General features: G+C 67.7%; 48 protein-coding genes (1 of these 48 running past the window's edge). 29 read left to right on the forward strand and 19 right to left on the reverse strand.

Annotated features, from left to right (window positions below; genetic code table 11):
• Positions 1–63: 63 nt before the first annotated feature.
• From mnmG to KA419_04850, 3 genes are all read right to left on the reverse strand, one after another.
• Positions 64–2,025 (reverse strand): tRNA uridine-5-carboxymethylaminomethyl(34) synthesis enzyme MnmG, encoded by a 1,962-nt coding sequence (gene mnmG, locus KA419_04840; protein MBP7865256.1) that lies wholly within the window; start codon positions 2,023–2,025, stop codon positions 64–66.
• Positions 2,015–3,916, reverse strand: coding sequence for a hypothetical protein (locus KA419_04845; protein ID MBP7865257.1), 1,902 nt, complete (start codon positions 3,914–3,916; stop codon positions 2,015–2,017). Before KA419_04845 ends, mnmG begins: the two co-directional genes overlap by 11 nt.
• Positions 3,917–4,027: 111 nt before the next feature.
• On the reverse strand, positions 4,028–4,777 hold the full coding sequence (locus KA419_04850) for a hypothetical protein (GenBank protein MBP7865258.1): 750 nt from the start codon (positions 4,775–4,777) through the stop codon (positions 4,028–4,030).
• A 211-nt stretch (positions 4,778–4,988) separates the two neighbouring features.
• Here KA419_04850 and KA419_04855 point away from each other — a divergent pair, with 211 nt between their 5' ends.
• Both KA419_04855 and KA419_04860 read left to right on the forward strand, forming a co-directional pair.
• Positions 4,989–6,500, forward strand: a complete 1,512-nt coding sequence (locus KA419_04855; protein ID MBP7865259.1) for an insulinase family protein — start codon at positions 4,989–4,991, stop codon at positions 6,498–6,500.
• Entirely contained in the window at positions 6,497–7,924 is a 1,428-nt protein-coding gene (locus tag KA419_04860; GenBank protein MBP7865260.1) for an insulinase family protein, read from the forward strand. Before KA419_04855 ends, KA419_04860 begins: the two co-directional genes overlap by 4 nt.
• Here KA419_04860 and KA419_04865 read toward each other — a convergent pair.
• Complete coding sequence (locus KA419_04865; protein ID MBP7865261.1) at positions 7,908–9,026, reverse strand: phosphotransferase; 1,119 nt, start codon at positions 9,024–9,026, stop codon at positions 7,908–7,910. The genes KA419_04860 and KA419_04865 overlap by 17 nt on opposite strands.
• Positions 9,027–9,223: 197 nt before the next feature.
• Here KA419_04865 and dnaA point away from each other — a divergent pair, with 197 nt between their 5' ends.
• Positions 9,224–10,552: a chromosomal replication initiator protein DnaA gene (gene dnaA / locus KA419_04870; GenBank protein ID MBP7865262.1), complete on the forward strand. Its 1,329-nt coding sequence runs from the start codon at positions 9,224–9,226 to the stop codon at positions 10,550–10,552.
• A 215-nt stretch (positions 10,553–10,767) separates the two neighbouring features.
• Complete coding sequence (gene dnaN / locus KA419_04875) at positions 10,768–11,895, forward strand: DNA polymerase III subunit beta (GenBank protein MBP7865263.1); 1,128 nt, start codon at positions 10,768–10,770, stop codon at positions 11,893–11,895.
• Between the two features lie 167 nt (positions 11,896–12,062).
• Here dnaN and KA419_04880 read toward each other — a convergent pair whose 3' ends face one another.
• A complete protein-coding gene (locus KA419_04880) occupies positions 12,063–12,332 on the reverse strand; it encodes an HU family DNA-binding protein (GenBank protein MBP7865264.1) in 270 nt (89 codons plus the stop codon).
• Positions 12,333–12,457: 125 nt separating this feature from the next.
• Positions 12,458–12,694, reverse strand: a complete 237-nt coding sequence (locus KA419_04885; GenBank protein ID MBP7865265.1) for a hypothetical protein — start codon at positions 12,692–12,694, stop codon at positions 12,458–12,460.
• A 101-nt stretch (positions 12,695–12,795) separates the two neighbouring features.
• Here KA419_04885 and KA419_04890 point away from each other — a divergent pair, with 101 nt between their 5' ends.
• The 4 genes from KA419_04890 to KA419_04905 all read left to right on the forward strand — a co-directional run bounded on the left by KA419_04890 (position 12,796) and on the right by KA419_04905 (position 16,615).
• Positions 12,796–13,749: a PhoH family protein gene (locus tag KA419_04890; protein MBP7865266.1), complete on the forward strand. Its 954-nt coding sequence runs from the start codon at positions 12,796–12,798 to the stop codon at positions 13,747–13,749.
• A 5-nt stretch (positions 13,750–13,754) separates the two neighbouring features.
• Positions 13,755–14,864: a D-alanine--D-alanine ligase gene (locus tag KA419_04895; GenBank protein ID MBP7865267.1), complete on the forward strand. Its 1,110-nt coding sequence runs from the start codon at positions 13,755–13,757 to the stop codon at positions 14,862–14,864.
• 22 nt (positions 14,865–14,886) lie between these two features.
• Positions 14,887–16,401 carry a hypothetical protein gene (locus tag KA419_04900; protein ID MBP7865268.1) on the forward strand — a complete coding sequence of 505 codons (1,515 nt, stop codon included), beginning with the start codon at positions 14,887–14,889 and terminating at the stop codon, positions 16,399–16,401.
• 109 nt (positions 16,402–16,510) lie between these two features.
• Positions 16,511–16,615 (forward strand): 30S ribosomal protein THX, encoded by a 105-nt coding sequence (locus tag KA419_04905; protein ID MBP7865269.1) that lies wholly within the window; start codon positions 16,511–16,513, stop codon positions 16,613–16,615.
• Positions 16,616–16,868: 253 nt separating this feature from the next.
• Here KA419_04905 and KA419_04910 read toward each other — a convergent pair whose 3' ends face one another.
• Positions 16,869–17,789, reverse strand: a complete 921-nt coding sequence (locus KA419_04910) for a TIGR01777 family oxidoreductase (protein MBP7865270.1) — start codon at positions 17,787–17,789, stop codon at positions 16,869–16,871.
• A 604-nt stretch (positions 17,790–18,393) separates the two neighbouring features.
• Between KA419_04910 and hutU the strand changes: the two genes are divergently transcribed.
• Genes hutU through KA419_04935 form a run of 5 tightly spaced genes read left to right on the forward strand, consistent with a single transcriptional unit; the run spans position 18,394 to position 24,843 of the window.
• Entirely contained in the window at positions 18,394–20,049 is a 1,656-nt protein-coding gene (gene hutU / locus KA419_04915; protein MBP7865271.1) for a urocanate hydratase, read from the forward strand.
• Between the two features lie 33 nt (positions 20,050–20,082).
• Positions 20,083–20,700, forward strand: a complete 618-nt coding sequence (locus KA419_04920; protein MBP7865272.1) for a class I SAM-dependent methyltransferase — start codon at positions 20,083–20,085, stop codon at positions 20,698–20,700.
• Positions 20,701–20,713: 13 nt separating this feature from the next.
• The gene (locus KA419_04925) at positions 20,714–22,708 is read left to right on the forward strand and encodes a protein kinase (GenBank protein MBP7865273.1); all 1,995 of its coding nucleotides are present in this window, start codon (positions 20,714–20,716) and stop codon (positions 22,706–22,708) included.
• Between the two features lie 6 nt (positions 22,709–22,714).
• Positions 22,715–23,134 carry a secondary thiamine-phosphate synthase enzyme YjbQ gene (locus tag KA419_04930; protein MBP7865274.1) on the forward strand — a complete coding sequence of 140 codons (420 nt, stop codon included), beginning with the start codon at positions 22,715–22,717 and terminating at the stop codon, positions 23,132–23,134.
• A gap of 2 nt (positions 23,135–23,136) precedes the next feature.
• Positions 23,137–24,843 (forward strand): carboxypeptidase regulatory-like domain-containing protein, encoded by a 1,707-nt coding sequence (locus KA419_04935; GenBank protein ID MBP7865275.1) that lies wholly within the window; start codon positions 23,137–23,139, stop codon positions 24,841–24,843.
• Between the two features lie 16 nt (positions 24,844–24,859).
• On the opposite strand, the gene KA419_04940 is transcribed toward KA419_04935, so the two are convergent.
• Positions 24,860–26,320: a hypothetical protein gene (locus KA419_04940; GenBank protein ID MBP7865276.1), complete on the reverse strand. Its 1,461-nt coding sequence runs from the start codon at positions 26,318–26,320 to the stop codon at positions 24,860–24,862.
• Positions 26,321–26,517: 197 nt separating this feature from the next.
• Between KA419_04940 and KA419_04945 the strand changes: the two genes are divergently transcribed.
• Genes KA419_04945 through KA419_04960 form a run of 4 tightly spaced genes read left to right on the forward strand, consistent with a single transcriptional unit; the run spans position 26,518 to position 30,188 of the window.
• Positions 26,518–27,165 (forward strand): sulfite exporter TauE/SafE family protein, encoded by a 648-nt coding sequence (locus KA419_04945; GenBank protein ID MBP7865277.1) that lies wholly within the window; start codon positions 26,518–26,520, stop codon positions 27,163–27,165.
• Entirely contained in the window at positions 27,146–28,336 is a 1,191-nt protein-coding gene (locus KA419_04950) for a 4Fe-4S binding protein (protein MBP7865278.1), read from the forward strand. Before KA419_04945 ends, KA419_04950 begins: the two co-directional genes overlap by 20 nt.
• Positions 28,337–28,349: 13 nt before the next feature.
• Positions 28,350–28,823 (forward strand): hypothetical protein, encoded by a 474-nt coding sequence (locus tag KA419_04955; GenBank protein ID MBP7865279.1) that lies wholly within the window; start codon positions 28,350–28,352, stop codon positions 28,821–28,823.
• Between the two features lie 36 nt (positions 28,824–28,859).
• Positions 28,860–30,188, forward strand: a complete 1,329-nt coding sequence (locus KA419_04960; protein ID MBP7865280.1) for a competence/damage-inducible protein A — start codon at positions 28,860–28,862, stop codon at positions 30,186–30,188.
• 215 nt (positions 30,189–30,403) lie between these two features.
• Here KA419_04960 and KA419_04965 read toward each other — a convergent pair whose 3' ends face one another.
• Complete coding sequence (locus tag KA419_04965; protein ID MBP7865281.1) at positions 30,404–33,241, reverse strand: SpoIIE family protein phosphatase; 2,838 nt, start codon at positions 33,239–33,241, stop codon at positions 30,404–30,406.
• A gap of 161 nt (positions 33,242–33,402) precedes the next feature.
• Between KA419_04965 and KA419_04970 the strand changes: the two genes are divergently transcribed.
• Entirely contained in the window at positions 33,403–35,625 is a 2,223-nt protein-coding gene (locus tag KA419_04970) for a S8 family serine peptidase (protein MBP7865282.1), read from the forward strand.
• A gap of 48 nt (positions 35,626–35,673) precedes the next feature.
• Here KA419_04970 and KA419_04975 read toward each other — a convergent pair whose 3' ends face one another.
• On the reverse strand, positions 35,674–37,308 hold the full coding sequence (locus KA419_04975; GenBank protein MBP7865283.1) for a PAS domain S-box protein: 1,635 nt from the start codon (positions 37,306–37,308) through the stop codon (positions 35,674–35,676).
• Positions 37,309–37,333: 25 nt separating this feature from the next.
• Positions 37,334–38,380 (reverse strand): DUF362 domain-containing protein, encoded by a 1,047-nt coding sequence (locus tag KA419_04980; protein ID MBP7865284.1) that lies wholly within the window; start codon positions 38,378–38,380, stop codon positions 37,334–37,336.
• 141 nt (positions 38,381–38,521) lie between these two features.
• Between KA419_04980 and pyk the strand changes: the two genes are divergently transcribed.
• From pyk to KA419_05005, 5 genes are all read left to right on the forward strand, one after another.
• Positions 38,522–39,967 carry a pyruvate kinase gene (gene pyk / locus KA419_04985; GenBank protein MBP7865285.1) on the forward strand — a complete coding sequence of 482 codons (1,446 nt, stop codon included), beginning with the start codon at positions 38,522–38,524 and terminating at the stop codon, positions 39,965–39,967.
• 13 nt (positions 39,968–39,980) lie between these two features.
• On the forward strand, positions 39,981–43,031 hold the full coding sequence (locus tag KA419_04990) for a CHAT domain-containing protein (GenBank protein MBP7865286.1): 3,051 nt from the start codon (positions 39,981–39,983) through the stop codon (positions 43,029–43,031).
• Positions 43,028–44,275 carry an amidohydrolase family protein gene (locus tag KA419_04995; protein ID MBP7865287.1) on the forward strand — a complete coding sequence of 416 codons (1,248 nt, stop codon included), beginning with the start codon at positions 43,028–43,030 and terminating at the stop codon, positions 44,273–44,275. Before KA419_04990 ends, KA419_04995 begins: the two co-directional genes overlap by 4 nt.
• Positions 44,276–44,314: 39 nt before the next feature.
• Positions 44,315–44,560 carry a MoaD/ThiS family protein gene (locus KA419_05000; GenBank protein MBP7865288.1) on the forward strand — a complete coding sequence of 82 codons (246 nt, stop codon included), beginning with the start codon at positions 44,315–44,317 and terminating at the stop codon, positions 44,558–44,560.
• Between the two features lie 201 nt (positions 44,561–44,761).
• Positions 44,762–45,214 carry a hypothetical protein gene (locus KA419_05005; GenBank protein ID MBP7865289.1) on the forward strand — a complete coding sequence of 151 codons (453 nt, stop codon included), beginning with the start codon at positions 44,762–44,764 and terminating at the stop codon, positions 45,212–45,214.
• Here KA419_05005 and pgeF read toward each other — a convergent pair.
• Positions 45,161–46,006, reverse strand: coding sequence for a peptidoglycan editing factor PgeF (gene pgeF / locus KA419_05010; protein MBP7865290.1), 846 nt, complete (start codon positions 46,004–46,006; stop codon positions 45,161–45,163). The genes KA419_05005 and pgeF overlap by 54 nt on opposite strands.
• Positions 46,007–46,131: 125 nt before the next feature.
• On the opposite strand from pgeF, the gene KA419_05015 reads away from it, so the two are divergent.
• Both KA419_05015 and KA419_05020 read left to right on the forward strand, forming a co-directional pair.
• Positions 46,132–47,910, forward strand: coding sequence for an O-antigen ligase family protein (locus KA419_05015; protein MBP7865291.1), 1,779 nt, complete (start codon positions 46,132–46,134; stop codon positions 47,908–47,910).
• Positions 47,907–48,650, forward strand: a complete 744-nt coding sequence (locus KA419_05020; GenBank protein ID MBP7865292.1) for an HAD family phosphatase — start codon at positions 47,907–47,909, stop codon at positions 48,648–48,650. The genes KA419_05015 and KA419_05020 overlap by 4 nt, the downstream gene beginning before the upstream one ends.
• A 176-nt stretch (positions 48,651–48,826) precedes the next feature.
• Here the strand turns inward: KA419_05020 and murB are convergent, their stop codons facing one another.
• The 7 genes from murB to KA419_05055 form a co-directional block, all read right to left on the reverse strand.
• Positions 48,827–49,765, reverse strand: a complete 939-nt coding sequence (gene murB, locus KA419_05025; GenBank protein MBP7865293.1) for a UDP-N-acetylmuramate dehydrogenase — start codon at positions 49,763–49,765, stop codon at positions 48,827–48,829.
• Positions 49,762–50,736 carry a hypothetical protein gene (locus tag KA419_05030; protein ID MBP7865294.1) on the reverse strand — a complete coding sequence of 325 codons (975 nt, stop codon included), beginning with the start codon at positions 50,734–50,736 and terminating at the stop codon, positions 49,762–49,764. The genes murB and KA419_05030 overlap by 4 nt, the downstream gene beginning before the upstream one ends.
• 335 nt (positions 50,737–51,071) lie before the next feature.
• A complete protein-coding gene (locus tag KA419_05035; GenBank protein ID MBP7865295.1) occupies positions 51,072–52,001 on the reverse strand; it encodes a dihydroorotate dehydrogenase in 930 nt (309 codons plus the stop codon).
• A gap of 10 nt (positions 52,002–52,011) precedes the next feature.
• On the reverse strand, positions 52,012–53,472 hold the full coding sequence (locus KA419_05040) for an aminoacyl-histidine dipeptidase (GenBank protein ID MBP7865296.1): 1,461 nt from the start codon (positions 53,470–53,472) through the stop codon (positions 52,012–52,014).
• Between the two features lie 275 nt (positions 53,473–53,747).
• Positions 53,748–54,299: a periplasmic heavy metal sensor gene (locus KA419_05045; GenBank protein MBP7865297.1), complete on the reverse strand. Its 552-nt coding sequence runs from the start codon at positions 54,297–54,299 to the stop codon at positions 53,748–53,750.
• A 45-nt stretch (positions 54,300–54,344) separates the two neighbouring features.
• Entirely contained in the window at positions 54,345–54,944 is a 600-nt protein-coding gene (locus KA419_05050) for a hypothetical protein (protein ID MBP7865298.1), read from the reverse strand.
• A 73-nt stretch (positions 54,945–55,017) separates the two neighbouring features.
• The gene (locus KA419_05055) at positions 55,018–55,611 is read right to left on the reverse strand and encodes a sigma-70 family RNA polymerase sigma factor (GenBank protein ID MBP7865299.1); all 594 of its coding nucleotides are present in this window, start codon (positions 55,609–55,611) and stop codon (positions 55,018–55,020) included.
• Between the two features lie 145 nt (positions 55,612–55,756).
• Between KA419_05055 and KA419_05060 the strand changes: the two genes are divergently transcribed.
• The 4 genes in view from KA419_05060 to elbB are tightly spaced (at most 54 nt apart) and all read left to right on the forward strand, a layout consistent with a single transcriptional unit that may run on beyond the window.
• Positions 55,757–56,353: an RNA polymerase sigma factor gene (locus KA419_05060; GenBank protein ID MBP7865300.1), complete on the forward strand. Its 597-nt coding sequence runs from the start codon at positions 55,757–55,759 to the stop codon at positions 56,351–56,353.
• Complete coding sequence (locus KA419_05065) at positions 56,337–56,870, forward strand: zf-HC2 domain-containing protein (GenBank protein MBP7865301.1); 534 nt, start codon at positions 56,337–56,339, stop codon at positions 56,868–56,870. The genes KA419_05060 and KA419_05065 overlap by 17 nt, the downstream gene beginning before the upstream one ends.
• Before the next feature lies 1 nt (position 56,871).
• Positions 56,872–57,318, forward strand: a complete 447-nt coding sequence (locus tag KA419_05070; protein MBP7865302.1) for a hypothetical protein — start codon at positions 56,872–56,874, stop codon at positions 57,316–57,318.
• 54 nt (positions 57,319–57,372) lie between these two features.
• Positions 57,373–57,671, forward strand: partial view of an isoprenoid biosynthesis glyoxalase ElbB gene (gene elbB, locus KA419_05075; protein ID MBP7865303.1) — the 5' portion only. The gene runs 364 nt beyond the window's last position; 299 of the gene's 663 nt are visible here — the first part of the coding sequence; its start codon is at positions 57,373–57,375; its stop codon lies off the right edge, out of view.

Genomic DNA, 57,671 nt, shown 5'->3' on the forward strand with positions numbered 1-57,671 from the left:
AATGCTCTTCTCGTTTTTTGGAAGGCCGTCCGGGAAAATCCGGGGCCGAACCGATTTCCGTTTTCACCCGGCCCGAAATTCGCCCCCGCCCATCCTCAGCGCCGCCTGATTTTTTGCGAGGGCATCAGGTTTGACCGGTTTTCCGCCCTTCTCGCCGCGCTCGAGGCGGGCATGAAGGGCGGAAAGGGCCGCGGGCGTCATGCCCGGGATCAGCTCCGCCTCCGCCAGGGTCGCCGGGCGGAGGCGGTTCAGTTTTTCGCGGACTTCCCGCGAGAGCGACGCCACGGACGAATAATCGAAGCCGGGCGGGATCGGTCGGGCCTTCAGGCGCTCGACCCTCCGGAGGTCCTGCTCCCCCATGGCGATGTACCCCTCGTACTTGATGTCGTGCTCCACCTGGTCCACCACCGGGGAGGTTGTCGGGAGCCCTTCCCGCTCGAGGAGGGGAAGGAAGTCCCGGAGCCGCAGCTCCGGCATCCGGACCAACTGGAGCAGGGGACGGCCCGTGCCCGCGGCGTCCCGGACCCTTTCCGGCAAACCCGCGAGGTCGTCCCTCGCGGGCGAGAGGTGACGGGTCCGCACCCAGCGATCCAACCGGTCCACCGCCTCGTATTTGGCCGAGTAGGCCCGCCACCGGGCGTCGTCCACCAGCCCGACCTCCCGGCCGAGGGGCGTCAAACGCCGGTCGGCGTTGTCGATGCGGAAGAGCAGGCGCATCTCCGCCCGCGAGGTGAACATCCGGTAGGGCTCGTCCACGCCCTTCGTGACCAGGTCCTGGATCATGATGCCGAGGTACCCCACGGTGCGGTCCACCACGATCCCCTCTTTCCCCGCTGCACGCCGGGCGGCGTTGATCCCCGCCACGATCCCCTGGCCCGCCGCTTCCTCGTAACCGCTGGTCCCGTTGATCTGGCCCGCGTGAAAGAGGCCCTCGACGCACCGGCTCTCCAGGGTGGGCCCGAGCTGGGTGGGCTGCACCACGTCGTACTCGATGGCATAGGCCGGCCGGATCACGACGGCGTTCTCGAACCCCGGCAGTGCGCGCAGCATGGCGTCCTGGACGTCCAGGGGCATGCTGGAGGAGAAGCCGTTGAGGTACGTCTCCCGGGTGTTCAGGCCCTCGGGCTCCAGGAAGAGCTGGTGGCGGGGGTGGTGGGGAAACTTCACCACCTTGTCCTCGATGGAGGGGCAGTACCGCGGCCCCACCCCGGTGATTCGGCCGCTGTACAGCGGGGACCGGCCGAGGTTCTCCCGGACGATCCGGTGGACCGCCTCGTTGGTGTGCACCAGGTGGCACCGCACCTGGGGCAGCTCCGCCCGCTCCGTGGCGAAGGAGAAGAAGACCGGCTCGGGGTCCGCTTCGTGGGTCTCCAGCCGGGAGCAGTCGATGGTTCCGCCGTCGAGGCGCGGCGGGGTCCCGGTTTTCAGCCGGCAGACCGCGTACCCGAGCCTCCGGAGACTTTCCGCCAGGCGGACGGAGGGAGGCTCCGCCGCCCGTCCCGCCGGGATCCGGCGCTGGCCGATGTGCATCAGCCCGTCCAGGAAGGTCCCCGTGGCCAGCACCACGGCCGCGGCCGTCAGTGTCCGGCCGTCGTGCAGGTCCACCCCCCGGACCCGCCCGCCCTCCACCCGGAGGTCCGTCACCTCGCCCTGCAGGAGGTGGAGGTTCGGAAGCTCCTCGAGGAGCCGGCGCATCCCGGCGCGGTACCGGTTCTTGTCGGTCTGGGTCCGGGGCCCCTGGACCGCGGGGCCCCGGCGCCGGTTGAGGAGTCTGAACTGGATCCCGGTCCGGTCGGCCAGGATGCCCTGGATGCCCCCGAGGGCGTCGATCTCCCGGACCAGGTGTCCCTTGGCGATCCCCCCCACGGCGGGGTTGCACGACATCTCCGCCAGGAGGGCGAGGTTGAGGGTCACCAGGCCGGTCCGGGCCCCGAGGCGGGCGGCCGCGTGGGCCGCCTCGCACCCGGCGTGCCCGCCGCCGACGACGAGCACGTCATAGCCCGGGAATCGGCCCCTATCGGTCACTCGGCTTTTCCCCGGCGGGGGCGGGCGCCGGTTTTCCCCCGTCGTCGCCCGGGGGCTCCGTCGCCCTGTACCCCGGTTCCTGGTGTTTGGCGGCTTCCTTCCGCATCAGCTCGTCCGCCACGAAGACGGTCAGGGCCATGACGCCCCTGAGGGTGGACGAGGGCATCTCGGAGACGGAAACGAAACCGTCCGGACCGCTGTAGCTGGCGCTGAAGGCCTCTCCCGGCTTGAACAGCCCGGCGTCGATGACCTTCCGGATGAAAGGCGCGAACTCCGGGGCGGCCAGCAGCATTTCCTTCTCGTCGGTGGCCGCGGAGAAGGACAGGGCGACCGCGCCGTCCTTTCGGGCCTTTTCCGCGTACGAACGGAAACTGTCCTTCGCCAGGACGTTCCTGCCGGCCGCGAAGTCGTCCCGGATGGCCGCGACGGCGTCGGGCAGCATGGAGACGAACACGACCCCGTTCAGCAGAAGGACGTGGACGGTGACCACCTTGTCCCCTTTGCCGATGAGACGGTACCACTTCCCGCCCTTGACCGCCTCGGAGGTCACCTCGATCCCGAACCGCTGGAACAGGGTCTGGAGGATTTTGTCGACGGCCTCCGTGCTCCGGGGAACCATGAAGACCGTGTTGAAGGGAAGGAGGCGGAGGACCGGGTGGTCCGTCTTCAGCGAGCCGACCTGGAGGAAGCCCATCTCCCGTCCCAGGGCCGGGAAGATCTCGCCGCCCAGGGAAAGGCCCGTCTGGGCGGTCAACCCGGCTTCCCCGATGCCGATCCCGGTGGCCAGGGCGTCGCCGAAGGCCTTGACGGCGTCCTCCTTGAGCATGGTGTAGACGGCGCCGAGGTCCATGACGGCGTCCATGCCGAACCGGGTGTCCGCGGGGAAGAGATCGAGCGCGGTGAGCTTCGCCCCCTCGAAGGTCTTCGCGAACCGGTTGAGCATCCCGGACCCTTCCGCCAGGCCAAGGGAGAAGGCGACCCGGCACGTCTCCCCCTTTTCCTCGAGGGACACGGAGACGTCGCGAAGCTTGTCGAGGCCGAGCCCCGTCACGAACGTGCGGATCTTCTCCGGCGGGAAAATGGCCATCAGGGCTGCCTGGGCTGCCTTTTCGGCGGCCCCGGCCTCCCGGTTCTCCCCCTCCGCCGTCCCGGCGGGCTTGTCGGCTTCCTCCGCCGCCTTCGCGGGCTTTTCGAATTGCCGCAGCACCTGGTCCAGGATGGCGGTCGGCCAGTCCCCGAACTCGCCGCACCGCACCAGGACGCGGAACCGGAGGTCCCCGGACTCCATGGGGATGGACTTGACGGCCGCGGAGGGCCACCGGAATTGCCGGGCCCCCGCCACCAGGGCCGCCGCGAACTCGCCCACGTCGCACTGGTAACCCAGGGCGATCAGCTCGTCGTCGAAAGCGATGGTTTTCAACTCCCGGGGGCGCCCCGTGACGTCCGTGGTCTCGGTCATCACCGTGAAGGACCCCACCTTCCGCCCTTTCTCGGCCATGGGCCGGAGCATCTCCAGGACCTTGTTCCGCACCTTGGCGCTCCCCAGGCGGAACGCGACGACCCCCCCGGGACTGACGGCCCGGGTGACGGGGTCGTAGATGCGCATGGCCAGCACGATGGAGGAACGGGCCAGGTCGTCCATGTCCTCGGCGCCCAGCGTGAAGGACGGGTCCTTGAGCATGCCGGACAAGGCCGGCCCGGCCGCCTGAAGGATCTGTTCCTGCAGGCCGGTGACCTTGAAGACATCGTGGATCATGGAAAGGTCCCTGAACTCCAGGACCACCTGGGAGTCCTCGGGGATGAAGTAGCGCAGGTCCGAAGGCGTACCCGCCCACACGCCGGCGGCACAGGCCAGCATCAGCGCAAACAGGATGGTTCCGACTCGTTTCATCTTGTCACCTCGGTAGGATGTTGGAATTCGTTCGGCCTCCCGGCCGGCGTGTTCCTGTCAGGATACGTTCGGGGCTGGCCGCTTGTTCGTCCGGTTTCGGGAAAACGCCCCTCATTCGGTCTCGGGGGGGACGCCGTCCTCCCCGGTCTGGTCGGGGGCCCCGGCCGGCATGCCGGACATCCCGCCCATCTGGGTCAGGTCCTTCACCGCCACGCCCGGGGGCAGCTCGAACTCGGCATCGGGGACCGCGTTGATCCGGTTGTACTTGTAGTTGATGACCATGGTGCCTGACACGTGCCGCCGGGGCAGGCCGTACTGCTTGTCAATCCAGGACTTCGACGTGTGACCCGGGACCGAGACCTCGTAGACCCAGCAGTCGGCGCCGTCGATCACCTCGGACCCCAGGCCCTTGGCGCCGGGGTCGATTCCCTCGGACATCTTCCGCAGTTCCTCGGGGACCGGCCCGGCGGGGCTTCCCTCGCGGGCCGACGTGTCCGTCATCTTCAGGGCGGCTTTCATCGCGGGGTTGTACATGTAGGTCTCGCCCTTGTCCTTCATCGTCAGCATCCACCCGCCACCGGGGGTCTGCACCTTCATGCGGACGATCTCCCCGTCCTTGAACTTGAACAGGACGGTGGTCTGGTGTCCCTGCGTCTCGCTGACCAGCTCGTAGCTGGTGACGTTGCGGAGCAGGTTCTTCACGTCCCCCGGCTGGCCGGCGACCGGCACGCCGCCCGGCCCGGCAGCCCCCGCGGCCCCCCCGGGGAGTCCGGGCACCCCCCCGCCGCCCTTGCAGCCGGCGGACACGACGAGACAGAGCATCAACACGGAGGCCGATATCCAGGTTTTCCGATCGCGCATGGTTTCCTCCCGAAAAAATGTCGGGCGGATTCTACCCCATCCCGGCCCGCGATTCAAGACCGCCGGAGGAGGACTTTCCGGCCCCGGCGCGATGGCGCCCGCCGGCGGGGAAAACTCCCCGGGGAACCCGGTTTTGCCGCCCGCGAAATAGTTTGCCGAAGAAGGTGCCGGCTTGTATAATGACTTCAGTTCAGTAACGAATGGAGCGGCCATGAAGCACTTGCGTTTTCTGGCGATCGCGACCCTGATGACGACCTTCGCCGCCGGCGGGGAGAACGTCCGGATCGACGTGCGGACCTTCAAGCTCGACAACGGCCTGCAGGTCATCTTCGCCCCGCGCCACGACACGCCCATCGTCCACTCCCTGGTGCGCTACCGGGTGGGTTCGGCCAACGAGAGCGCCGGGCTGACGGGCATGTCGCACATGCTGGAGCACATGATGTTCAAGGGGACGAAGGAACTCCAGACGGCCAACTACGACCTGGAACAGGGGCCCATGCAGGAGCAGGACCAGATGTTCGCCCAGGTCCTCGACATCCGGACCCGGGCCATGATGAACCGGCCGGTGGAAAACTCCGACGAGGAGATCCAGAAACTCCTGCTCAAGATCAAGGGGCTCAACGTGACCCTGAAGATCGTCACCGTCCAGAACGACGTGGACGTGGCCACCACCCAGGCGGGTTTTTCCCGGCTGGGCGCCGACACCAGCTTCGACCGGACCCACTACATGGAGTTCTTCCCGTCCAACTGCCTGGAAGCCTGGGCCTACTTCGAGTCCGCCCGCATGAAAGAGCCCGTGTTCCGGGAGTTCTACTCCGAGCGGGACGTGATCCTCGAGGAACGCCGGCAGACCACCGAGACCCAGCCGGACGGCGTGATGATCGAGCGGTTCCTGGCCGCGGCCTTCACCGCCCACTCCTATCGCTGGGACGTCATCGGGTGGCGGTCGGACATCGAGAACTACACGCGCCGCGACGTGGCGGAGTACCACCGCCTCTACTACGCCCCCAACAACGCCATCCTCGTGCTGGTGGGCGACTTCCAGCCCGGTCCGGCCGAAGCCCTCATCCGGAAGTACTTCGGCAAGATCCCCGCCCAGGACATTCCCCGCCCCGTGGCCATGACCCTCGAGCCCCCGCAGTTGGGTGAAAAGCGGTTGACCGTGACCTTCGAGGGGACGCCGCGGCTGATGATCGGCTTTCACCGCCCCGGTTTCGGGCACCCGGACTACCCGGTCCTGGAGATGATCGACGCCCTCCTTTCCCGCGGGCGGAGCAGCGTCCTGTACAAGGAGCTGACCCTGGGCGGCAAGGCGGCCGAGTTCTCCACGGGGATCTGGGAGATGAAACGCTACCCCGGCCTCTTCACCGTCTCGGCCGTGGCGGAGAAGGACGTGGAACTGTCGGACCTCGAGAAGATCATCCTGGACGCCCTCGAGAAACTCAAGGCCCAGGAAGTGACCGCGCGGGTCCTCGAAACCGCCCGGGCCAAGGTCACCGGGCAGATGCTGCAACGGCTCAACGACCGGGAGGAACTCGCCGTCGTCCTGGCGGAGGGGCTCGACTTCTCCGACGACCCCTTCGCCTTCAACGATTACCTCAAGCTGATCCAGAACGTCACGGCCCAGGACATCCAGCGGGTCGCCCGGCAGTATTTCGCCCGGGAGAACCGCACCGTGGCCTGGATGATGCCGGCCGCCCCCGAGAAGGAGGTGAAGAAGTGAGACTCCGTGCCGGGGCCCTCGCGGCCGTCCTCCTGTTCTCCCTGTCCGTCCGGGCCGAGATGCCCGAGAACGTCAGCAAGGGGTCGAAGGTCCTCCTCAAGCTGGCGTCCGCGCCCCTCGACTGGAAAATCCCCGTGGAAGGGGTCAACTACCGGAAGGTCACGTCGGCGTCGGGGCTGAAATTCTACCTCAAACCCGACGACACGGTCCCCATGGTGACCGTTCACTGCCGGGTGGGCGCCGGCGCCGTCTTCGAGACGGACCGCACCCCGCACACCGCGAAGGTCACCGCCCGGATGGTCCGGGAGTGCGGCAGCGCCGGCATGACCACCGAGACCATGGAAGCCACCCTGGACTTCTACGCCGGCCAGTTCGAGATGGAGTGCGGCCCCGACTGGGTCACCATCGACGGGTCCATCCCCTCCCGTCACCTGGAATCCCTGATCAAGATCCTGGCCGGCGTCCTCTCCAGCCCCGGCTTCAGCGAGGAGCGTCTGAAGTTCGTCCTCAAGCGGATGCAGGCGGAAGACGCCGCCGCGTCGGACGACCCCTTTTACGTCTGCCGGAAGAAATTCTACAACCTGCTGTACCCGAAACACCCCTACGGCTACATCTTCGCCCTCGACGGGATCGAGAAGGTCACCCTCGAGGACGTGAAGAAGTTCTACACGGACTGGTACTGCCCCGCCAACATCGCCATCGCCGTCACCGGCGACTTCAAGGAGAAGGACTTCCTGGCCTTGTGGGATCAGTACTACCAGGGAGCGCCCCCCAACCGCGAACTGATCATACCCAGGCCGCCCCGCCCCAGCCCCGTTCCGGGCGTTTACCTTGTCCAGCGGAACGTCAACCAGAGTTCCATCTACTTCGGCGTCCTCCTTCCCGAGGAGGTAAGGCCCGAGATCCCGCTGCTCAACCTCGTCAACCACGTCACCGGCGGCGGCGACTTCGCCTCGCGGTTCACCCAGCAGGTGCGGGACCGGGAAGGGCTCGCCTACCGGGTGGACTCCCTCCTGAACACCGACTTCCTCGGGAATTTCGCCTACGTCGCCCGTTGCCGGACCAAAACCGAGTCCACGGAGCGGGCCATCGACGCCATGCTCTGGATCCTGGACATCTTCCGCCAGGGCAAGTTCACCGACGGGGAGTTCCAGGCAGGGAAAAGCGCCCTCCGGACCAGCGTCGCAAGAAAATTCACCTCCGTCATGGAACTGCTCAAGGTCTTCATGACCCTGGACCTTCTCGGGCGCCCCTACGCTTTCATCGACGAGTACCCCGCGAAAGTCATGGCCATCACGCCCGAACAGCTCAAGGAGATGGCCGTGAAGTGCTTCGACGTCTCCCGCATGGTCTACGTCGTCGTGGGCGACGTCAAGGAGATGGACAAGCTGAAGAAACTCGGGCCGGTCACGCGGCTGGAGTAGGGAAAGCCCGTTTCAAGCCCCTCACGAGGGCGGAGAAAACCGGGTATCGTGACAGGCAGGGCTCCTTGACCACCAGGCGGTGGAGCTGGTTGACCGCGGCGGGAACATGGGCCAGGAAACGCCCCTTTCCCCTGTCCAGCGCCAGGAACCCGTAGGCCCCGAGGGCTTGCAGAAGGCGGTGCGCGGCCACCCGGGGAAACTCGGTTGCGAAAGTGGCCCGTTCAAAGGAAGTGTTCGCCCGCTCGGCGGCGTCCAGGTAAAAAGCCATCCACCGGTCCTGCCTCGCAGGGTCGAGGTCCGCGTACGGGTCCAGGAGAAGGGAAGCCACGTCGTACTGGGGCGGGCCGAGGCGCGCCCCCTGGAAATCGAGGAGGTATACCCCCCGGGGCCCCACCGTGAGGTTGGTGCTCTGATAGTCCCGGTGGATCACCGTGAAGGGGGTCTTCATCCGGTCGATGTCCCCGGCCAGGGCGTCCAGGTCTGCTTTCAATGCTTCCGCCGGCCCCTCGGCGCCCGGAAGTCCCTCCCCGGCCCCGCACCCCGGGATCCGCCCCTCTCTCCAGGGCGCCAGGAAACGTTCCTCGAAGTATCCCGATTCGAACCGTCGGGCGAAAGCGCCATCGTAGGCCGGGTTGTGGGTCTTCGACGGTTCGAAGCGGTCGCCGGCCCCGCGCTGAAGGATCACCAGAAATTCCAGGGCACGTCGGTAACCGTCCTCCGCCTCAGCCTGCCGGGAAGTGTCTCCCAGAAGGTCGTGGAGCAGCGTCGGACCGGCGTCCTCCAGGACGAACCACCCCCGTTCGGGGTCGGACCGGTGCACTGCCGGCACGGGAAGCCCGATGCGACGGAACAGCCCAGCCACGTAGAGAAAACTCTCGTTCTCGGTGACGCCGTTCGGCCCCGAGGGCGGGCTCGGGCTCCACATCCCCACGAGGGACCGCGGGTAGGTCCCCACCCTGAAAAATCGACGGGGGCTGCCCCCGGCGCCGATTTCCGTCACGGGCGCCGTCTCTTCCCCCGCTCCCGTTTCCTCCCGGAACACCCGGCGGAGATAATCCCGGAAGGGTCCCGAACCCGTTTCGCCGACGAGTATTTCCTCCATCGTTCGCTCCTTTGCCCTCTCCCGTCGAGCGGGAACCTTTCCTTCCCGCGCAGCCCATTATAAACGCGCCGGATGCCGGTTCGACCGGAAAATAGCCTTTCCATTCGGAACCCTTTCGTCTATAATCGGCTTGCCCGATCACCGCATCCCCGACCGGGGTCCCGTTGGTCTCGAACCGCAGCGAAAAGTGTGAAACGATGACGGATCACTGGCTTCAGATTCTCGACAGGCTCAAGACGGAAGTCGACGAGGAGTGTTTCAGAACCTGGTTTTCAGAGACCGGGCTGGTGAAAGTGTCCGATGACGAGATCATCGTGAAGGTCCCCAGCCGCTACTACAAGGAGTGGATCACGGAGAGCTTCTCGGACATGCTCCAGGACATCCAGCGGAAGCTCTCCATCGACCGTTTCCGACTCAAGTTCGTGGTGGACAGCGAGAGCGACGCCAACGGCTACATCCGCCCGGAGAAAGTCCCCGCGCCCGGGGACGGCATCCTCGCCCCGATCGGCGACGCGAGACTGAACCCGAAGTATCGATTCGACACCTTCGTGGTGGGTCCGTGCAACCAGTTTCCCCACGCGGTGGCCATGGCCGTGGTGGAGAAGCCCTTCTTCACCTATAACCCGGTCTACTTTTACGGCGGGGTGGGCCTGGGCAAGACGCACCTGATGCACGCCATCGGTCACACGATCCTCCACAACAACCCCCATCTGAAGCTGGTCTACATCTCCTCCGAACGCTTCATGAACGAGATGATCAACTGCATCCGCCACGACAAGATGCTCGACTTCCGGGAGAAATACCGCAACATCGACGTCCTCCTCATAGACGACATCCAGTTCATCGCGGGGAAGGCCCAGACCCAGATGGAGTTCTTCCACACCTTCAACGCGCTCTACGACAACCAGAAACAGATCATCATCAGCAGCGACTGTCACCCCAAGGACATCGCCAAACTCGAGGAACGCCTTTCTTCCCGCTTCGAGTGGGGGATCATCGCCGACATCGAACCCCCTGACCTCGAGACGCGAATCGCCATACTCCAGAAAAAGGCGGAAGCCGAAAACGTGGTTTTCCCCTACGACGTTCTCTACTACATCGCCGACAACCTGCGTTCCAACGTCCGGGAACTCGAAGGTTCCCTCATTCGGCTCATCGCCTACTCGTCGCTGACCGGGGAGAGTGTCAACCTGGCCCTGGCCAAGCGGGTGCTCACCAACATCACCCCGCCCGAACAGCGTGTCGTCACCGTTGACCGGGTCCTGAAAACGGTTGCCAACTACTTCAAGATCAAGGTGCAGGACATCCAGTCGAAGAACAACTCCCGAAGCGTTTCCCACCCGCGTCACCTGGCCATGTACCTGACCCGCCAGCTCACGGATTATTCCCTCCCCAAAATCGGGGAGGCTTTCGGCGGCAAGGACCACACCACGGTCCTGCACGCCATCAAGAAGATCGAAAAGAACAAGGAAAAGGACATGGAACTGCGCACGGTCATCAACAAGTTGACCAACCTGATCCGATAGGGATAGGACCCTTTTCCACACGTTTCACAGGGTCCGTTTTTCACAGTTCTTTCCAACGGGTCTTTCAACAGGGAAGGGGGAGAACAGACGTTATTCCCTCACAGTTGATGAACAGACTTAGCTGCTGAAAAGAGGGAATCTGACTCGTTTTTTCAGTTTTTCACAGGTGTTACGACGACGACGATCACACTCACTCTATAGATTGGAGAATCGAGATGAGAATACGGGCAAAGCGCAGCGAACTCCTCAACGAGCTTTCCTACATCATCCCCATCGTGGAGAAAAGCGCCAAGTCGGCGAAGATGCCGATCCTGTCCCACATCCTGGTTCGCGCGGACGGACCGGGAAAACCCATCCTGCTGGCCGGGAGCGATATGGACCTCTGCGTCACCACGACCTGCGCGGCGGAGGTGGATGAACCGGGGGGGCTGGCCGTTCCCGCCAGGGAGTTTTCGGACATCATCCGCCTCATGCCGGAAAAGACCGACATCTCCATCGTGAAGGACGTCCAGGACCGGATCGTCATTCAGTCGGGGAAGGCGAAGTTCAAGCTGGTTTTCCTCCCGGACGAGACCTTCCCCGAGATCCCCGAGATGAAGGGGGCACCCATCCAGATCCCGGCCGACATCCTCCGGAAAATGCTGCAGATGACGGTGTTCTCCACGTCCTTCCAGGAACAGGCCCGGTTCACCCTGAACGGTGTGCTCATCGTCATCAACCGGAACTACATCAAGATGGTGTCCACCGACGGCCACCGGATGTCCTACGTGGAGACCACCAAACACTTCGAGACCATCGAAAACGAGATCAAGATCATCCTCCCGAAGAAAACGGTGGGCGAACTGCTGAAACTCCTTCAGGGAAGCAAGGCGGAAGTCACCTTCACCCACGACGAGAACCGGCTCTTCTTCCGTTTCGAGAACAAGTTCCTGGTTTCCCGGATGCTGGCGGGGCAGTTCCCCAACTTCGACATGGTCATCCCCCGCAACCTGGTCAGCCACATCAAGCTGGACGTGGGGGCTCTCAAGGAGGCGATCCTGAGGGCCAACATCCTCACGGACGTGGAGTCGAAACGGGTGTTGTTCAGGCTGGAAAAGGACAGCCTCATCCTGCGGAGCGAGAACCAGAGCCGCGGGGAGGCCGAGGAGGATATCTCCGTCTCCTACCAGGGCGACCCCACGGAACTGGGGTTTAACAGCCAGTACCTCCTGGAGTTCCTGAACGTTCTGGAGGTCCCCGAAGTGAGTTTCGACTTCACGGGGCCGCAGTCGCCCAGCCTGTTCCGGCCCGTCAACGAGCTGGATTTCACCTACAAGTATGTCGTCATGCCCATGTCCATGTGAGGGGCGGCCTCACGATGAAGGGGGAGAATCTTTCCAGGGGAACAGGACACGCGAAGGGGCCCCGACATCCCGGCGTTTGAATCACCGGCGATTGATCTTCTCCTCGGCACAGAAAAAAAAAACCCCCCGTATGCACGGGGGTTTCTTTTCGTTCAGGGGGGATCCCGTCAGATTTTGTCCTTCAGTCCCTTTCCCGGCGTGAACTTGGGCACCTTGCGGGCGGGGATGTTCATCTTTTTCTTGGTCTGGGGGTTCAGGCCGGTGCGGGCCTTGCGGGTGGCAACCTTGAAGGTGCCGAAGCCCACCAGGGTCACGCGGTCGCCGGTCTTGAGGGCCTCGGCGATGCCGTCGATCATGGCGGAGAAGGCCTTGGCGGCCTGGACCTGCTTGATCTCGGCGTCAGTGGCCATTTTCTTGATCAGATCACCCTTGTTCATGAAAGCCTCCTAATGGGATTAAGATGTCGATTCAGGGCTTGTCGGCGGGACGTTCCTCCCGCGCGGCAATCGGGGGTCAAAATAGACCAAATCCTTCTCCAGTTCAAGTAAAAAATGAATTTTTTTCACGTCATGGCAGATTTCAAGAGGATCTCCGGGGTTGTCGGCCGGATGTCCCTTGAGGAAAGCACAATCGTCTTTGAATGCGAGATGTGATCGTTTCCGAGGCCGAGTTCGGCGGCGCGCTGCTTTGGCGCCTGTCGCCTGAAATCAACCTGCTGACGGCTTTCGGGTTCGATATCCTCGGAACCCTCTGGTTCGCCTGGTGCGGCGTGGACACCTCGTCCGATGGCGTCCGTCACGGGTAAGCTTTTCGTGGGGTCGTTGACGGAGAGGGGGAATCCTGATAAGATCGGCCCGATTTCGGGACGAAGGATGGTCCGCGGTGCCGAATCCCCTCGAACTGAGCGCCCAGAGCGCCGAATTCCTCCTGGCGAAACAGAAGGAGAGCCTCAAACTCCTCGAGTCGCTCTACAACGTGGACATCCACCTTCGTGGCAACGTGCTGACCATCCAGGGGGCGGACGAGGACGTCGGGGCCGCCCACCGGGTCCTCTCGGAGTTCTCCTCCCTGGTGGCGGACGGTCACACCCTGGACGGGGAGACGGTCCGCCGGGCCTTCCGGGAAATCGCCGACAACACCGGGCTTTCCCTGCGGGACTTCATCGTCAAGCGCGCCTCCATCCGGGCGGGTCACCGGGTCATCCAGCCCAAGACAGCCAACCAGACCGCCTACGTCAACGAGATCCTCGCCCACGACCTCGTCTTCGCCATCGGGCCGGCGGGCACGGGAAAAACCTTTCTCGCCGTGGCGGTGGCCGTGGCCCACCTGCTGGAGAAGAAGGTCTACAAGATCATCCTGACCCGGCCCGCGGTGGAGGCTGGTGAGAAGCTGGGTTTTCTCCCCGGCGACATGCAGGAGAAAGTCAACCCCTACCTCCGGCCTCTCTACGACGCCCTTTACCACATGCTGGACTACGAGAAGGTACAGAAGCTGCTGGAGAAGGAGATCATCGAGATCGCCCCGCTGGCCTTCATGCGGGGCCGGACCCTCAGCGACTCCTTCATCATCCTGGACGAGGCCCAGAACACCACGCCCGAACAGATGAAGATGTTCCTGACCCGCATCGGGCCCGGCTCCAAGGTGGTGGTGACGGGGGACATCACCCAGATCGACCTGCCCTTCGGCAAGACCTCGGGGCTCGTCCAGGCACGGGACATCCTGCGGGACATCCGGGGGATCCGTTTCTGCTACTTCACGGACAAGGACGTGGTCCGCCACTCCCTGGTCCAGCTCATCATCAACGCCTACAGTCGTTACGCCGAGCAGGCCCTTGCCGCCGGGAACGGGGAGTGAACCGCATGGATACGCAAACGGGAAAACTCAAGGTCGGGGTCTTTTTCGGGGGGAGGTCGGGCGAGCACGACGTCTCGCTGGTGTCCGGCACCACGGTCATGGAGCACCTCGACAAGGGCAAGTACGACGTTTACGCCATCGGCATCCGACGGGACGGCTCCCTGGCCTCCCCCTTCGAAGCCGAGGGGATGCTGCGAAAGCCGCTTCCGGAGGTGGGCAAGCCCTTCGTCTACCTCCGCCAGGCCGGTGACGGCCGTTTCCTGGACATCCTCGGGAGGACCGAGGACGGGGAGGACCTCGACTTCGACCTGTTCTTTCCCGTCCTGCATGGCACCTTCGGGGAGGACGGCACCCTCCAGGGGCTGCTGGACATGACCGGGAAGCCCTATGCGGGCTGCGGCGTCCTCGGTTCCTCCGCCGGGATGGACAAGGACGCCCAGAAGCTGCTCTTTCAGGCATCGGGACTGGAGGTCGTCCCCTGGCTTCGATTCTACCGGCCCGAAATGGAGGCGGACCGCGAGGGTGTCGTCGGGAAGGCGGCCGCGGAGATTGGGTTTCCCTGCTTCGTCAAGCCCTGCCGACTCGGCTCCAGCGTGGGGATCTCCAAGGCCCACGACCCGGTCGAGCTGGGCGCCGCCCTGGACGAGGCCTTCGACTACGACTACAAAGTCCTGGTGGAGAAGGGGATCAACGCCCGGGAGATCGAGTGCTCGGTCCTGGGCAACCACGAGGCCCGGACCTCGCCCCCCGGGGAGATCATCCCCTCCCGCGAGTTCTACGACTACGAGGCCAAGTACCTCGACGATCACTCCCGACTGCTTCTCCCGGCCGACCTCGGGGACGAGGCGGCGGCAAAGGTCCGGGACCTCGCTGCCCGGGCCTTCCTGGCGGTGGGCGCGGAAGGTTACGCTCGGGTGGACTTTCTGCTGGACCGGGAAGGGGGGACCCTCTATCTCAGCGAAATCAACACGATCCCCGGTTTCACCGCCATCAGCATGTTCCCGAAGCTCTGGGAGCTGGCGGGCCTGTCTCTCGGGGATCTCCTGGACGAACTGATCCGGCTGGCCCTGGAACGTCACGCCTGGAAGGCCGGGCTGAAGACCTCCCGCGGGTGAACCTCGCAGCGACGGCGGCACGATGAGCGCACCCTCACCCCCCCGAGACCGATGCACCCAGTGCGGCCGGGCCTTCCGCCCCGGGGAGCCGATGGTGCGGTGCACCGCCTGCGGCCACCCCTACCACCCCGAGTGCTGGAACTCCAACGGCCGGTGCGGGCTCCTCGGCTGTTCCGGAACGCCGAGCAGCTTCCAGGCGTTCACCTCCGTCGCCTCCACCGCGGACCCGGCCGAGACCCCGGCGGACCCCCCCCGCCCGGTCCCCGCCCCCCGCCCCGGTCCCGCGTCTCCTGCGCCCAACCCCGCCGAAACCCCGGAGGAGATCGCAACGGAACTTTACGACGGGGCCTCGGACGCGTCCCCCGAGCCTTCCCCCGACGGCGGGGAGGTCCCCGGGCCGCCGCCGGGGTTCACGGCGCGGGTCCGGGAGATCTACGGTTTCATCCAGAAGAACGAGACCCTGCTCTGGTGGATGCACAGCGGGTGGGCGCTCCTGTTCGGCATCGGGGTGATGTGGCTCGGCGCCCACAACTTCGACTGGATCCGGTTGGCTGGCCTGTACATCGGGTTCATCTGGCTCAGCAGCCTGATGCTTCCCGTGCTCCTGAAACGGCTGCGGGTCACCCCCCGGTGGAAAGAGCGCATCCGTCTGGTCATCAACTATTTCAACCGGAACTTCACCCAGCAGATCGTCTTCTTCATCATCCCGATCTACTGGAAGAGCGCCACGGCCAACTCCCGGAACATGATCTTTGTCTTCCTCCTGGTGGTGTCGGCCATCCTCTCCTCCCTCGACATCGTCTACGACCGCTACATCACCGTCAAGTGGGCGTTCTTCAGCACCTTCTTCGCCTTCAACGTCTTCTCGGGGAGCTACCTCCTCTTCACCCTCATCTGGGGGTTGAGCAACCGGTACGCCGTCTACCTCAGCGCGGGGGCCGCCATCTTCACCTTCGCCTCGCTCTGCTTCCGGCTTTCCGGCAGCTCGAAGACGATGCGGTGGGTCTACGTCGTCATCTCTTCCTTCTGCCTGCTCCTGGCCGCCCACTTCGGGCGCTACATCATCCCGCCCGCCCCCCTCCACTTCGGGCGGGTGCTCTTCGCCGAGGCCATCGAGCTGGACCCGGACGGCACCGAGGTCGTCCGATCGGCGCTCTCCGACCTCCCCGTCAACACGTCGGGGAAGGGGCCCGGGAAAATCTACTCCCTGATCCCGGTGAAGTCGCCCCTGGGACTCAAGGAGGACCTGGTTCAGATCTACTACCTGAACGGGCGGAAGGTCTACAACGTGGACTTCGTCAAGCTGCCCCCCGGCGCCCAGGGGAAGTCGAAGATCACACCCATCAGCAAGGTCGACGGCGAGGTCCTCTGGAAAGTGGCCGAGAGCGAGAAGAGCACCAACCGGCCCGGCAAGTACGAGCTGATCAGCTGCGTCGCCATCTACCACATCCCCCCCAACGCGGTGCTGACCGTGGACGTGGAGACCGAGTCCGGTCAGCTCATCGGACGCGACGAGCTGATCGCCGAGAAGGACTGAGGGCCCCGGCCCGGGCCGCGAAAAACGCGATCCGCCTTGACATTTCCCTCGCGAACTGGTAAAAGAATCCCCCCGGCCGACCGGGAACCTACTCGACGAGGAGAGCACCATGGGAAAAGGTGACCAGAGAACGCGCCGGGGGAAGATCTACCGCGGCACCAACGGGAAGACCCGCCCCAAGAACACCAAGAAGACCCCGACCCCGACCAGGTGACCCCCTGCCGCCGCCCCTGTTTCCTCCCAGGGGAACAGGGCATCGGTTGAGATGCCCACGGTCGGCCCCCGGGCCTCGGGATGATTTCCGAACGTCGTCACCCGCTCCGCGGGCGGCCTGATCCATTCCTTTCCTTTCCGCGCAAGCTCAAGCCTGACGGGTTCGCAAAAAGTCGGAAGACGGACGGGAAAGTGTCTGTAACGCTTTTGTTTGAGCCATCACCCGGAGGGTGATGGTACTTTTTGCGACCGCGTCAAGCCTGCACCACCGGGGTTGACAAGGCTGCGTCCAGATTTGTGAACCGGAAGCGGAAACCCGACGCGGTCAGCTTTCCGGGAATCACGGCGGCGCCCCCCAGAAGCAGCTCTTCCGCCATCGTCCCGAAGATCAGGCGCAGGACCCAACCGGGTACCCGGATCAACGACGGCCGATGAAGGGCCCGCCCCAAGGCGCGGGTGAAGTCCCGGTTGGTGGCGAGGCCCGGGGCGACGACATTGACGGGCCCCTCCAGGCCCGATCCCCCGTCCAGGCAGTGGAACGCCACCCGAACCCCGTCTTCCAGGGAGATCCACGGGAAGGGTTGGCGGCCGTTCCCCAACGGTCCGCCCAACCCCGCCCGGAACACGGGCAGGACCCGTTTCAGCATCCCGCCTGCCGGGGAAAGGACCACCCCGAAGCGAAGGAAGACGGTCCGAATCCCCGCGGCGGAAGCGGGTGCCGCCGCCGCCTCCCATGCCCGGCAGACCTCCGCCAGGAAACCTTCGCCCGGCGGGGACGCTTCCGTCACGGTCTCCCCCGGTTTCGTGTTCCCGTAGAACCCCGCGGCGGACGCGCAGAGCAATGCCTTTGGCGGGTGCGAAAGGCCCGCAAGGGCCTTGCAGAGGAGGTCCGTACCCCGGGTGCGGCTCTCCCGGATGGCCCGACGACGGGCGGCCGTCCAGCGGCCGTCGGCGATCCCGGCGCCCGCCAGGTGGACGACGGCGTCGAACCCTTCCAGCTCCCGAGGGTCCAGGCGCCCCCGCTCCGGGTCCCAGGAGACGGCGGTCCCGCCCTCTCCGCCCCCTGCCGGGGGCTTTCGCGACAGGGAGAACACCCCGTGCCCGGCTTCCCGCAAGGCGGTCGTCAAGGCCCGGCCGACAAGACCGGACGCGCCGCTCACCACGATCCTGGCCATTCACTCCTCCAAAGAACTCCGACGGTTCCCTCCGAATCCGATGCCGGCCGACCGGCCCGGGTTTCACCTCCCGCCCCCCGGCCGGATGCAACCAGAACCAATAATATCTCTGATTTCAATAATATCATCATACAATTCGGAAATTACGCGGCCGCAAAACGACCGGACCCATCAAACCACAAAGAACGCAAAGACACGCAAAGAAGGTCCGAACTCCTGGATTTCAATAGATCTTGAAGGCCTATCATTCTTTGCGTTCTATGCGCTCTTTGTGGCTGAGTGGACGTATTGCGGTGCTGGCAGAAAGAGCCGGTTGCGAAAGGCGGTTTCGGGTTGAACGGACGGCATCAATGCCGCCCAGCGCTATCGACATCGCGCCCCAAGCGGGGCTGGGGACGGGTGGTTTCAGGGTTTTCTGCCGACATTGCGCCCCCTGGCGGGGCGGGGACGCACAGGGTCTCGGTTCCCGGCCCCGGGGACATCGACGTCACCGGCCGCCGACGAGGGTCAAAGGCGTTGCCGTCGCCCCGGAAATGTGATAGCTTGGAGGCTTGACACACGAAAGAGGCGGCCCCTTCCGCCGGACCACCACAGGAGCAAGGACATGACGGAATTCACCCCCATCGTCGCCCCGCGCGGGAACCCGATGAGCTGCAAGGGCTGGCTCCAGGAAGCCGCCTACCGGATGATCCAGAACAACCTCGACAGCGAGGTGGCCGAGCGGCCCGCCGACCTCGTGGTGTACGGCGGGATCGGGAAGGCCGCCCGGAACTGGGACTGCTACCGGGCCATCCTGCGATCCCTTCAGGCCCTGGAGAACGACGAGACGCTCCTGGTCCAGTCGGGGAAGCCGGTGGGCGTCCTGCGGACCCACGAGATGGCCCCCCGCGTCCTCATTGCCAACTCCAACCTGGTGGGGAACTGGGCCAACTGGGAGGAGTTCCGGCGGCTCGACAAGCTCGGGTTGATGATGTACGGGCAGATGACGGCCGGCAGCTGGATCTACATCGGAACCCAGGGGATCCTCCAGGGTACCTTCGAGACCTTCGCGGCGGTGGGCCGGCAGCACTTCGGCGGCGACCTGGCCGGCAAGTTCCTGCTCACCGGCGGTTGCGGCGGCATGGGCGGCGCCCAGCCCCTGGCCGCCGTCATGGCGGGCGCCGCCTGCCTGGTGGTGGAGGTGGACCCCTCCCGCATCCACAAACGCCTGGAGACCGGATACATCGACCGGATCTCCCACCGCCTGGACGAGGCCCTCGCCTGGATCGACGCGGCGAAGGAGCGCCGGGAGCCCCTGAGCGTCGGCCTGGTGGGGAACTGCGCCGAGGTCCTGCCCGAACTGGTCTCCCGGGGCGTCACCCCCGACGTTCTCACCGACCAGACCAGCGCCCACGACCCGCTGAACGGGTACATCCCCGCCGGGTTCTCGCTGGAGCAGGCCGCCGAACTGCGCGCCGCGGACCCCGACGAGTACATCCGCCGCGCCGTCGACTCCATGGGGGTTCACGTCCAGGCCATGCTGGAGATGATGCGGCGCGGCGCCGTCACCTTCGACTACGGCAACAACATCCGCGCCCAGGCCCTCAAGGCGGGCGTCACGGATGCCATGGGCTTCCCGGGTTTCGTCCCGGCCTACATCCGCCCGCTCTTCTGCGAGGGGAAGGGGCCGTTCCGCTGGGTGGCGCTCAGCGGCGACCCCCGCGACATCGCCGTCACCGACGACGCGGTGCTGCGCATCTTCCCGGAGAACGAGTCCCTGGCCCGGTGGATCCGCCTGGCCCGTGAAAAGGTACACTTCCAGGGCCTCCCCGCCCGGATCTGCTGGCTGGGCTACGGGGAGAGGGACAAGATGGGCCTGGAGTTCAACCGGCTGGTCCGGGACGGCAAGATCAGCGCCCCCGTCGTCATCGGCCGCGACCACCTGGACTGCGGGTCGGTGGCCTCCCCCTTCCGCGAGACCGAGGCGATGAAGGACACCACGGACGCCGTGGCCGACTGGCCGATCCTCAACGCCCTGGTGAACGCCGTCTCGGGGGCGGCCTGGGTGTCCTTCCACCACGGCGGCGGGGTCGGGATGGGGTACTCCCTGCACGCCGGCCAGGTCACCGTGGCCGACGGCTCGGCCCAGGCCGAACTTCGGCTGAGCCGGGTGCTGACCAACGACCCGGGCATGGGCGTGCTGCGGCACGTGGACGCCGGCTACGAACTGGCCGAACAGACGGCGGACCGTTACGGGGTCAAGGTCCCCATGCGGGGCTGAACCCCGGCGGCCGCAAGGGAGGCGGGTCTCGGCATGTCCGAAAAGGGCGAGAAACACTCTGACGCCGTGCTGGCGATCCTTTCGAAGGGATTCCCGAGGGGATTCTGGAAGAATGCCTTCGCCGGCCTCGACCTCACCCCGGGGGAGAACATCCTGGACCTCGGCGCCGGCCGCGGGACCCGCACCGCGGTCATGGCCTCCCGGGTCGGGCCCCAGGGGAAAGTGACGGGCATCGAGATCTCCCCCGCCTTCCGGGGGGACTTCCTCAAACTGGCCGGGCGCTTTCCCAACATGAGCCTCAAGATGGCCCGGATCGACGGGCAGTTCTCTTTCCCGGAGCCCTTCGACCGGGTCACGCTGTTCTTCTCGCTTCACCGCTTCGAACAGCACCAGCGGATCCTCATCCTGCAGAACGCCTACGAGTGCCTGAGGCCCAACGGCAGGCTGAGCATCCTCGACTGGAACGAGATGCGGTTCTCTGCGGCGCCCCGGATCCTCCGGAGCGTCCTGAAACGCTTCGAATGCCCCCAGGCCATCGACTTCATGGAACGGGAGTGGAAGGAGGTCCTCGGGGCCTACCGGTTCCGTGACTTCCGGGAGATCTTCTTCTTCAACGGCCGGGTCCGGCTGCTCCAGGCCGCCAGGACCTAGAGGCAGGCAGGTCATGAAAAACGAACTCCTCGTTCTCCTCGTCGTCTTTCTCTTCATCGCCCTGATCTTCTGGATCACCGCGTTCTGCCTGCTCTTCTTCCCGTCCCTGAAGGCCCCCTTCGACCTCATGTTCGGGGGCTTCCCCGTCTACGGCTCCATCTCCGCCCGACCCGCCCTGTATTTCCTCGGCTTCACCCTGATCAACGCCGTCCTCCTGTACGGCCTGTACCGGATGTTCAAGGCCCGGACGGCCGCCGCTCACGTCCCCACCCGGGAGCTCGCCGAGTACTACCTCCACAAGGGGAAGGAGGACAAGGCCATCGCGATCTACGCCGCCCTGGAGATGTGGCCGGAGGTGGCGGACCTTCGGGTGAAACGCCGGGAGTACGCCCTGGCCGTGGAGGCCTGCAACCGCATGGGTGAGGCCGGCCTGCAGCGCACGGCCGAGCTTTACGAGCTGATGGGCGACGCGAACCGCGCCCGGGTGTCGGCGTCGGAGACCGGGAAATTCTTCCTGAACAGGCAGGACTGGGAGAAGGCGGCCAAGATGCTCTTCAAGGCCGGGGAGAAGGACAAGGCCCTGCTCTGCCTCGAGAAGGACATCGAGTTCTCCAAGAAGTCCCTCAACCCCGACCAGTGGAAGGAGAAGGTGCGCCGGGCCGTGGAGGTGGCCGCCGAGCACAACGACTTCAACCGCGCGGGGCGCTACTGCGAGCTGGTGGCCGACACGCAGTCCGCCCTCGCCTACTACGAGAAGGCGCAGAACTACATCCGGGCCGCCCAGCTGCTGATCCGGGACGAGCGCTACGACGAGGCCATCGACACGCTGGACCTGATCTCCCCCGACGAGCCTGACCACGCGGAGGCCCTCGCCCTGATCGGGAAAGTCCATTTCAACCGCGAGATGTACATCGACGCCATGAAGTTCCTGGTGGACTTCTTCAAGAAGACCAAGGTCTGCGACGAGCGCCTGGAAGAGTTCTACATGATGGGCGTCACCCTGGAGAAGCTGGGCAAGCTCAAGCAGGCCCGGGACGTCTACGTCCGCATCAACTCCATGAAACCCTACTACATGAACGTGGACATGCGGATCGAGGCCATCGACCAGAAAGGGGAGGAGACGGCGTCGCTGTCAGAGATCCTGGACAAGGACATGGAGGTCAAGGACCTGGAGGCCGGCGGCGAAGCCCCGCTCCGGGTCGGTGAGCGGTACGGCGAGCTGGAGGAACTCGGCCGCGGCGGGGCGGGGGTGGTTTACCGGGCCATGGACCGGCTCCTCGACCGCCCGGTGGCCCTCAAGCAGCTTCCCGAAGCCGTGGCGGACGACCCCGGGCGCCTCCAGGCCTTCTTCAAGGAGGCGAAGGCCATCGCCAAGCTGAACCACCCCAACATCGTCGGCATCTACGACATCCTCAAGGTGGGGAGCTTCTATTACCTGGTCATGGAGTTCGTCAAGGGCGTCAGCGTGGAGAAACTGGTGGCCGGGAAGTGCCCCGCCTCCATCCGGCTCTCCCTCCACATCGCCCGGCACACGCTGCAGGCGCTGGGGTTCGCCCACCGCAACCACGTGGTCCACCAGGACATCAAGCCCGCCAACATCATGCTGACCGACGACAAGATCGTCAAGCTCATGGACTTCGGCATCGCCTCCATGAAGGACGAGCTGCCCGACCACTCCGTGGACATCGTCATGGGCACCCCCAAGTACATCTCCCCCGAACAGCTCCAGGGGAGACCCGCGGACGAGCGGAGCGACATCTACTCCTTCGGGATCACCTTCTACGAAATGCTCACCGGCGTGCTCCCCTACCCCGACGAGGGCATCCTCCGCCACCACCTGGTGACCCCTGCCGTGCCGCCCCGGGTCCACGTGCGGGAGATCCCCGAGGACCTGGAGACCATCGTCCTCAAGTGCCTGGCCAAGAAACCCGAGGAACGTTACCAGTCCGTCCCCGAACTGCTGGACGACCTCAAGGACCTGATCCGAAAGATCGAAACGAAGCGATGAGCGGCCATGAAATCATTCCGTGAAGAGATCCTCATGAACATCCCCACCCGGGCGGCCCTGGTGAACATCACCCCGCGGGTCGAGGACTGCCTGGCCCGCAGCGGCATCCGGGAAGGGCTCTGCCTGGTGAACGCCATGCACATCACGGCCTCCGTCTTCATCAACGACGACGAGCGGGGGCTTCACCAGGACTACCTCGACTGGCTGGAGGACCTGGCCCCCCACGCCCCCGTCTCCCGGTACCGCCACAACCGGACCGGCGAAGACAACGGCGACGCCCACCTCAAGCGCCAGGTGATGGGGCGGGAGGTCGTGGTGGCCGTCACGGGTGGGAAGCTCGACTTCGGCCCCTGGGAGCAGATTTTCTACGGGGAATTCGACGGGTGCCGCTCCAAGCGCATCCTGGTCAAAATCATCGGGGATTGATCGTGAGAGTCTTCCTGGCCGCCTGCGTCCTGGCGATGATCGTCCCGGTTCTCCCGGCCGCGTCCTGGCAGGGGAACCCCTCGCGATGCGAGCTGAAGGGCCGGGTCCGGAGCCTCACCGGGGAGCCCGTCGACCAGGCCGAGGTGCAGCTTTACAACGAGCTGTGGCAGGGCAAGCCGCTCCGGACCGCGCGATCGGACTCCCGGGGCCAGTTCGGCCTCGCCGGCGTCCCCGCAGGGAAGTACATCCTCCGGGTCGTGAAAAGCGGCCTCGAACCGGTGGCGTACAAGGTGACGGTGAGCGTCGGCATGCCCCCGCTCACCGTCACGATGAAAGCCGCCGAACCGGAGCCGTCCGGCGACGCCTGGAGCGTGAATTCCGTCCTCCGCTCCAAGGGGGACGGGAAGGGGCCCGGGACAACCGCCGGCCCCCGGACGGACGCCGGGACCGGTCCCGGTTCGGCGGCATCCCGCGGCAAGGTTGACGCGCCTTCCGAGTTCAGCCCCGGGAAGTCCGCTTCGTCGGCGGGCCTGGCCACCGTCTTCGGCAAGCCGGACACCCTTCTCACCGTCGTGGAGCCGTCCGGAAAACTGTCCCGGTTCGTGGTCACCGGGGTGTACTCCCCCGGAAGGGGCGACCGGGTTGTTTTCCGGGATCTCGGTCGCGCCCGGTCCCCGGCGACGGGCGAGCCCGACGCCGGGGCGCCCGCCTCGGGGGCGGGGGACGGTGCGCCGGTCATCCAGCACTCCGGGGTGACGGCCCCCGCGGTGACCGCCCGTGTCCTGGACGCCCTGAACCCCATCCGTAGCATCAACGCCGGGATCCAGGAACACTTCCACATCAACGGTCCCCTCTCCATGGTCTACGCTTTCGATTTCTTCCGGGGCGACTCCGTGAAGCGGGAGGTTTCCGTCAACCCCCGTTTCCAGGTCCTCTTCGAGCCCTCCGAGACCCCGACCTTCCGCTTCGGCGCCGTGGGCGGCGGCACGGGGGTCCCCAAGCCCGACGCCCCATTTTCAAGCTCGCTCAGCACCTTCTCCGGCGGTACCTTCCCGGTGCCGCCCCCGGCGGCCGCGGGCACGCGTTTCGCCTCCGGCCCCGACCTGCCGTCCGGCCCCATGGAAACCCGCCGCTTCCGGGCGTTCCTGGACGAGATCGCCACCTCGGGGCGCCCTTTCGTGGCCATCCTCAAGCGGCCCGGGAAGAGCGATTTCCAGTTTTCGGGGCCTGCCGCCGCCCGGGAGACCGGGCCCGGCATCCTTCGCTTCGACCTGTCACGGCAGTGGGCCCGGGCCCTCCCCTCCTCGGTGGTCTACGTGTACGACCTGAACAGCACCCCCGCCCCCGCGCCCCTCGCAGAGCCGGAGGCCCCCACCGAAGCCCTCCGCCGGAGTTTTTTCAGCGCCTTCTCCAGTGCCATGAACGCCCGCCTCCCCGAGGCCCCGTCCGGAAACGCCCCCGGTTCGGCCGCGTTCGCGCCCCGGGAGGCCCCGTCCTTCAGACCCATCGAACCGCTCTCCACCCTCAAGGCCCCGGGAGACCGGTCCTTCGGGCTCTTCCTTCGGGAAGCCACCCCCCTGAACGAACAGAACTTCGGTCAGTGGGACTCCATCTTCGACATGCGAATGCTGCTGGCTTACGGGGTCAAGGCCTGGGAAACACCCTCCGGGGACCTGATCCTGGTGTACTCCCCCCGCGAAGGCCGCTGAGCGTCGGAGGGTCGGGTCAGGGCTCGAAGGAGAGGGATGGAGGGGCGAGGAGGTCCGTCCCCGTCAGTTCGGCGTCGTCGGGCTTGTAGTTGATGAGCACCGCCCGTTTGTTGACTTCGCCCAGGAGGGTCTCGAGGAAGACCTGGAAACGGTGGAGGACGTCCGACATCTCGGACCGCCCGGAAGCGATGATGATCTCCTCCATGAATTTTTCGTAGTCGTCCCAGTCCCGGTACATCAGGTACTTCAGGGAGAGGTCCCTGAACCGCGCCAGGTAGTCGATGAGGCGCGTGAGGTCCTCGTTGTCGGCGTTCTCCCGGTAGGTGTGGATGAAGTGGATGATGCCCTTGAGGTCCTCCCGGAGCTTGAGGGACTCCTTCAGGCGGGTGGTGAGGTTCTGGAAGATGTCGCCGCCGTCGAAGGAGGTGTCGAAGGCCTGCGCGATCTGGACGATGGCGTTCTGCAGGCAGTCCCGGATCAGGCCGTGGCTGTTCTCCACCTTGACGAAGATCTGCTGGGCCTGCCGCTGGTAGACCAGGCCGACCAGTTCGTGGTTGTAAACCTTCTTCATCTCCATCCGCAGGGCGTAGAGGATGGCGTCGATCCGCTCCTTGAGGCCCGGCGAGAGGTTGGGGTTGTCGATGACCTTGCTCTCGAGGAAGTCCGCGAGGAGGTTAAGTTCCGAGCGGATCAGCACGAAGATCATGATGGAGTTTTTCAGCGGGCGGTCCAGCTTGAGGTCCACCTCGATGAACTTCAGGTAGTTGAGGAGCCGGAACAGCTCCAGGAAGACCTTGGCCACGTGCTGCCGGAGCTGGTCGCTCTGGATGTTCTTCACGATCAGGGCCAGGCGCTTGTTCTGGATCTTGTCGTAGTGGGGCTTGAACTTGAAGTTGATGAGGAGTTCGATGAACTTGCACCGCTTGATCTCGCGGATCAGGATGCGGCCGATGGAGGTGAAGGACTGGTAGGAGACGTGGGAGCCCTTGCAGATGTCCGTGATGATGGTGCGGATGTCCGAGAGCGAGTCGAGGAGGAGGGTGACGCTGTCCTCCGGCGACGGTTGCTCCATGAGCTTCTCCAGGAAGGAGTCCAGGACGAAGTCCCGCTTGAGCTCGTTCTCGATGTAGCGCTCGAAGAGGATGAGGTTGTGCCGTTCCCGGGTCAGGATCTCGGTGCAGAGGAAGCTCATGCGCACCGAGACGTTCTGGACCACCCAGAGTTCTTCCGTGAAGTCCTTGTTCAGGATCTCGCTGATCTCGTAGTCCGAGAGGGGGTGGTTCTTGACGCGGAAGAAGCGTTCAAAGGAGTTGATCCACATCTCCAGCTCGAACAAATACTCCGACTTCTTCTCCCGGGCCAGGCTGTCGAGCCAGTCCTTCAGGGAGGCGGAGAAGGGGGTCCTGACGCGGTCGGCCAGGTTCGGCGCCAGCTCCACGTAGTCGCTGATGGGTGTGACAATTTCGTTTTCCTTCATGAGGCTCACCCCCTGATACGTTGACTTATAACACAGCCGGAAGGGTGTTTCAAGGGCCTGAGTCCCCGCGGGGAATCGAAATCCTTGCGAATCGGTCGACGGAATGGTAACCTGCGTAACGACCGGATGAACGCTGATTTCAGCCGGCCCCGCGGCGCCCGGCGGACGGGCGGGCCGGGTCGGGAGAGGCGCCCCGCGTGAACGGATTCATCCTCGGACTGGCCAACGGCGCGACGTGCGTGGGGTATTGCGCGCCCGTGCTTGTTCCCTGGCTGCTGTCCGGGGGCGGCAAGGTGCTCTGGAACGCCCTGGCGCTGGCCGGCTTCCTGGGCGGGCGGCTGCTGGGCTACCTGCTCTTCGCTGCCGTCGCCTGGTGGGTGAAAGGGTTCGTGACCCTTCGGGGGCTCGGGGCCCCCTGGGTCCTGGGGGTCGTCAATTTGGCCCTCGCGGGGGCGCTGATCGTGTACGGCCTGAGAAAGCCCCGCCCGAGATGCGCGGCGGAGGGCGCCCTGAAACGGCTTCCGCCGGGGTCGGCGCGGGCCGTGTGGTTTCCCGCCCTGCTCGGCCTCCTCACTGGGTTCAACTTCTGCCCGCCCTTCTTCGCGGCCGCGGCGGAAGCGGTCCAGACCGGGAGCCTGGCCGGTTGCCTCCTCTTCTTCCTGGCGTTCTTCGCCGGGACCTCGGTGTTCTTCGTGCCCCTCCCCTTCGTGGGCGCCCTCAGCCGTTTCGAGGGCGCCCGGATGGTGGGGGGGCTGGCGGCGCTCCTGGTGGGTCTTTACTACCTCTACCGCGGAGCGATTCTCGTGATCGGAGGTCTCATCGTCTATGGACAAAGCCCTCGCTGAGAGCGCGCCGGCCCGGGGCAAGCCCCTCGGGGTCAGCCTGCTGCTGGCTTCCCTGATGTTCCTTCTCTCCGCGTTCATGTTCGTCGGCCCGCGGCTCTCGCCGGACGGCCGGCTCAACCTCCGGCCGAACGAGGCCATCGCGATGGGGATCACCCTGGTCACGGCCGCCGTGCTGTTCTTCCGGATGATCCGCACCGGGCGCACGGACCGCTACCGGGCGATCTTCTTCGTCGCCTTCGCGGTCCTTTTCGTCGTCGAGTTCACGGCCCAGTTGGTCGAACTGAGGGGGACCACCGAGCTGTCCCGCACGGAGATGATGGAGGGGCGCACGCCGTTCTGCCACATCGTCATCCCCCAGACCCTCATCCCGGCCGCCCTCACCCGGACCATCATCTTCCCGGGCAGCATGCTGGAGGGTTTCGCGGCCGTGGGCTCGATGCTGGTGCTGTGGATCGTCGTCACGCTGGCCCTGGGCCGAGGCTGGTGCGCCTGGGGGTGCTTCTACGGCGGGATGGACGACGGTTTTTCCCGGCTGCGGAAACGCCCGGTGATCCGAAAGATCGACCGGCGGTGGCGCTACCTCCCCTTCGCGCTGCTCCTGGTGGTGGCCCTCTGGGCGGCCCTGTCGCTCTCCCCCGTCTACTGCGAGTGGCTGTGCCCCTTCAAGGCCGTCACCGAGCACGAGGCCGTCACCAGCACCCTGCTGCTGGTCCAGACCGTGGTCTTCGTGGCCCTCTTCCTCGGCCTGGTGGTGATCCTCCCCTGGCTGAGCCGCAAGCGGGTCCAGTGCGGTCTCTTCTGCCCCTTCGGCGCCTTCCAGTCCGCGGGGAACTGGGTGGACCCCGTCAACGTCCGCATCGACCGCGAGAAGTGCGTCGACTGCGGCCGCTGCGCCCGGGCCTGCCCCACCTTCTCCCTGGACACCGAGAGCATCAGCGCCGGCAAGGCCCGCCTCACCTGCGTCAAGTGCGGCAAGTGCATGGACGAGTGCCCCAGGGGCGCCATCTCCTACCACGTCAAGGGGACCCCGCCCGGCTCGCGGCCCTTCCTCGCCCGCCTCCTTTTCGTCTTCCCCGCCTTCTTCTTCCTGGTGGTCATCGGCGGCGGGAGCATCATGAACGGCCTGTCCCGAATCCTCCTGTTCCTCCAGACCGGCCGGATGATCCACTGAGGAGGGATGCGCCATGATCAAGATCAAACCGGTTGTCGGCTACGCCTGGGCCGCCCTGATGCTGCCGATCCTCCTGTTCATGTTCTTCAACTTCCGGACGCTGCCGAAGGCCCTCGTGGACGGCACGGGGCTGAAGATCAACCCCTGGTACAGCGGCGGCGAGGTGCTCCGGACGGTGCCGCACCCGGAAACGGTGCTGGACACCCACATTCACCGGCCGGTCTTCGACGCCCTCGTGGGGCAGTTCTCCGAGGGTTTCGTCCAGGTGGACTGGCGGAGCCGGACGGGGTTCATGCCCCCCGTGGTGACGGAGGAGATCACGTTCGGCCCTGGCCCCGGTCCCGACTTCCGGATCGCCTTCGACACCCGGACCCTGGAGGTCAGGGAATTCAAGGCTTTCTCGCCGGCCGTCCTCGGCGTGGAAGGGGTCTACCCTCTGCACCGGGGCGCCGCGGCCCGCATCCGCCTCCGCCGGACGTCACCCTGAACAAGCCACTAATAACACTAATAAAGGGAGAGTGACGTGACGGCCAACGTGCATCTGTTCGCGATCGGGTCCGAGCTGCTCCTGCCGGGGCGCGAAGACACCAACACGGTTTATCTCCGCCGGCGGCTCCGGGAGCTGGGCCTTCGGGTGGACGGCATCCTCGTGGTGGGCGACGACGAGAACGCCCTCATCCAGTTCCTGGACACCGCCTCCCGGCGCTCGCGGATCGTGCTGACCACGGGCGGGCTCGGGCCCACCGAGGACGACGTCACCCGGAAGGCCCTGAACCGCTTCCTGAAGAAAACCCCACGGTACGACGAGGCGGTCCGGGCCCACATCGAGGCCTTCTTCGCCGCGCGGAAGATGAAGATGCCCGAGAGCTGCCTGAAGGAGGCCCTGGTGCCTACCGGGTGCCGGGTCCTGATGAACGACGTGGGGACCGCCCCGGGGATCTGGCTGGAGGAGCGCGGGTGCCTCTTCGTCCTGCTCCCGGGCCCCCCCCGGGAGATGAGCGCCATGTTCGAGGGCAAGGTGGTGCCCCTCCTCGCGGAGAAGTTCGGGTGCCGGAAGCTCTTTCAGAAACGGCTGAAACTGGTGGGGATCGGCGAGTCCCTGGCGGACCAGGCGGCGTCCCCCGTCTATCGGCAGTACAAGGACGTGGAGACCATCATCCTCTCCCGGCCCGGGGAGATCGAGCTGATCTTCACCCTCACGGGGGAGGGGGCCTCGCCCGACACCCTGGACAAGCTGGTGAAGGAAGTCCAGGCGGGGCCCCTGCGCCCCCACGTCTTCTCCACCGAGGGGAAAACCATGGAGGAAGTCGTCGGCGACCTGCTGAAGGCGCGGAAACTGACCCTCGGCGTGGCGGAGAGCTGCACGGGCGGGCTCCTGTCGAAGCGGCTCACCGACCTTCCGGGCAGTTCCGCCTTCTTCGTCGGCGGCGCCGTCTGCTACGACAACCGGTTGAAAACCCACCTGGCGGACGTCCCCCCGGAACTCCTGGAGGCCCGGGGCGCCGTCTCCTCCGGCGTGGCGGCCGCCATGGCCGCGGGCATCCGCCGGAAGACCGTCTCCGACGCCTCCATCGGGATCACCGGGGTCGCCGGCCCGGGGGGCGGCACGCCGGACAAGCCGGTGGGGACCGTCTACATCGCCGTCTGCCTCGGGGACAAGAGCCTGGTGAAAAAGTACCTCTTCCCGGGGGACCGGGAGCGGGTCCGGGCCCAGGCGGCCCAGACCGCCCTGGACCTGCTCCGCCGCCTCCTCACGGGCGAGGACATCCCCATCTCCGACACCAGCCCCACGCTCCGCATCGGGAGCAAGGGCGACGCCCTCCCGCCCCTGGGGAGCAAAGCCGAGCGGTGAGCGATCGGGCCCCACCGGTCGGGGGCGGATTCGGAGATAGAACCACGAACCACACGAACGAAGAATTCAGAGTGAGGGCCGGCTTTCGTGTCCCGTGGCCGCACCCCTGAGACCCGTTTTTTTTTGCGAGCTTGGCGCCTTGGCGAGATCAGGATCCGGATCGGCTCTCGCCAGGGCGCCAAGCTCGCAAAGGGAGACCGCAGAGGGCGCCGGAACTACACGGCCCGGCCGACCACGAGGGTGATGTCGTCGTGCTGCTCGGCGTCGCCCGCGAAAGCGTTGACCTCCGCGAGGACCTTCTCGGCGATGGCTGCCGCGCCGAAGTTGAGGTGAGCGGAAACCACCGCCGCCAGCCGGTCCTCCCCGAACTCCTCGCCCCGGCTGTCGAGGGCCTCCGTGACCCCGTCGGTGAAGATCACGAACACGTCCCCGGGCTCGAGGGTGACCGCGGCCGACGGGTACTCCCATTCCGCGAACAGCCCCACGGGGACGCCCCCGGTTTCCAGGTGCTCCGGATGACCCGGGTCGACGGGGACCAGCGCCGACCCGAGGCCCGCCCGGTCAGGGGTCATCCCGGGCCCGGGGTCGGCGGGCGCGCACAAGGCCGGCCGGCCCGCGGCCCGGAAGACCATCGGGGGGTTGTGCCCGGCGTTGGTGTAGGTCAGGCTCCGCTTGCGGTCGTCGTACACGGCGTAGAAGAACGTGGCGTACTTGCCGCAGCCGGTGGCCTGGGTCATCAGGCGGTTCACGTCGGTCACCACCCGGTCGGTGCGGTCCCGGTGCAGGGACGCGTGGGACCGCAGGGTGGCCTGGAGGTTGGCCATGAGCAGGGCCGCGGAGATCCCCTTGCCCGACACGTCGCCCAGGGCGATGCCGAGGGTCTGCTCGTCGAGGGAAACGAAATCGTAGTAGTCGCCGCCCACGCCCCGGGCCGCCCGGCAGATCCCCGCGTATTCCAGCGTCCGGAGGACCGGTTGCCGCTGGGGGAAGAGGCAGCCCTGCACTTCCTTGGCGATCTCCATCTCGCGCTGGAGTTTGATCTGCTCCGTCTCCTGCCGGACGAGCCGGGCGTACTCCAGGGCGATGGAGGTCTGCTGCGCCACCATGAGCAGCAGGTCCACATCGTCCCGCGAGTAGGGTTCCTCCGAAAGGCGTTCCCCCAGGGCGATGAAGCCCGCCGGGCGTTCGCCGGCGTAGAGGGGGATCAGCAGCCGGACGTTGAGCGCCTCGAGGAACGACATCTCCGCGGCAACCCCGGGGTCGTGACCGGCCCGCTCCAGGATTTCCCGCGTCCAGGAGCGGGGGTCGTCCAGGTAGACCTCCAGGGCCTTCGGTTCCTCCGCGGACCCTTCCCAGAGCTTTCGAAGGGAGACGGCGCCGCCGTCCAGGCAGAGAGCGTCGTAGCGGGTGTGGGAGTAGACCGGGTCGTCCCGGTGGCCGGTGCGGAGCCGGTGCCGGTAACAGCAGAAACGCCCGCCGCGGCCGGCCAGCCCGCCCCGGTCCGTGCCCTCCTCGTCGATGACGACGGCGCGCTCCCGCGGCGCGGGGAGAGCGGGCAGATCCGAGGGGCGGAGGAACACGGCCACGTGGTCGGGCTGCAGGGAGTCGCTGATGCGGTCGGTGATCATCTGGAGGAGCTGGTCGGTGCGCCGGCCCAGCCGCCGGACCGCCTGGCCCAGCTCCGACAGGATCCGCTGGGCGTCGTAGGCTTCCCGGAAGAAACGCCGGTCGATCACCGGCATGACCTGCCGGTTGACCTGCTTCAGGCCCGTGGCGGCCACCAGGGCCAGCACGGCCGTGGCCCCCGCGGTGACCCCCTGTCCCGCCTGCTCGATGAACGGCCGGAAAACCGACTCGGCCAGCCAGTAGAAGAAGAGGAACAGGAAGAAGCCCTCCACCGCCAGGAATCCCCGGGAAACCAGCAGGTACTGCAGCCCGCGCCGGATGATCAGCTTCAGGCCCAGGACGCGGTGCCGGAGGATGGCGTACACGAAGGACAGCGGGAAGATCAGGAGCAGGAGAAGGATCGCCAGGATGGCCCAGGCCGGCAGGCTGCCACCCGAGAGGTACGTGTAGATCACCACCCCGAGAAGCGGCAGCATGGAGGCCATGGTTCCGCCGAGGAGGATGTTCATCCGCCGCTTCTCGTCGCGGGTCCGCGCCCGCCCGGTGTTCAGACCGAGGGAGAGCGAACCGATGGTGAAGATGAGCGAGACGAGGATCTGGGCGAAGAGTTCGATGGCCTCGCCGGGCCGGGTCATCATTTCGGCCCGGGCGAAGGACTGGGTCTGCAGCCAGGTGTGCCACGCGCCGGCGCCGACCAGGGGGAAGAGCAGGATCAGCAGGACGTTCTTGAGCCAGGGGACCTTCTCCTCGATGATGGACGGGGAGGGGAACCGGAGGAAGAACCGCATGTAGAAGTAGGGCAGAAGCCCGTTCATGAGGAACTGGTAGAGGATCCCCACCTCCCGGAGGCCGGTGGGGAAGAGGTAGATGGCCATGCCGCCCTCGGAGATGGTGGAGAACCCGATGAACATCAGGCCCGCCATGAAGGCGTTGGGGTCGTCGGTCTTGGAGAAACCGATGAAGAAGCCGGTTCCCGCCGCGATGAGGGGGATCAGGATGAGGGCCAGGAGCATGAGGGAGGTGTGGTGGAGGTCGAAGCGGTGAAGGTCCTGGTCGGTGAACGCGACGTGGACGTCCTGCTCCCGGCCTTCCCGGGAGATCCGCAGCCAGAAGCTCCCGCCCGGGGCGCTGGCCTGCATGGCCACGATGTAGTCGATCATGGAGAGGACCTGCCGGTAGGCGGACGGGGTCTTCCCGATGGCCAGGACCTTGTCCCCGGCCCGGACACCCGCCCGGTAGCCCGGCGAGGACGTGTCCGTCTTGTCCTCCTTGACGACCGTCAGGTTCTGGCCCCTGACCTTCGCGTCGATGCCGTAGAAATCCAGGTAGGCCGGCGCGGGGTTGAGGAAGGTCTCGTAGGCCGCCCGGAAACGGAACCCCACCGTCAGGACGAGAAGGACCAGGAGAAAAACACGCCGGGCATTCATGGACGCTCCACAGTGACCAGGTTGGCCGGGCGCCCCGGGTCGATCGGGCGGGCCGGGGGCCGGAGCGCCGATTGTATGACGGAACGCGACGGGATTCAATCGGGATTGCCGAAGCGGCCGTCCTGGGATAAGATGGGGGCATGTCGATGAAGGGGGATTGCATGTTCGAACCCGATTTTCGTGACCGCCAGGGTCTGAAGACCGCCCGCGGGACCCGTCGCTCGGCGGGCCGCTTCCCCGGGGCCGCCGTTCTGACCGCCGCCTTGTTGTTCCTTTCCCTGGCCGTCGTTCCCGCGGCCTCCCCCGCGGGGAAGGTGGACCCGCTCCTCCTGCGTGAACTGGCCAAGGGCGGCGCCGTCCCGTGCCTGGTGATGCTGTCCGACCAGGCGGACCTCTCCCTGGCCCGGTTCATCCCCGACAAGGCGGAGCGCGGGCGGTGGGTCTATGAGCAGCTCACGTTTACCGCCCGGAACGCCCAGGGGGCGCTGCTGTCCCGCCTGGGCAAGGCGGGGGTGCCCCACCGCGCCTTCTGGATCGTGAACATGGTGGGCGTCAGCGCCGACGCCGGCCTCGTCGAGGAACTGGCGGGTCGGGATGACGTGCGCTGCGTGTACGCCGACCCCCAGGTCCGCCTGGCGCTGCCTTGCCCGACCGCGTTGTCGCCGGGGATGGCCGCGGCGGTGGAGTGGAACCTCACCAAGGTCCGGGCCCCCGAGGCCTGGAACCTCGGCGTGCGCGGCGCCGGCGTCGTGGTCGCCGGTGCAGACACCGGCTACGACTGGGACCACCCCGCCCTCAAATCGAAGTACCGCGGTTGGGACGGCGCGAACGCGAACCACAACTACAACTGGCACGACGCCGTCCACGCCGGCGGGAGCACCTGCGGCGCCGACTCGCCCGAGCCCTGCGACGATTACGGCCACGGGACCCACACCATGGGCACCATGGTGGGCGAGGACGGGGCCAACCAGATCGGCATGGCGCCCCAGGCGCGCTGGATCGGGTGTCGCAACATGAACGGCGGGGTGGGTTCCCCCACCACCTACATCGAGTGCATGCAGTGGTTTTTAGCCCCCACCGACCTGGCGGGGAACAACCCCGACCCCTCCCGCGCACCCGACGTCATCAACAACTCGTGGGGCTGCCCGCCCGACGAGGGGTGCACCGACCCCAACGTCCTCCAGTCGGCCGTGGCCAGCCTCCGGGCGGCCGGCATCATGGTGGTGGCCTCCGCCGGGAACTCCGGAAGCGCCTGCTCCTCCATCACCGACCCCATCGCCATCTACGACGAGAGCTTCACCGTGGGCAACACCACCTCCACCGACGCCATCTCGGGCTCCTCGAGCCGGGGCCCCGTCACCGTGGACGGCAGCAACCGTCTCAAGCCGGACGTCTCCGCCCCCGGGACCAACATACGCTCCTGCTACCCCGGCACCGGCTACACGACCATGAGCGGCACCAGCATGGCGGGCCCCCACGTGGCCGGCCTGGTGGCCCTGCTGATCTCCGCCGCGCCGGCGCTCCGCGGCGACGTGGACGCCCTCGAGGCGGCCATCCGGACCACCGCCGTCCCCCTGACCACCACGCAGACCTGCGGCGGCGTCCCCGGGAGCAGCATCCCCAACAACACCTTCGGTTACGGGCGAATCGACGCCTTCGCGGCCGTGTCGGCCGTGCTCCCCCCGGGCCCCCTCATCACGACACACCCCCAAAGCGCCGGCGTCTGCAGCGGGACGACGACCTCCCTGAGCGTGACCGCCAACGGCACCGGGACGCTGCACTACGCATGGTACCAGGGCGCGCCTGGCGACACCTCGATCCCCGTGGGGACCGATTCCCCCTCCCTGACCACCTCGCCGGTGACCACCGTGGTCAGTTACTGGGTCCGGGTGACCGACGACGAGGGGTCCGTCGACAGCCTGGCCGCCACCCTCACCCCCCTGGCACTCCCCCAGATCGTTTCCGGGCCCGACGACCGGCGGATCCCCCAGAAGACCGCCGTCACCCTCACCGTCACCGTCGCCGGGGGGTCCCCCTCCTTCCAGTGGTACCAGGGCACCGCGGGCGACACCTCGACCCCGGTGGGGACGAACGCCGCTTCTTACACGACGCCCAGCCTCACCGTCAACACGAATTACTGGGTCCGCGCGTCCAACCTCTGCGGCGCCGTCGACTCCCGTACCGCCCTGGTCCGCGTCTACAACCCCGGCGCCGACCTCAACGAGGACGGGTACATCAACGCCGTGGACCTGTCCCTCGAGGCGGGTTTTCTGGCCGCCAACCTGACGGAACTCCCCTGCGGCACCTGGTGCGCCGACGTCAACGGGGATCACGAGGTGAACGCGCTGGATTTGTGGGCGGTGTTCAAGGAAATCACGGAATAGGCGGGCCCGGGGACCCGGGGGGTACGGGTCCCGGGACCTCGCCGGGGGTCAGAGCGGGAGGGTGAAGAGGAAATTGCTCCCGCCCGCCGCTGCGTTTTCCACCCAGATGGCGCCCCCGTGTGCCTCCACGATCTGCCGGCAGATGGCGAGACCCAGCCCGGTCCCCTTGGCCCGCGGACCCTTGGGCGGCTCGATCTGGGTGAACTTGTCGAAGATTCGCAGGCGGTGTTCCTCGGGGATCCCGGGCCCGGTGTCCATGACGCTGAAGCGGACGTGGTCGGGGTGCCGCCGGCACCCTACCGTGACGCAACCCGTCTCGGTGAACTTCACGGCGTTGCTCACCAGGTTGAGAATGACCTGGTGGAGGCGGTCGGGGTCCCCCACGAGGAGGACCGGGTCCGGGGGGACCTCGGTGGACAGGTCCAGTCCCCGCTGCCGGCAGAGCGGCTCGATGGACGCCGCGGCTTTGCGGACCAGGACCGCGGCGTCGAGGGACTCCCGCTTCCACTCGATCCGCCCGGCTTCCATCTTGGAGAGGTCCAGAAGGTCGTTGATGAGGGCGGTCAGGCGGTCGCCCTCCGAGATGATCACGTCGAAGTTCTCCCGCATCTGCCCCACCAGCCTGCAGATCCGGTCGTCCTCGTCGGGGATGAGCGGGAGGAGAACCTCGCGAAACCGCTTCCGCATGATCTTGGCGAAACCGACGATGGAGGTCAGGGGGGTCCGGAGCTCGTGGGAGACGGTGGAGAGGAAGTCCGTCTTCACCTGGTCGAGTTCAAGGAGCTTCTGGTTGGCCCGCTTCAGGGCGGCCGTGCGCTCTTCCACCCGTTCCTCCAGTTCCTCCTTGGCCCGGTTCATCTCGGCCTCGAAGCGCAGGCGATCCTCGACGTCGTTCAGAACGGTGAGAATCATGGGGCGGTTCTTGTACCTGGTGATGACGCCCCGGACCTGCCCGTGGACCACCGTCCCGTCCTTCCGACGGAAGCGGGTGACGTACCCGGGGACGTCCTCGCCGCGGAACCGCCGCCGGATCATTTCCACGACCATGGGGCGGTCCTCCTCGTGGATGTGGACGAGGACCGGGCCGTTCATCATCTCCTCGACCGTGTACCCGAGCAGTTCCTTCACGGCGTCGTTGATGTACTCGATCCGGTTGTCCGCATGGATGACCACCACTACCGGGAGTTCGGCCACCAGGTTGCGGAAACGGTCCTCGCTCTCGGCCAGCGCCCGCTCCATCTCCCGGCGGAAGGTCACGTCCCGGGCGATCCCGAAGATCTCGTAAGGCTTGCCGTTGCGGAAATTCAGGTGGCTGTTGATCTCCAGGACCACCGGCCGCCCGGACTTGTCCCGGCACTCGAGCTCGTAGACCGAGGTCAGCTCCTGCCCGGCGATCTTTCGCGCGATCTGCTCCCGGGACAGCTGCTCCTGTTCCGGGGACGCGATGACGGAGGAGATGTCCATGCCCACCAGCTCGTCCCGGGTGTAGCCGGAGACCCGCTCGCAGGCCTGGTTGGCGGAGGTGATCCGCCCCTGGAGGTCGAGGGTGTAGATGAGGTCGCTGGTGTTCCGGGTGAGGTCCCAGAAACGGCAATAGGTGTCGGGGGCGTCCTCCCCCGCGGCGCAACCCGGCGGGAACGGGTGCCGGCGGTGATAGGAGGGGTGTTCCGGGTCGTCGTACATGTCGCGAAGCCTCCCGTGCGGGTGCTCAGTCGAGTTCCACCAGCTCGTAGCTGCAGGTGCCGAGGCCGATGGTCTCGGCGTAGTGCAGGTGGACCCGCCAGTCGACCTCGGGGTGGACGGCCCGGATCTTGTCCTCGTGCTTCCCTCTTTTCCCGATGGCGCTGCCGGGGATGGACTCGCGCGCGTTGACCAGGTCCGCCGCGGCCTGGTCGACGGCCACGGGGTCCCGGGACGCGACGATCCCGATGTTGGGGGACACCGGGACGTCCGCGAAGGGGAAGCAGTCGCACTCGGGGCTCACGTCGAGGATGACGTTGACGAACAGGGCCTTGTCCCTCATCAACCGGAGCACGCCGCAGGCCGTCTCGACGGTCTTTTCCCCGACCACCTCGGGTTTCTCGGTCCAAAGGATCCGAAGGCACCGGGCCGGGCAGGCGGCGATGCAGTCGGCGCACCCCACGCACCGGTCGGGGTCGAAGCGGGCCCGGCCCTTCTCCACCCGGGCGGCACCCTGCAGGCAGACTTCCACGCAGCGCCCGCAGGCGATGCACTTGACGCCCTTGACGAATTCGGGCCGGACGGCCCCGCCGTGCATCAGCTGCTTCTGGGATCGGGAACCGAGCCCCATGCCGAGGTTTTTCAGGGTCCCCCCGAACCCCAGGAGCATGTGCCCCTTGAAGTGGGCGAGGCTGACCAGGGCGTCGGCCTCCCGGACGACGCTGCCGAGCTTGACGTGCTTGAAGTGCTTCAGCCCGACCTCCACCTTCGTCCAGCTCTCGGAGCGCAGGCCGTCGGCCATGATGACGGGCGCGCCGGTCTGGGCCAGCCCGAAGCCGTGCTCCACCGCCAGGCTCACGTGGTCCACCGAGTCGGTTCGGGAGCCGTGGTAGAGCGTGTTGGTGTCCGTCAGGAAGGGCTTTCCCCCCTTCGCCTTGATCATGTCCACGGCCTTGCGGACGAAAACGGGGCGCAGGAAGGCCGTGTTCCCCCGCTCGCCGAAGCTCAGCTTGACGGCCGTCAGGTCGCCGGGGCGGATGAAATCGAGACCGGCGGCCTCGAGGAGCGGTCCCATGCGTTCCACGAGGCTCCGGTTCTTTTTCAGGCGGGCGTTGATGAAGAAAACCTTGCTCACGGGACCTCCCGGGGTTTGCGCGTTGCGCGGTGTGAGATCCTATTATAGAATACCGTCGTCCCTTTCTGAAGGAGGTTTTTCATGGACACTCGGGCACTCTTTCCCAAGAAGACGAAGATCGTCGCCACCTACGGACCGGCCCTCTCGGCGCCCGGGATGCTGCGGCGGGCCGTCGAGGCCGGGGTGAACGTCTTCCGGTACAACTTCTCCCACGGTTCCGCGGAAGGGTTCGCGGCCCTCCGGGACCAGGTCCGCGAGGCCGAGCGCGAAACCGGCCGGACCGTGGGGGTCCTCGCCGACCTCCAGGGCCCCAAGATCCGCATCGGCAGGCTGGTGAACCGCGAGCCCGTCCTCCTGACCGCGGGGGCGTCGTTTTCACTCCTGCGGGAAAACGTGGAGGGGGACGCCTCCCGGGCCTCGGTCTCCTACGCCTTCGAGCCCGACGAATTTCCGGTGGGGATGCGCATCCTCCTGGACGACGGCCGGATCATCCTGACGGTGGCGGAAACCTCCCGGGAGGCCCTGGTGTGCCACGTCGCCAAGGGCGGGCTGCTCCGGGAACACAAGGGGGTCAACTTCCCCGGGATCGCCACCCGCCTCCCCGCGCTGACGGAAAAGGACCGCCGGGACGCGGAAGCGGCCCGGGACCTCGGCGCGGACTTCATCGCCCTGAGCTTCGTCCGCTCGGCGCAGGACATGCGGGACCTGCGCGCCCTCGTCGCCCGCGGGGACGGCGGGCCCTTCCTGGTGGCCAAGATCGAGAAACCCCAGGCGGTGGAGCGTCTCGACGAGATCCTCGACGCCACCGACGGCGTCATGGTGGCCCGGGGCGACCTCGGGGTCGAGGTGGACATCGAGCGCATCGGCGTGCTGCAGAAACGGATCATTCAGCGGTGCGCGGCCCGGGGGGTCCCCGTCATCACCGCCACCCAGATGCTGGAGAGCATGACGGAGGAACCCATGCCCACCCGGGCGGAAGCCACCGACGTCGCCAACGCCGTCCTGGACGGCACCGACGCCGTGATGCTCTCCGAGGAGTCGGCCATGGGGAAGTACCCCCTGGAGGCCATCGGCACCCTGGCGGGGATCGCCGCCCGGACCGAGGAGTACCAGGACGGCCTCTGCTGCGCCTGCCGGGAGGCGCCGGAGAGCGCGGCACGCGGCGAAGTCCTCTACTCGGTGGCCCACGCCGCGGTGACGGCGGCCCACGACCTGGAGGCGAAGGGGATCCTCGTCCACACCCTCTCGGGGCGCACGGCGGCCGTGGTGTCGCGGTTCCGCCCCCGCCCGCCCGTCGTGGCCATGTCGCCGGACCCCGTCGCGTGCCGGCGCATGGCGCTGCTCTACGGGGTCTTCCCCTGGCCCATCGACCGCTTCGGGAACACCGACGAACTGATGGCTTTCACGGAGCGCCGGATCTCCGAACGTTTCCACGCCGAGCCAGGGTTCCGGTTCGTGGTGGTCACGGGCCAGTTCCAGGCCGTGGGAGCCACCAACTCCATCCGGGTGGTCACGCCCCGCCCGTGAACGGGAGGGTCCCTTGGACGGGTACCCCTGCCCCCGAGCCCGGAAAGCGGCCCGGCTGTTCGGCTGCCTGGCGGTGCTGACGGCCGTCGCGGGGCCGTGCCCGGCGGCCGGGGCCCGCGCCCCCGGCGGGGCCTCGGGGACCTATCCCGCCTTCACCCGTGACGTCCGTGACCTGCCGCACCTCGTCCGGGCCGGTCAGACCCGGGCGGCAGCCGATCGCCTCCGTCCCTGGGCCGCCCTCCCCGAAACCTCCGGCCGGGTCGCCCTGCTGTGGTACCTGTTCCTCCCGGGAGAGAAGCCCCCGCCCGGCGAGGTGTTCGCGCACCAGGTCGAAGCGGCGCGGCTCTCCCTCGGCGAGGCCCCCCGGGACCGCACGGCGTCCGTCACCCGGCTGCTGGCGGCGTACCCCGCCCACTTCGTCTGGCGCTGCTCCTGCGAAGCCTACCTGGACCCCGCCTGGCGGGACAGGCTCGCGGTTGCCCTGGGGTCTTCCCGCGGCCCCGCCCCGGTCAACCCCTTCCTCGGGCTGATCCGGCAGGTCCTCTCGCCGGGCGCCGCCGGGCGGCTGCCCGGGACCCTCGCCGGCCCGCGGGACCTGGACTGCCTGCTCGAGAGCGGCCGCCTCCGCTTCCTCCGGGGAGACACGGACGGCGCCCTGCGGCGGTGGCGCCAGGCGGCCGCCCTGGCGTCCCGTGTCGATGACCGCTGGCTCGAGATCGAGGCGGGGACCCTCCGCGCGCAGGCCCTGATCGCCGGGGACCGGCTGGACGAAGCGCACGAGGCCTGCCGCCAGTCCGAACGTCTCCTGAGGAACTTCCCGTCGCCCTGGCTGAAGGCTCACCTGGACTTCGCCCGGGGGATGCTCCTGGCCCGCCGGGGCGACCTCCGGGAAGCCGTCCTCGTTTTCCGCGGCATCGCCCGGGGCCCGGGGGACCGCGGTTACGCCCGGCTCCGGAACGCCTCCCTGGCCAACCTGGCCTACCTCTACGACGAGACCGGGGATTACGCCCTGGCGCTGGCCTGCCACGACGAGGTCATCCGGGACACCCGGACCGCCCTGGTGCCCCGGGCGCGGGCCGTCAACCTGCTCAACCGGGGGGCCCTCCACGAGCGTCTCGGGATGCCCGAGTCCGCGCTGGAGGATTACCGGCGGGCGATCGAGATCGACCCCGAGCACGTACCGGAGGAGATCCGGGCCCTGGGGACCCTGAATTTGGGCAACGTCTACGCCCGGGGCGAGCGGTGGGGCCAGGCCCTGGCCTGCTACGCGCGCGCCGGGGCGGCATTCCGGTCCCTGGGCCTCCCGGAGAATGCCCTCCTCGTCGCGTTGAACCGGGTCGCGGCACTGCTCGGCCGGGGCGATCTCCCCGAGGCGGAGGCCGCCCTCGCGGAGATCGCCCGCGAGATGAAATCCCCCGGGAACGCGCGGCACCTCCCCCTGTACCACTTTCTCGACTGCTGCTGCCTTCTCGAGGCCTCCCGCTACACGGAGGCCGCCGCCGCGCTCGGTCGCCTGGAGTCCGCCCTGCCCGGGGGCCCCGAGGGTTCGCTGCGCTGGGAGGTCCCCCTCCTGCGAGGCAAGCTCCTGGCGGGGACGGGCCGCGTCACCGAGGCCCTGGCGGCGCTCTCCCGGTCCGCTTCCGCCTTCGACGCCCTCCAGGACCGGTGCGGAGGGGAGGAGACCCAGATCCGGTTCGGCGGGACCGGGAGGGAACTCGTGGAGGCTCTCCTGGACGCGCTGGCCTCGGTGCGGCCCGGGGAACTCCCCGAGGAGACCCGGCTTCAGTACGCCCTGGACGCCATGGAGTGGTACCGCGGACGGGTCCTCCGGAAGCGCCTGGAGGCGAGGCGTTCCGCCCCGGGCCCCGGCGACCGCGTCCTCCTGGCCGAGGTCCGCACCCTTCTCTCCCACCGTCGCGCGGTGGCCCTCGTCTTTTTCCAGGGCACCCGCAGGCTCTACTACCTGGTGCTCGGGGGGTGGGGCGCCGGGGCCCTGTTCGGGTCGCTCGAGGCGGGCCTGGGCGAGCCGGGGCGTTCGGCGGCGGCCGCGTCCCCCGGGAGGCCAGGGACCGGGGACGGGCGGGCCCGGGCCGGTGATCCGGCCGCCCCCTGGGCCGGTCGGCTCCGGGAGTTCCTCGCCAGCCCGTCCCTCCTGCGCTTGCTGGTTTCCGCCGAGGAACTCATCGTTCTTCCGGACGGGGAACTTCACGCCTTCCCCCTGGAATCCGTCCAGGTTACCGCCGGTGGCCGGAGGGAGTACCTTGGCCTGTTCCGTCCCCTCTGCTACCTCCCCTCGTGGCGGTCGGCTCTCCGGGCCGGCAGCCGGGAAGGGGACCCGGCGGCCTGCGATTACTGCGGCCTTTTCGGGAGCGGCCCGGCCGGGGAGGCGTGGCCCGACCTTCCCTTCGCGGAACCGGAGGTCCGGAACACGGCCCTCTCCGGGCCCTGGACGGCGTCCCGGGTCGTCCGCGGCCCCTGGGCGGGGACCGCCGGTGCCAGCCGGCTTCTGGGCCGCCGCGAGACGGGGGTGTTCCACGTGGCGGCCCACATCGAGGCCGACGAGGAAAATCCCTGGGCGAGCCGGGTGATACTGGGCGGGACGGACGCCGGGCCCGCCGTACTGACGGTGCGGGACCTGGAAGCCCTGGAGGTGAAGGCCCGCCTCGTCGTTCTCTCGGGCTGCCGGTCGGGACGGGGGCGGGTGTTCCCGGGCGAGGGGAACGTCTCCCTGGCCCGTGTTTTCCTGGCCTCCGGCTGCGGGGGCGTTCTCACCACGGAGCGCGAGGTGGAGGACCGCTTCTGCGCCTTCTTCATGCACCGCTTCTTCGTGCGGCTCGAGGAAAGCGGCGGCGACGCGGTCCGGGCCCTTCATCGCGCCCGCCGCGACGCGAGCGCCGAACCGGCCTGGCGTGACCCTTCGCACTGGGCCAATTACCGCATCTACGGCATCCCCGGACGCGTTCCCCTGCGCGCGCGCCTCCCCCTCGCACCGATCTGTGCTATTCTGGGGGTGTTGCTCGCGGTCCCTCCCCTGGTTCGGGCCGCGAAAAGGAGGAGACCATGATCAACCATTCGGCGTCCCGTGCCCTGTGGACCGCGGACTGGGTCTGCCCGGGCCCCGGGGAGACGATTCCCGGCGGGGCCGTCGTCGTGGAGGACGGCCGTGTCCTGGCCGTCGGGGAAAGCGCGGCGCTGCGCCAGGCCTGGCCCGAGGCGCCGGCCCTTCACCGGGGGGCCGCCGTCCTGCCGCTCCCCGCCAACACGCACACCCACCTCGACCTGACGCTCTGCCCGGCCTTTCACGGTTCCTACGAGGGGTTCGTGCGGCACATGCTGGCCTGCCGGGACCGCCGGGGCGCCGACGGGGCCCGCGCGGGGCTCGCGCGCCTCCGCTGGCACCGCACCGGCGCCGTCGGGGACGTGGTGGCCTCTCCCGCCGCCATGGAGGTGCTCCTGGCCGAGGCCGGCCTGCCGGGGACGGTGTACTGGGAGGTGATCGCCCCGGACCCCGGGCAGGCCGAGGCCCGGTTTCGCGACCTCCGCGCGCAGGTGGACGCCTGGCGCCGCCGCGAGGGTCGCCTGCGGGTCGGTCTCTCGCCCCATGCCGCCCACACGGTCAGCGCGCCGCTGCTCCGCCGGATCGGCGAGTATGCCCGGGCGGAGGACATTCCCCTCCAGATCCACGCCGCCGAGACGCCGGAGGAGGTGATCTACTTCCGTGAAGGGAAGGGGCCCCTCCGGAACCTGATGCGCGAGATCACCGGCAAGCCCTGGAAGCGGCCCGGGATGACCCCCGTCGCCTGGCTGGCGGAACTGGGTGTCCTGGGGCCGGGAACCGCCGTCGTCCACGCCGTGCACGCGGAGGCCTCCGACGCCCGGCTGATCGCCCAGGCGGGCGCTTCGGTCATCGCCTGCCCCCGCAGCAACGCCGCGCTGGGGACCGGCCCGTTTCCCTGGGAGCGTTTCCGCGAGGCCGGCGTCCCGGTGGCGCTGGGCACCGATTCCACCGTCACGGCCGGGGACCTGGACGTCATGGGCGAGCTGCGGCGGCTGTGGGGATCGGTCCCCCCCGAGGACCTGCTCCGGGCGGCCTGCTGCGACGGTTATCGCGTCCTTGGCCTCGAGCCGCCCTCCCTCGCCCCGGGGACGCCCCTCGGGCAGGTGAAGGTCCTGGAGGTTCCCGCCCCGGGTGCCGACGCGGCCCCGCCGACGCCCGGGAGGAAAAGGGCGCCGGGCGGTCGCAGGGGCCTGAAGGGGGCGAACGTCCCCGAAGACCCGGGCGCTCCCGGGGATTCGGCGGGTCGGTGAGATCGCCGCGACCGCTCAGGAGGCGTAACCATGGCGCAAATACGGGTTCGGGTCCGCTACTTCTCCTCCCTCCGGGACGCCACGGGGCGATCCGAGGAAACGGTGCCGCTGGAGGCGCCCGCCACCCTGGCGGACCTCTGGGAGGACCTCTGCCGGCGCTGTCCCGCGCTCGCCCTGCACCGCGGCCGCGTGATCCCGGCGGTCAACCTGCGGCACGCCCCCTTCGACACTCCCCTCGCGGACGGCGACGAAGCGGCCTTCCTGCCCCCCGTCAGCGGCGGGTGAAGGGGACCAGGGGCGGTGCAGGCCCCCCCGTTCAGGGTCCCCGAGGCCGGGGGCTGGCCATCGCCCGGAGCAGGGCCCGGAAGAAACCGGTGACGACGGGTCTCTTTCGAGAAATCGGGAATGCTCGACCCCTCTTTTACCCTTTTCGATTCCGCATGGTCATGATATAGTTACGCTTGATTTTCGCAAGGGGGCAACCAGATGGTCCTGAGCAAGAAACCGAAAACCGCCGGAGAGATCAAGAGCAAGTGCCCGAAGTGCAAGGATGTCAAGCTTCACACCATCGTCGCGCTGAAGGACGAGGTCGTGGCCAAGGTCAAGTGCCAGAAGTGCGGCAGCGAGCACAAGTACTACCCGCCCCAGGCCGAACCGGCCAAGAAGAAGGCCCCGGCCCGGGAGAAGGCCTCCAGGGCGTCCGATGAGAAGGGGCAGACGCCCGCCGTCTCCACGGAGTGGCTCAACGCCGTGGCCAACGTCGCCGAGGACGGCTTCAAACCCTATTTCATCTCGGGGGTCTACCAGGCCAACGACTTCGTCCTCCACCCCACGTTCGGCAAGGGACTGGTCCAGCAGGTCCTCGGCATCGGCAAGATGGAAGTGCTATTCGAGACCGGGCCCCGCCGCCTGGTCTTCAACTACCGGAAAGAGGAATGAAATCATCCGGCCCGCCGAGGGGCCGGTCCGCCGGTAGGAGTGAAAGTACCGGGCGTCGCAACGGGTGCAGAGTCGGCACCGGTCGATGCGGCACGCCGCGACCCCAGCCCCCTCAAGGGCCGCCGCGATGCAGTGGCCCAGATCCAGGCGACAGGGGCTTCCCTCTCCCTTCCCGCCCCTGACGGACCCGGCAAACGCTTCGCCGAACCGCCTGCCGAGTTCCCCGTCGACCTCGTAGCAACACCCCTGGATGGACGGGCCCACCGCCGCCCGCAGGTCCGCCGGGTCGCTCCCGAACGCCTCGGCCAGGGTCCGGACGGCGACGGCGGCGATCCCCGCCATCGTGCCGCGCCACCCCGAGTGGACGGCCGCGCACACGCCTCGCACCGGGTCGGCGATCAGGACCGGGACGCAGTCCGCCGTCTGGACTCCCACGGCCAGGCCCGGGTCCGCCGCGCACACCCCGTCGGCGTCCACCCGGTACCCGAGGGCGCCGACCGGCTCCCCCCGCAGGTGGTAGGCGACCCCGTCCCCGCCCCGCCGCACCACCAGCACCCGGTCGGAGTGGACCTGGTGCGGGAGCGCCAGGTGCGTCCCCGGCGGGAGCACGGCCCCGAAATACCGGGAGCGCGCGGCGAGACCGGGCGACGTGTCTTCCTTGCGCACCCGAAGGTCCACCTCGGCGCCGGAGCGGGTGACCCGCGTGCTGAACCCGTGCCCGAAGGGGAGCCCGTCGAGAAGGGTCGACCGCGCCACCAGGTAATCCCCGGTCCAAGCCAGGTAGAACGCCATCCGCACCTCCGCCGGACGTTATAGCAGAACGGGCCCCGTTCGGGAACAGGTTTGTGCCCCGAACGGTCCGATCCGTGCTAATATCCCCCCTCGTCACGAACGGGATCGGAAGGAGGCGCTGCAACATGTCCGGGCCCGAACGGAGCCGTGAGCGCAACGAAGAGCGACCCTCGACCGGGAACCGGGAGCGGTGGCGGCTCTTCGCCTGGACCTGCCTGGCCCTGCTGCTCCTGCGGGAGATGCTCGTCAAGGGCCTGACCCCGGTCGGCACCCTCAGCACCCTCCTCCTGACCGGCGGGATCGTGCTGGGGTCCCTGGGCGGGGGCCCCCGCGACCGCCGGCCGGCCCTTCGCCGGTTCGCCGCCTCGCCGGCCTTTCTCGCCCCGGCGATCTACCTGGTCTGGCTCGCGGCAGACTTCGGCCTTCACGGTTTCCGGACGCACGACCCGGCGACGCAGGCGACCCGGGTGCTCCAGGTCCTGCTCTTTTGGTCCCTCTCCTGGTTGCTGTCGGCTTCGCACGGCCGCCCCGGGGGAGACCCCCCCCGGCCAGCGCCCCGCCGGCCGTTCACCGCCGTCGAGACCGGGCTCCTCCCACTGGTGGCCGGCTTCGGGACCCTGGAGGCCCTGGTCGGGATCGTCCAGTACGCCGTGACGGGGGAACGGGTCGGCGGGACCCTGGGAAACCCCAACCAGTACGCCGCCCTCGTGGCGGCCGCCCTGGCCGTCTGCCTCGGGCTCCTGGCGTCCCGGGACGGCGGGCCCCGCGTTCACCCCGGGTGGCCGGCCGCGGCCACGGTCCCCCTGCTCACCGCGCTCTGGCTCTCGGGATCCCGCGGCGCCCTGGCGGGCCTGGCCGCGGGCGCTCTCCTCTTCGGCTCACTGATCCTGTTCCGCCGTCGGTGGCCCCTCGTCGCCGTCGTGCTCCTGCTCCCCCTCCTGGCCGGCGCCGTGCACACCGCCTGGATGGCCGTCCGGTTCGAGACGGTCTACCAGCGCCACTACGCGGGCCTGTGCGGCGTCCTCTGGGTTCAGCACGCCCTGACGGGGAACTACGAGAAGCAGTACGGCGGGATTCTCCGCTATTACGACTTCGACGGCAGCGGCCGGCTCGACGCCCGGGACATCGTTCTCGCCGCCCGCCAGTGGAAGGAGGGCGCCCCGCCCGAGGTGCTGGACCTCGACCGCGTGGCCTACGCCGGCAAGGCCCGGAGGCTGCTCAACGTCTTGACCTGCCCGGACCTGACGGGGGCGACGCGTTTCTGGGCCCTGGGGGCGAGCCTGCGCATGATGCGCGACCACCCCCTGACCGGCGTGGGACCGGGCAACTGGATCGTTTCGGTGCCCGACTACCTGGTCGCCTACGACGAGGCGCTCCTCACCACCCATGCCCACAGCCTCCCGCTGCAACTCGGCGTCGAGCTGGGCCTCCCCGGCCTCCTCCTCTGGCTGGCCCTGATCATGGCCGTCGTCGCGGCCACCCGCCGGCAGTTGGGGGAGCGCGGCGGGGGCCCGGTCCGGGGGCCCCGAGCCTCCGCCGCAGGGTGGGGCCTGTCCGCGGGGGCCGTCGCCGGCTTCGCCCTCCTCGTGACGGCGGGGCACAACCTGCTGGACGTCACCGTCTTCACCCGCCCCCTGCGCTTCGTCCTGCCTGCCCTTCTGGCCTTGCTGTTCGCGCCGCGGAACCGGGAGCGGAGTGAGAAATACACTGGAAGAGCTGAAGAAACGGGGTTCGGGGCAGGCATAGGGCATGCGGGAAGCGCGGTAGAGCGGGTGGAGGGAGACGGGAAACCTAATCGGCCCGATCGGTCGGATCCGACCGATCCGTCCGATCCGACTGCCCCGCCCGGCCTGCCCGACTCGCTCAACCCGCCCGGCCAGAAGGTCGGGAAGGCGGGCGCATGAGCCCGCCGGTCGGGCCCGCCTCCCGCAGCCCACGACCCGAAGCTTTCTTCCGGGCCGTCGTTTTCGACTTCGACGGCGTGATCGTGGACACCGAACCCCTCCACTACCAGGCCTTCCTGGAGGGGTTCCGGGCGCTGGGGCTCACCCTGGGCTACCCTGAGTACTTGGCCCGCTACGTCGGCCTCGACGACCGGGACGCCTACCGCGCCGCCCTCCTCGCCGCCGGCCGCCCGCCGGACGAGGCGCGGGTCGAGCGCCTTTGCCGTGACAAGGCCCTCCGATTCCGACGGCTCCTGGATGCCGGCGTGGAGGAGGTCCCCGGCAGCGTGGCCATGATCCGCGCCCTACACGCCGAAAGTGTCCCGCTGGCCGTGGCCAGCGGCTCGGTGGAGTACGAGATCCGCTTGGTTCTCGGCCGCCTCGGCGTTACCGGCTGCTTCCAGGCCCTGGTGGCCGCGGACCACGTGGGCGCGTCCAAGCCCGACCCCGCCACCCACTGTCGGGCCGTGGACCTTCTGGCGGAAGCGTTCCCCGGGGAAGGGATCCTGCCCGCTGCCTGCCTGGCCATCGAGGACACCCCCACCGGGGTCACTGCCGCGAAACGGGCCGGACTGCCGGTCCTCGCCCTCACCACCACCACCGGCGCCGACGATTTGGCCGAAGCGGACTGGGTCCTCGACGATCTTCAGGGTCTGCATTCCCGGGATCTTCTTCGGGCACGGCTCAGGGGGTTAGGCTGAAGACTGTTAGGCTGAAGGTGGTTACGCGGTTGCGTTTTTTCCAGCCGGTTGTCGATTTCGGTTGCGCTCTCAGGCCACAGTTGACGGGCTCTGCCCCTGGAAGAACGGGATCCTTTCAACAGGGCATGAAGGGCCGCCTTCACCGCGCCGTGGTTCCTTGTTCCGGGGTATCCGGCTCAGGGCGGAGGGGGAACGTGGTCCTCCGGGCGCCAGCGGCCGATAAGGCGGATTTCCCGTTCGAGACGGACCCCGGTTCGTGCGAGGACGGTCTCTTCCACGAGCCGGATGGCGTCCAGGACCTCGCGGGCGGTGGCCCCCCCCCGGTTGACGATGAAGTTGGCGTGGCGGGCGTAGACCTCCACGGGTCCCGTCCGGTATCCGCGAAGCCCGCACCCGTCGATGATCCGGCCCGACGGGCGCCCGGCATTTCGGTCGTTCTTGAAGACGCACCCGGCGTTGGGGAAGGCGTACTGCCCCGCGTCCTCGCGCCGCTTCCGGTAGCCCTCCGTCTCCCGCTCCAGCGCCTCCCGGTCGGGGGCGGGGTCCAGTCTCAACCGGACGCTCGCCACCGCCTCGCCCGTGCGCTGGAAAATCGACTGCTTGTAGGCGAAATCGCACCCGGACGCCGGGCGGAGGATCCACTCGCCCCGGTCGTCGAGAGAGCGAACGGATTCGATCCGTTCCGAGATGGACCGCTCCCAGCAGCGCGCGTTCATGAAGACGGCGCCGCCGACGGTCCCGGGGAGGCCGTGGAAAACCTCCAGCCCGGCCAGGCCGAGGCGCACGGCTTCCCGGCAGACGGCCTCCATGGTGGCCCCGGCCTCGACCTCCATCCCCGGGCGGCCGGTTTGATCCGAATCCAGCGGAACGAGGCGCTCCAGTCTCGTGGTCAGGATCACGGCGCCCTCCACCCCGGCGTCGGAGACCAGGATGTTGGAGCCGCCGCCGAGGACCGTCACGGGCAACCCCTCATTGAGGGCCCAGCGCAGGGTTTCGCGGAAAGCGTTCACGTCGGGGGGCTCGAGCAGGACGTCCGCCGGCCCGCCGATCTTCCAGGTGGTGTACGGCGCCAGCGGTTCGCGGAAGCGGTGAGGGACGGGGGGTGGAACGATCATTTTCCGGGTGCGGGTATTACCGGTCCCGGGCCGCTCCGGGTGAATTCCGACAGGCGGACGTCAACCCGGGAGAGCGTCCCGTGGTGGCCAAAGAGGAAGGCCACGAGGCCGACCCCGGGCACGTACGACGCCATCATGTGCGAGGAGTTCGTCCGGTGGGACATTCGCCAGGACGAGGCCGTTCCTCCCTGCAATCCCTTGATCCCTTTCAGGATAAAATTTCTGGCCCCGTCGGTCACCCAGCGGTTGTAGCCGTCGTCCGTCGGGGAGGCGAGCGCGGCGCTCATGGGGTGGGCCCCGTCGAGGATCATGTCCTCCACGGAGGGCGCCCGGGGGCTTTCCCCCTGGATCATGGCGTTCACGAAGGCCTCGGCAGCGGTGTTGGAGAGGAGGTAGTACTTTCCCGACGTATCCTTGACCAACACGTAGCGCCCGGGTTCGCGGCCTTCCTCGTAGAAGGCGAGGTCCAGGGGGTGCCCCAGGAGGGTGGCGGCGATCATCCCTCCGCTCTGGACGACGTCGGTGATTTCAGAGCGCCACTTCAACACTTTGCGGTGTTCCTTCTGGTCCCGTCCCAGCCACTCCACCTGGCCCGAATAGACCCAGCAGACCCCTTTTTCCATCGGGATGGCCTCGGGTCGGACGACGGAGGCCTTCCCCGGTTCAGGGGCCTGGGCGGGAACCCCGTCCCCCGAAAAAACAAGCAGGAGCATGAGCAGGAGCAGGGCCGGGCCGGTTCGACGGAGGGCGGCGGACGCCGGGCTGCCCGGGAGGCACGTCGTCGGGTTCGTCATCCGTTGGACGGTTTCCCCGGGGGTGACGGGCTTTTCCGGACGGTGCGCACCCGGGACGGCGGCAGCGGCGCCCGGCTGGGGGGACCGGGGAGCGGGCGGGACGGGGGCGCCCGGCTTCCAGGGGCCCGGCGGGTGAACCGGGGGGGTGAAGGTCGATGGCATCGTGATTCCGAACATGCTAGTCCCCCTCTTCAAAATCGAGGAATCCGAAAAAGTCCGCTTCTATCACGAAAGAAAGTCAGAATCTACAGATTTCAATGTATTTAGAAGGCCTGTCATTCTTTGCGTCCCATGCGTTCTTTGTGGCTGAGCTGACTTTTTTGCGGTGCTGTCGAATGATGAAATTTTTTGACCGCTTGCTGACGCGCGCGGTTCTGACTTGTGCTGACCGCTTGCTGACGCGCGCGGTTCTGACTTGTGCTGACCGCTTGCTGATGCGCGCGGCTCTGACTTTTGCTGACCGCTTGCTGACGCGCGCGGCTCTGACTGCTTACGCGCGCGGCTCTGACTGATTACGTGCGCGGCTCTGAGGCGCGGAGGAAGGCCCCCGACAGGGCGTCTGTCGACACGTAGCCGTGGGCGTCGCCCCAGGCCGCGAGTTCGTCGAGGACCTGCACCGCGGCGTCCGGACGGACGTAGCTGGCCGTCCCCACCTGGACCGCCCGGGCGCCCAGCGCCAGGTACTCGGCGGCGTCCACCCCCGTCATGATCCCGCCGATGGCGATCACGGGGATGTCCACCTTGCGGCAGACTTCCCACACCATGCGCTGGGCCAGGGGCTTGATGGCCGGCCCGCTGAGCCCGCCGATGACGTTGGCCAGGCGCGGGCGGAGAGTCTCCACGTCAATGGCCATCCCCACGAAGGTGTTGACCAGGGACACGGCGTCAGCCCCCTCGTCCTTGCAGGCCCGGGCGAAGGGGGCGATGTCCGTGACGTTGGGCGAGAGCTTCACGATCAGGGGCTTGCTTCCCATGGCCTTCCGGGCGGCAGCCGTGACCTTCGCGGTCTGGGCCGGGTCACCGGCGAAGTGGATGCCGCCGGCCTTGACGTTGGGGCAGGAGATGTTCAGCTCCACGGCGGCGATGCCGTCGGCGGACGCCAGCAGGCCGCAGACCTCGGCGTACTCCTCCACGGAGTTGCCCAGGGCGTTGGCGATGACGGGGACGTTGAAGCGCCGCAGGGGCGGGAGCTTGTCCCGCAGGAAAGTCTCCACCCCCACGTTCTGCAAACCGATGGCGTTGAGCATCCCCGCCGCCGTTTCCCAGATGCGCGGCGACGGGTTCCCCGGGCGGGGCTCGAGGCTCAAGCCCTTCACCACCACGGCGCCCAGCCGGGAAAGGTCGAGGTAGGGCTCGAACTCCAGGCCGTAGCCGAAGGTCCCGCTGGCCGTCATCACCGGGTTGGCGAGGACCAGCGGGCCGACCCGGGTTCGGAGGTCCATCCGCGGCCCCCTAGGCCTTCATGGCGCGCAGCATGGCCAGCAGGTAGTCCCAGAACCTCCCGGTGGACGGGATGCTGACCCGTTCGTCGGGGGAGTGGGCCCCGTGGAGGTTGGGGCCGAAGGAGATCATCTCCATGCCGGGGCAGCGCTCGCCGATGATGCCGCACTCCAGCCCCGCGTGGATCGCCTTGACCTGCGGCGCGAAGCCGAAGACCTCCTGGTGGACCTTCTCGGCGACCTTGAGCAGGGCGGCGTCCATGTCCGGCTTCCAGCCCGGGTAGCCGTTGCCGTGCTCCACCTCGACCCCGGCCAGGGCGCAGAGGGCGCTGACCCCGGCGGCCACGTCGTACTTGGCGCTCTCGATGGAGCTGCGGTGGTTCTGGCTGACGGAGACCACGCCGTTGCCGGTGGCGATGATGGCCAGGTTCGATGAGGTCTGGACCAGGCCGGCGATGTCGGGGGAGAAGGAGACCACGCCGTGGCGGGCCGCCACCAGGTAGTTGACCACCCGCTCGACGTCGGCGCCGGGGATGGCATACTCGGGCCCCTGGTCGAGGGCCTCGAGCGTCAGCGTCAACCCGGGGTCCGCCTTCCCGATCTCGGAGCGGAGGTCGGCCTGCAGCCGGGCCAACGCTGCCTCGAATTCCTCGCGGCGGAAGGCGTCCATGTAGAAAACGGCGAAGGCCTCGCGGGGGATGGCATTGCGCTTGCTGCCGCCCTCGAGAGTGGCGACCTTCATGCCGAAGGGTTTGCGGAAGTCGGCCAGGGCGCGGGCCAGGCACTTGATGGCGTTCCCCAGGCCGTCCGGGATGTTCAGACCGGAGTGGCCTCCCTTGAGGCCCGACACCTTCAGGCGGAAGGGGGCCTTCCACGCCGCCGGCTTCACCGGCGTGAAGGTGAAGGTGACGTTGGAGTCCAGGCCGCCGGCGCAGCCCACGTAGAGGGCGCCTTCCTCCTCGCTGTCCATGTTCAGGAGGCGCCGCCCCTTCACCAGGCTCCCGTCCAGGTTGAAGGCGCCGGTCAGGCCGGTCTCCTCGTCGATGGTGAACAGGAACTCCAGCGGACCGTGGGGGATGTCCGTCGCTTCCATGACGGCCAGGCCGGCGGCCACGCCGATGCCGTTGTCCGCGCCGAGGGTGGTCCCCCTGGCCCGGAGGAAGTCGCCGTCCACGACCAACTGGATGCCGTCCCGGGTGAAGTCGTGCACGGTCCCCTCGTTCTTCTCGCAGACCATGTCCAGGTGCCCCTGCAGCACGCACGGCACCGCGTCCTCCATCCCGGGCGTGGCCTTCTTGTAGACCACCACGTTCCCGATGGCGTCCCGTTTCGCTTCGAGGCCGAGGCGCCTGGCTTCGGCGAGCACGTAGAGGGCGGCGGCCTCCTCGTTCTTCGAGCCTCTCGGGATGGCCGACAGCGCCTTGAACTGCTTCCAAAGGCCCCGGGGTTCCAGGTTCTCCAGATCGTATGCCACGTCTACCTCCACAGTGTGAATTTCGAAAAGGGGATTTTACTCCTCTTGCCGACCCGGATGAAAGCAAAATCGCGCGGCGGGAAGAAGGGTGAAGGGGGCGGATCGTGCCAGAGCAGGCATTGAGCGTGAGTGAAGAGAATCGGACCGATCCGTCGAATCCGACCGATCGGTCCGAAAAAGCAGGAATTCACCGCAGGTTCGCTGCATCGGCGGCAGATCTGCCGCCCCGGCGCGGGGGGTGACGGAACCGCGCCGGCGCGGTCGGGCCGGCCGCCTCACTCGATGGGGGGGGGCGGGGCCTTTCTCGGGTTTCGCGGGATGCGGCGATCCGGGGGCCGGTCCAGCGGGCGGTCCTTGCGGTCCTGCCGGAGCAGCTGCCGGAGGTGCTTCAACTCCTTGCGCTGCTCGGGGGTGAGCTGCCCCCGGATGTCCAGCTGCATGATCACGGTGGCCCGGGCCAGTTCGCTCCGGGCGGCCAGCACCAGGTCCAGGGCGCCCAGCACCGCCTCGCGGGGGGCGTTGTCGTTGTCGGACACGCGGCCGAGGTCCATGGTGGCCTTGGTCAGCCGCCCCTTGAGGTCCACCAGTTTCTTGCTGTGGTCGAAAAAGATGGACTCGATCCGGTCCACCTGGTCCGGCGTCAGTTTCAGGTCGTCCACCACCCGGGGGTGTTTCCACCACTTCCCGGGGAGTTCGGAAAAGGGGAGTTTCGCCGCGTCGGGGTCGGCCCCGGGGCCGGGTCCCGGCGCCTGTCCGAACGCCAGCCCGAGGGGGAACACGAGCAGGAGCAGCAGGGGCAGGGGGTGACGGTTTCGATGGGGTTTCATGGGTGTTTCCTCCGAATGCGGTTTTCCGTTCCCGGCGGCCCGGCGTCAGGCCACGAGACGGGAGACGGGCGCCGGGCCGGCGTCCAGCGACTTCTGGTTGGCGGGCCCTTTGTCGGGGGCCTTGACGGGGTTGCAACCGCCCCCGCCCTGCCTCTCGGGCTCCCACGCACCGAAGTCGTCCAGGAAGGAGGCCTCCTCCATGGTCGAGGGGTCCAGGCTCAGGAGGTCGTTGACCTCCCGCAGCATGGTCTCCCCCTCCTGGTCGGTCCGGATGGGTTGGGCCGCCGACGGGGCGGCCGCCACCGGCGCCGTCGGCCCGGAGACGACGCCGGTCACGGGTGCGGGGACCGGTTCCGGGGACGGGACGACCAGGGCGTGCCCGTGGGGGCGCAGCACCAGCCAGGCGCCCACCAGGCAGACCAGGATCGCGGAGACGGCCATCCCGGCACGGAGCGGGTTGAGCCGGGGGAAACCGAACCACGAACGCTCCCGGGAGGCCTTCTGCGCCTCGATCCGGGTCCACACGGCCCGGTTGAAGTTGTCCTTCGGTTCGATCCCCGGCAGGTGGTCCAGGGCGGCCCACATCCGGTCGATATCGGCGTTGAAATCCCGGCACTCCGGGCATTCTTCGAGATGCTTCCTCATGTCGGCCTCCTCCGCGGGACCCCGCGCGTTCTCCCTGAGCAGACAGGATTCCCGGTACTGTTCGCAGTTCATCTCACACCTCCCGTTCCGCCGCGGGGCCTTCCACCGCCAGGCCCATTTTCCGCAGCATGTCCCTCAACCGGAGCTTCCCGCGGTGGATGTGGGTCTTGATGGCCCCCAGCGAGCACTTCATGATCTGGGCGATCTCCTGGTACGAAAAGTCGTGGTACTTGCACAGCACGATGGCCGTTCTTTCCTTCTCGGGGAGGTTGCGGACCGCCTCGCGGACCAGGTCCGCCAGTTCCCGGTCCACCACCCGGTCCAGCGCCGAGGGGTTCCCTTCCGGGTGGGCGGCGTAGGTCCGCCCCGCCTCGGGGTCGGCCTCCGATTCGCTGATCCACCGTTTCTTCCGCTTCAGGTGCTTCAGGGACATGTTCGTCGCCACCGTGAAGAGCCAGGTGCTGAAACGGGCCGTCGGCTCATACCGATGCCGGGCCAGGTAAATGTTCACGAAGACGTCCTGGGCGATCTCCTCGGCCGCCGACCCGTTTTGAACCAGGCGGTAGACGAAGTTGATCACGGGCTTGCGGTAACGGGTCATCAGCGCGTTGAACGCCCCGTCGTCCCCATCCCTGACCCGGACCATCAGTTGAGCGTCTGCGTCCATCGGACCCTCCGCGAACGTTCAACCCCGGGGCCCCGGGAAGGTTTCAGGTTTTTTCATTTGACTCCGCCCGGGCTTCATTGTCTAATTCACCCCTGAAACTTTGGACCGGAACCTTCCATCATTCTATCACGAGGGTGCCTTCACCGTGACCGCCACGCCGGAGCTTCTGGGCCTGATCGAACGGACGAGATCCGGCGACATGGCCGCGTTCCGGGCGCTCTTCGAGCGGTACGCGAAAAGGGTCCTGAATTTTGGCTTCCGCATGACGGGGAGCCGGGAGGCGGCCGAGGAAATCGTCCAGGAGACCTTCGTAGCGGTCTGGAAGGGCCTCGGGGGGCTCAACGACCCCGACCGCTTCGAACCGTGGCTCTTCATGATCGCCCGCAATTTCGTTTACCAGGCCCACCGGAAGGACCGGGCGGGCCTGGTTTCCCTCGATGCGGTGGGCGAGGACGGCGAGCCGGCCGTCAAAGTGCCTGACCGGGGAGTCACCCCCGAGGCGTGGTGCGAGCAGTCGGAACTTCAGGCCGCGGCCATGGAGGCCATCGCCTCCCTGGAACCGAAATACCGCGAGGTGTTCGTCCTGGCTGTTCTGGAGGGATACAGTTACAAGGAAGTGGCCGGGATGGTCCAGCGCAAGGTGCCCTCGGTGAAGACGGACATCCACCGGGCGCGGCTCAAGATAAGGGAGAAACTGGGCCCCTTCCTGGCCGGAGGCGAGTCGGATGAACCCGGAGTGTGAGCGAATCCTGGCGTGGATGTCGGAAAGCCTGGACGGCCAGGCGCCGCCGGAGGTGGAGCGGGAGTTCCGCGACCACCTGGCGGCGTGCCCGTCGTGCCGCGTCCAGGTCGGCCTCCAGATGCAGGCCGAGCACCTGCTGAAGACCTCCCTGCCCGTCCTGGAGCCCGGGCCGGCCCTCTGGACCCGGCTCGCCGACGCGGTCGCCCTGCCGCGCCCGTCCTTGCGGACCCTTCGTCGATGGGCCCTGGGACTCGCGGCCGCCTTGGCCTGCCTGATGGTCCTGGCGGCCCTCCCCATCGTCCGGGGCATCGGGAGGATGGAGGCGATGCACCGGGCCTGGCAGACCCGGACCTTCCAGGCCGAGATGGAAGGTTACCTCACCGGGCGGTCCGCCGTCATCGCGTCCGGGAACCCCTTTACCGCGCCGGGAACGGAAGCCCGGTCCCAGGACGAGCAGAACCCCTTCTCCCCCTTCACCCGCGCGGGGGCCCGAAATCCATTCGCGGAGATCAATTGAGATGAAACAGCCTTTTGTTTGGAAACCCTTTGCAGTCATTGCTTTCGCCTTCCTCTTCCTGGTCCCGGCCCCTCCGGCCCAGGACACCGCGGAGGAAAAGCTGGCCATCGCCCGTTCCCTGCACGAACAGATGTCCCTCTGCATCCAGAAAGGCGACTACCCCAAGCTGGAGGAAGGGTTCCGCAAGCTCATCGGCCTCCGCCTCCAGGGCCGGTACGAGAAGGCCGTGGTGGACGAGGTCCAGATCCTGTCGGAGCAACTGGTCCGCCGTGGCGCGCTGGACGTGGCCATGAGCCTGGTGGACTCCGCCCTGGCCGCCCTCAGGGAAAAGGAGAGCCAGTCCCGCCTGCTCAAGGAGAAAGGTCTTCTCTACAAGCAGCAGGGGAAAACCGACAAGGCCATGGAGATGTTCGAGGCCGCGCGAAAGATCGAAACCGCGGCCCCGTGATCCCGGGGACCCCCCGGGGAGAGTGCACCCCATCATCGCGAGAGGAGAATGACCATGAAGAAAGTCGGCGTGGTACTGTCCGGATGCGGGGTCTACGACGGGTCCGAGATCCACGAGGCCGTCCTGACCCTGCTCGCCCTCGACCGGAAGGGCTTCGAAATCGTCTGCCTGGCGCCGGACGCCCCCCAGGCGGACGTGGTGGACCACCGGACCGGTTCGGCGGCCCCGGAGAGCCGCAACATCCTGGCGGAAGCCGCCCGCATCGCCCGCGGGAAGGTCCGTGACCTCGCCGGCGCCCGCCCGGACGAACTCGACGCCCTGGTCTTCCCCGGGGGCTTCGGGGCGGCCAAGAA

Source organism: Acidobacteriota bacterium (assembly GCA_018001935.1).
GTDB lineage: Bacteria > Acidobacteriota > JAAYUB01 > JAAYUB01 > JAAYUB01 > JAGNHB01.

Bases quoted from the DNA above. Each gene is read 5' to 3' on its own strand.
- KA419_04995 (MBP7865287.1), top strand. From the start codon at position 43,028: ATGATCAACCATTCGGCGTCCCGTGCCCTGTGGACCGCGGACTGGGTC.
- pgeF (MBP7865290.1), bottom strand. From the start codon at position 46,006: ATGGCGTTCTACCTGGCTTGGACCGGGGATTACCTGGTGGCGCGGTCG.
- KA419_05030 (MBP7865294.1), bottom strand. From the start codon at position 50,736: ATGTTCGGAATCACGATGCCATCGACCTTCACCCCCCCGGTTCACCCG.
- murB (MBP7865293.1), bottom strand. From the start codon at position 49,765: ATGATCGTTCCACCCCCCGTCCCTCACCGCTTCCGCGAACCGCTGGCG.
- KA419_04900 (MBP7865268.1), top strand. From the start codon at position 14,887: ATGAGCGCACCCTCACCCCCCCGAGACCGATGCACCCAGTGCGGCCGG.
- pyk (MBP7865285.1), top strand. From the start codon at position 38,522: ATGGACACTCGGGCACTCTTTCCCAAGAAGACGAAGATCGTCGCCACC.
- KA419_04950 (MBP7865278.1), top strand. From the start codon at position 27,146: ATGGACAAAGCCCTCGCTGAGAGCGCGCCGGCCCGGGGCAAGCCCCTC.
- KA419_05020 (MBP7865292.1), top strand. From the start codon at position 47,907: ATGAGCCCGCCGGTCGGGCCCGCCTCCCGCAGCCCACGACCCGAAGCT.
- KA419_04845 (MBP7865257.1), bottom strand. From the start codon at position 3,916: ATGAAACGAGTCGGAACCATCCTGTTTGCGCTGATGCTGGCCTGTGCC.
- KA419_05035 (MBP7865295.1), bottom strand. From the start codon at position 52,001: ATGGACCTCCGAACCCGGGTCGGCCCGCTGGTCCTCGCCAACCCGGTG.
- dnaA (MBP7865262.1), top strand. From the start codon at position 9,224: ATGACGGATCACTGGCTTCAGATTCTCGACAGGCTCAAGACGGAAGTC.
- KA419_04895 (MBP7865267.1), top strand. From the start codon at position 13,755: ATGGATACGCAAACGGGAAAACTCAAGGTCGGGGTCTTTTTCGGGGGG.
- KA419_05070 (MBP7865302.1), top strand. From the start codon at position 56,872: ATGAAACAGCCTTTTGTTTGGAAACCCTTTGCAGTCATTGCTTTCGCC.
- KA419_05015 (MBP7865291.1), top strand. From the start codon at position 46,132: ATGTCCGGGCCCGAACGGAGCCGTGAGCGCAACGAAGAGCGACCCTCG.
- KA419_05005 (MBP7865289.1), top strand. From the start codon at position 44,762: ATGGTCCTGAGCAAGAAACCGAAAACCGCCGGAGAGATCAAGAGCAAG.
- KA419_05045 (MBP7865297.1), bottom strand. From the start codon at position 54,299: ATGAAACCCCATCGAAACCGTCACCCCCTGCCCCTGCTGCTCCTGCTC.
- KA419_04930 (MBP7865274.1), top strand. From the start codon at position 22,715: ATGAAATCATTCCGTGAAGAGATCCTCATGAACATCCCCACCCGGGCG.
- KA419_04920 (MBP7865272.1), top strand. From the start codon at position 20,083: ATGTCCGAAAAGGGCGAGAAACACTCTGACGCCGTGCTGGCGATCCTT.
- KA419_04910 (MBP7865270.1), bottom strand. From the start codon at position 17,789: ATGGCCAGGATCGTGGTGAGCGGCGCGTCCGGTCTTGTCGGCCGGGCC.
- KA419_04880 (MBP7865264.1), bottom strand. From the start codon at position 12,332: ATGAACAAGGGTGATCTGATCAAGAAAATGGCCACTGACGCCGAGATC.
- KA419_04850 (MBP7865258.1), bottom strand. From the start codon at position 4,777: ATGCGCGATCGGAAAACCTGGATATCGGCCTCCGTGTTGATGCTCTGT.
- KA419_05065 (MBP7865301.1), top strand. From the start codon at position 56,337: ATGAACCCGGAGTGTGAGCGAATCCTGGCGTGGATGTCGGAAAGCCTG.
- dnaN (MBP7865263.1), top strand. From the start codon at position 10,768: ATGAGAATACGGGCAAAGCGCAGCGAACTCCTCAACGAGCTTTCCTAC.
- KA419_04865 (MBP7865261.1), bottom strand. From the start codon at position 9,026: ATGGAGGAAATACTCGTCGGCGAAACGGGTTCGGGACCCTTCCGGGAT.
- KA419_04965 (MBP7865281.1), bottom strand. From the start codon at position 33,241: ATGAATGCCCGGCGTGTTTTTCTCCTGGTCCTTCTCGTCCTGACGGTG.
- KA419_05055 (MBP7865299.1), bottom strand. From the start codon at position 55,611: ATGGACGCAGACGCTCAACTGATGGTCCGGGTCAGGGATGGGGACGAC.
- KA419_04925 (MBP7865273.1), top strand. From the start codon at position 20,714: ATGAAAAACGAACTCCTCGTTCTCCTCGTCGTCTTTCTCTTCATCGCC.
- KA419_04905 (MBP7865269.1), top strand. From the start codon at position 16,511: ATGGGAAAAGGTGACCAGAGAACGCGCCGGGGGAAGATCTACCGCGGC.
- KA419_04855 (MBP7865259.1), top strand. From the start codon at position 4,989: ATGAAGCACTTGCGTTTTCTGGCGATCGCGACCCTGATGACGACCTTC.
- KA419_04955 (MBP7865279.1), top strand. From the start codon at position 28,350: ATGATCAAGATCAAACCGGTTGTCGGCTACGCCTGGGCCGCCCTGATG.
- KA419_04940 (MBP7865276.1), bottom strand. From the start codon at position 26,320: ATGAAGGAAAACGAAATTGTCACACCCATCAGCGACTACGTGGAGCTG.
- KA419_05050 (MBP7865298.1), bottom strand. From the start codon at position 54,944: ATGAGGAAGCATCTCGAAGAATGCCCGGAGTGCCGGGATTTCAACGCC.
- hutU (MBP7865271.1), top strand. From the start codon at position 18,394: ATGACGGAATTCACCCCCATCGTCGCCCCGCGCGGGAACCCGATGAGC.
- KA419_04975 (MBP7865283.1), bottom strand. From the start codon at position 37,308: ATGTACGACGACCCGGAACACCCCTCCTATCACCGCCGGCACCCGTTC.
- KA419_04970 (MBP7865282.1), top strand. From the start codon at position 33,403: ATGTTCGAACCCGATTTTCGTGACCGCCAGGGTCTGAAGACCGCCCGC.
- KA419_04980 (MBP7865284.1), bottom strand. From the start codon at position 38,380: ATGGGACCGCTCCTCGAGGCCGCCGGTCTCGATTTCATCCGCCCCGGC.